The 57,671-nt window shown below is 37.7% G+C and carries 47 protein-coding genes and 1 other annotated feature (1 of these 48 only partly in view); of the genes, 33 read left to right on the forward strand and 14 right to left on the reverse strand.

Annotation, left to right across the window (positions count from 1 at the left end):
* The 4 genes in view from B3D94_RS07785 to B3D94_RS07800 are tightly spaced (at most 15 nt apart) and all read right to left on the reverse strand, a layout consistent with a single transcriptional unit that may run on beyond the window.
* Nucleotides 1–497, reverse strand: partial view of an ABC transporter ATP-binding protein gene (locus B3D94_RS07785; RefSeq protein ID WP_291756303.1) — the 5' portion only. The gene continues 496 nt to the left of window position 1, outside the view; the window shows 497 of its 993 coding nt (coding positions 1–497); the start codon lies at nucleotides 495–497; its stop codon lies off the left edge, out of view.
* Nucleotides 494–1,507, reverse strand: coding sequence for an ABC transporter ATP-binding protein (locus B3D94_RS07790; RefSeq protein WP_069482385.1), 1,014 nt, complete (start codon nucleotides 1,505–1,507; stop codon nucleotides 494–496). Before B3D94_RS07790 ends, B3D94_RS07785 begins: the two co-directional genes overlap by 4 nt.
* Before the next feature lie 15 nt (nucleotides 1,508–1,522).
* Nucleotides 1,523–2,443 (reverse strand): nickel ABC transporter permease, encoded by a 921-nt coding sequence (gene nikB, locus B3D94_RS07795; protein ID WP_008176673.1) that lies wholly within the window; start codon nucleotides 2,441–2,443, stop codon nucleotides 1,523–1,525.
* 14 nt (nucleotides 2,444–2,457) lie between these two features.
* Nucleotides 2,458–3,360, reverse strand: a complete 903-nt coding sequence (locus B3D94_RS07800) for an ABC transporter permease (protein WP_069482384.1) — start codon at nucleotides 3,358–3,360, stop codon at nucleotides 2,458–2,460.
* Between the two features lie 181 nt (nucleotides 3,361–3,541).
* Here B3D94_RS07800 and B3D94_RS07805 point away from each other — a divergent pair, with 181 nt between their 5' ends.
* The 6 genes from B3D94_RS07805 to B3D94_RS07830 all read left to right on the forward strand — a co-directional run bounded on the left by B3D94_RS07805 (nucleotide 3,542) and on the right by B3D94_RS07830 (nucleotide 11,668).
* Nucleotides 3,542–5,101 (forward strand): glutathione ABC transporter substrate-binding protein, encoded by a 1,560-nt coding sequence (locus B3D94_RS07805; protein WP_291756309.1) that lies wholly within the window; start codon nucleotides 3,542–3,544, stop codon nucleotides 5,099–5,101.
* Between the two features lie 42 nt (nucleotides 5,102–5,143).
* Complete coding sequence (locus B3D94_RS07810) at nucleotides 5,144–6,394, forward strand: amidohydrolase family protein (RefSeq protein ID WP_291756311.1); 1,251 nt, start codon at nucleotides 5,144–5,146, stop codon at nucleotides 6,392–6,394.
* Entirely contained in the window at nucleotides 6,391–7,602 is a 1,212-nt protein-coding gene (locus B3D94_RS07815) for an amidohydrolase (RefSeq protein WP_069482381.1), read from the forward strand. Before B3D94_RS07810 ends, B3D94_RS07815 begins: the two co-directional genes overlap by 4 nt.
* Before the next feature lie 168 nt (nucleotides 7,603–7,770).
* Nucleotides 7,771–8,676, forward strand: coding sequence for a DMT family transporter (locus B3D94_RS07820; RefSeq protein ID WP_291756313.1), 906 nt, complete (start codon nucleotides 7,771–7,773; stop codon nucleotides 8,674–8,676).
* Nucleotides 8,677–9,438: 762 nt separating this feature from the next.
* Nucleotides 9,439–10,707: an L-lactate MFS transporter gene (locus B3D94_RS07825; RefSeq protein WP_025117501.1), complete on the forward strand. Its 1,269-nt coding sequence runs from the start codon at nucleotides 9,439–9,441 to the stop codon at nucleotides 10,705–10,707.
* A 268-nt stretch (nucleotides 10,708–10,975) separates the two neighbouring features.
* Nucleotides 10,976–11,668: an AIM24 family protein gene (locus B3D94_RS07830; protein ID WP_008176687.1), complete on the forward strand. Its 693-nt coding sequence runs from the start codon at nucleotides 10,976–10,978 to the stop codon at nucleotides 11,666–11,668.
* A 43-nt stretch (nucleotides 11,669–11,711) separates the two neighbouring features.
* On the opposite strand, the gene B3D94_RS07835 is transcribed toward B3D94_RS07830, so the two are convergent.
* A complete protein-coding gene (locus B3D94_RS07835) occupies nucleotides 11,712–12,962 on the reverse strand; it encodes an NAD(P)/FAD-dependent oxidoreductase (protein ID WP_291756317.1) in 1,251 nt (416 codons plus the stop codon).
* 287 nt (nucleotides 12,963–13,249) lie between these two features.
* On the opposite strand from B3D94_RS07835, the gene asnB reads away from it, so the two are divergent.
* From asnB to B3D94_RS07855, 4 genes are all read left to right on the forward strand, one after another.
* Nucleotides 13,250–15,097, forward strand: a complete 1,848-nt coding sequence (asnB, locus tag B3D94_RS07840) for an asparagine synthase (glutamine-hydrolyzing) (protein ID WP_291756319.1) — start codon at nucleotides 13,250–13,252, stop codon at nucleotides 15,095–15,097.
* 270 nt (nucleotides 15,098–15,367) lie between these two features.
* The gene (locus B3D94_RS07845; protein ID WP_193832892.1) at nucleotides 15,368–16,981 is read left to right on the forward strand and encodes a putative polysaccharide biosynthesis protein; all 1,614 of its coding nucleotides are present in this window, start codon (nucleotides 15,368–15,370) and stop codon (nucleotides 16,979–16,981) included.
* A gap of 10 nt (nucleotides 16,982–16,991) precedes the next feature.
* Nucleotides 16,992–17,705 (forward strand): pseudouridine synthase, encoded by a 714-nt coding sequence (locus B3D94_RS07850; protein WP_069482378.1) that lies wholly within the window; start codon nucleotides 16,992–16,994, stop codon nucleotides 17,703–17,705.
* A 161-nt stretch (nucleotides 17,706–17,866) separates the two neighbouring features.
* Nucleotides 17,867–19,384 carry a GGDEF domain-containing protein gene (locus tag B3D94_RS07855; RefSeq protein ID WP_291756322.1) on the forward strand — a complete coding sequence of 506 codons (1,518 nt, stop codon included), beginning with the start codon at nucleotides 17,867–17,869 and terminating at the stop codon, nucleotides 19,382–19,384.
* A gap of 58 nt (nucleotides 19,385–19,442) precedes the next feature.
* Here the strand turns inward: B3D94_RS07855 and B3D94_RS07860 are convergent, their stop codons facing one another.
* Both B3D94_RS07860 and B3D94_RS07865 read right to left on the reverse strand, forming a co-directional pair.
* Nucleotides 19,443–20,612 (reverse strand): MDR family MFS transporter, encoded by a 1,170-nt coding sequence (locus tag B3D94_RS07860; protein WP_193832890.1) that lies wholly within the window; start codon nucleotides 20,610–20,612, stop codon nucleotides 19,443–19,445.
* A 327-nt stretch (nucleotides 20,613–20,939) separates the two neighbouring features.
* Entirely contained in the window at nucleotides 20,940–21,161 is a 222-nt protein-coding gene (locus tag B3D94_RS07865) for a DeoR family transcriptional regulator (protein WP_004226074.1), read from the reverse strand.
* 357 nt (nucleotides 21,162–21,518) lie between these two features.
* Here B3D94_RS07865 and pepV point away from each other — a divergent pair, with 357 nt between their 5' ends.
* The 7 genes from pepV to B3D94_RS07900 all read left to right on the forward strand — a co-directional run bounded on the left by pepV (nucleotide 21,519) and on the right by B3D94_RS07900 (nucleotide 28,944).
* Nucleotides 21,519–22,925, forward strand: a complete 1,407-nt coding sequence (gene pepV / locus B3D94_RS07870) for a dipeptidase PepV (protein ID WP_258270481.1) — start codon at nucleotides 21,519–21,521, stop codon at nucleotides 22,923–22,925.
* Nucleotides 22,926–22,952: 27 nt separating this feature from the next.
* A complete protein-coding gene (gene dat, locus B3D94_RS07875; protein WP_069482374.1) occupies nucleotides 22,953–23,807 on the forward strand; it encodes a D-amino-acid transaminase in 855 nt (284 codons plus the stop codon).
* 226 nt (nucleotides 23,808–24,033) lie between these two features.
* A complete protein-coding gene (locus B3D94_RS07880; RefSeq protein WP_258270482.1) occupies nucleotides 24,034–25,038 on the forward strand; it encodes a nuclease-related domain-containing protein in 1,005 nt (334 codons plus the stop codon).
* A 2-nt stretch (nucleotides 25,039–25,040) separates the two neighbouring features.
* On the forward strand, nucleotides 25,041–25,976 hold the full coding sequence (locus B3D94_RS07885) for a diacylglycerol/lipid kinase family protein (protein ID WP_291756348.1): 936 nt from the start codon (nucleotides 25,041–25,043) through the stop codon (nucleotides 25,974–25,976).
* 97 nt (nucleotides 25,977–26,073) lie between these two features.
* Nucleotides 26,074–26,724 (forward strand): tRNA (guanosine(46)-N7)-methyltransferase TrmB, encoded by a 651-nt coding sequence (gene trmB, locus B3D94_RS07890; RefSeq protein WP_258270484.1) that lies wholly within the window; start codon nucleotides 26,074–26,076, stop codon nucleotides 26,722–26,724.
* 11 nt (nucleotides 26,725–26,735) lie between these two features.
* On the forward strand, nucleotides 26,736–27,599 hold the full coding sequence (locus tag B3D94_RS07895; protein WP_291756352.1) for a YtnP family quorum-quenching lactonase: 864 nt from the start codon (nucleotides 26,736–26,738) through the stop codon (nucleotides 27,597–27,599).
* 118 nt (nucleotides 27,600–27,717) lie between these two features.
* Nucleotides 27,718–28,944 carry an ATP-grasp domain-containing protein gene (locus tag B3D94_RS07900; protein WP_069482369.1) on the forward strand — a complete coding sequence of 409 codons (1,227 nt, stop codon included), beginning with the start codon at nucleotides 27,718–27,720 and terminating at the stop codon, nucleotides 28,942–28,944.
* A gap of 58 nt (nucleotides 28,945–29,002) precedes the next feature.
* Here the strand turns inward: B3D94_RS07900 and B3D94_RS07905 are convergent, their stop codons facing one another.
* On the reverse strand, nucleotides 29,003–29,317 hold the full coding sequence (locus B3D94_RS07905) for a hypothetical protein (RefSeq protein ID WP_291756356.1): 315 nt from the start codon (nucleotides 29,315–29,317) through the stop codon (nucleotides 29,003–29,005).
* A 163-nt stretch (nucleotides 29,318–29,480) separates the two neighbouring features.
* Here B3D94_RS07905 and B3D94_RS07910 point away from each other — a divergent pair, with 163 nt between their 5' ends.
* The 9 genes from B3D94_RS07910 to B3D94_RS07950 all read left to right on the forward strand — a co-directional run bounded on the left by B3D94_RS07910 (nucleotide 29,481) and on the right by B3D94_RS07950 (nucleotide 39,444).
* Nucleotides 29,481–30,557 (forward strand): M42 family metallopeptidase, encoded by a 1,077-nt coding sequence (locus B3D94_RS07910; protein WP_025116982.1) that lies wholly within the window; start codon nucleotides 29,481–29,483, stop codon nucleotides 30,555–30,557.
* A gap of 60 nt (nucleotides 30,558–30,617) precedes the next feature.
* A complete protein-coding gene (locus B3D94_RS07915) occupies nucleotides 30,618–31,139 on the forward strand; it encodes a DUF84 family protein (protein ID WP_291756360.1) in 522 nt (173 codons plus the stop codon).
* 101 nt (nucleotides 31,140–31,240) lie between these two features.
* Nucleotides 31,241–31,759, forward strand: a complete 519-nt coding sequence (locus B3D94_RS07920; protein WP_069482368.1) for a hypothetical protein — start codon at nucleotides 31,241–31,243, stop codon at nucleotides 31,757–31,759.
* Between the two features lie 72 nt (nucleotides 31,760–31,831).
* Nucleotides 31,832–32,656: a DUF1444 domain-containing protein gene (locus B3D94_RS07925; RefSeq protein ID WP_291756364.1), complete on the forward strand. Its 825-nt coding sequence runs from the start codon at nucleotides 31,832–31,834 to the stop codon at nucleotides 32,654–32,656.
* Nucleotides 32,653–33,267: a YtpR family tRNA-binding protein gene (ytpR, locus tag B3D94_RS07930; protein ID WP_193832883.1), complete on the forward strand. Its 615-nt coding sequence runs from the start codon at nucleotides 32,653–32,655 to the stop codon at nucleotides 33,265–33,267. Before B3D94_RS07925 ends, ytpR begins: the two co-directional genes overlap by 4 nt.
* Before the next feature lie 261 nt (nucleotides 33,268–33,528).
* Nucleotides 33,529–36,666, forward strand: coding sequence for a DNA translocase FtsK (locus tag B3D94_RS07935; RefSeq protein WP_291756369.1), 3,138 nt, complete (start codon nucleotides 33,529–33,531; stop codon nucleotides 36,664–36,666).
* Between the two features lie 229 nt (nucleotides 36,667–36,895).
* Nucleotides 36,896–38,209: a UDP-N-acetylmuramate--L-alanine ligase gene (gene murC, locus B3D94_RS07940; RefSeq protein WP_193832881.1), complete on the forward strand. Its 1,314-nt coding sequence runs from the start codon at nucleotides 36,896–36,898 to the stop codon at nucleotides 38,207–38,209.
* 108 nt (nucleotides 38,210–38,317) lie between these two features.
* Complete coding sequence (locus tag B3D94_RS07945; protein WP_025116988.1) at nucleotides 38,318–38,815, forward strand: DUF948 domain-containing protein; 498 nt, start codon at nucleotides 38,318–38,320, stop codon at nucleotides 38,813–38,815.
* A gap of 137 nt (nucleotides 38,816–38,952) precedes the next feature.
* A complete protein-coding gene (locus B3D94_RS07950; RefSeq protein ID WP_036119633.1) occupies nucleotides 38,953–39,444 on the forward strand; it encodes a YtxH domain-containing protein in 492 nt (163 codons plus the stop codon).
* 53 nt (nucleotides 39,445–39,497) lie between these two features.
* Here the strand turns inward: B3D94_RS07950 and B3D94_RS07955 are convergent, their stop codons facing one another.
* Nucleotides 39,498–41,651 (reverse strand): cell division FtsA domain-containing protein, encoded by a 2,154-nt coding sequence (locus tag B3D94_RS07955; RefSeq protein ID WP_291756379.1) that lies wholly within the window; start codon nucleotides 41,649–41,651, stop codon nucleotides 39,498–39,500.
* A gap of 174 nt (nucleotides 41,652–41,825) precedes the next feature.
* Here B3D94_RS07955 and B3D94_RS07960 point away from each other — a divergent pair, with 174 nt between their 5' ends.
* Nucleotides 41,826–42,911, forward strand: a complete 1,086-nt coding sequence (locus B3D94_RS07960) for a bifunctional 3-deoxy-7-phosphoheptulonate synthase/chorismate mutase (protein ID WP_008176746.1) — start codon at nucleotides 41,826–41,828, stop codon at nucleotides 42,909–42,911.
* Between the two features lie 174 nt (nucleotides 42,912–43,085).
* Entirely contained in the window at nucleotides 43,086–44,090 is a 1,005-nt protein-coding gene (ccpA, locus tag B3D94_RS07965) for a catabolite control protein A (RefSeq protein ID WP_291756385.1), read from the forward strand.
* 119 nt (nucleotides 44,091–44,209) lie between these two features.
* Here ccpA and B3D94_RS07970 read toward each other — a convergent pair whose 3' ends face one another.
* Genes B3D94_RS07970 through B3D94_RS07980 form a run of 3 tightly spaced genes read right to left on the reverse strand, consistent with a single transcriptional unit; the run spans nucleotide 44,210 to nucleotide 46,674 of the window.
* Nucleotides 44,210–45,370 (reverse strand): acetoin utilization protein AcuC, encoded by a 1,161-nt coding sequence (locus tag B3D94_RS07970; protein ID WP_291756388.1) that lies wholly within the window; start codon nucleotides 45,368–45,370, stop codon nucleotides 44,210–44,212.
* Nucleotides 45,370–46,017, reverse strand: coding sequence for an acetoin utilization AcuB family protein (locus tag B3D94_RS07975; RefSeq protein WP_193832879.1), 648 nt, complete (start codon nucleotides 46,015–46,017; stop codon nucleotides 45,370–45,372). Before B3D94_RS07975 ends, B3D94_RS07970 begins: the two co-directional genes overlap by 1 nt.
* A 24-nt stretch (nucleotides 46,018–46,041) precedes the next feature.
* Entirely contained in the window at nucleotides 46,042–46,674 is a 633-nt protein-coding gene (locus tag B3D94_RS07980; protein ID WP_025116994.1) for a GNAT family N-acetyltransferase, read from the reverse strand.
* A 324-nt stretch (nucleotides 46,675–46,998) separates the two neighbouring features.
* Between B3D94_RS07980 and acsA the strand changes: the two genes are divergently transcribed.
* The 5 genes from acsA (at nucleotide 46,999) to B3D94_RS08005 (ending at nucleotide 53,225) form a co-directional block, all read left to right on the forward strand.
* A complete protein-coding gene (gene acsA, locus B3D94_RS07985; RefSeq protein WP_414673979.1) occupies nucleotides 46,999–48,726 on the forward strand; it encodes an acetate--CoA ligase in 1,728 nt (575 codons plus the stop codon).
* A 235-nt stretch (nucleotides 48,727–48,961) separates the two neighbouring features.
* Complete coding sequence (gene argC, locus B3D94_RS07990) at nucleotides 48,962–49,996, forward strand: N-acetyl-gamma-glutamyl-phosphate reductase (RefSeq protein WP_291756395.1); 1,035 nt, start codon at nucleotides 48,962–48,964, stop codon at nucleotides 49,994–49,996.
* A gap of 44 nt (nucleotides 49,997–50,040) precedes the next feature.
* Complete coding sequence (gene argJ, locus B3D94_RS07995) at nucleotides 50,041–51,273, forward strand: bifunctional glutamate N-acetyltransferase/amino-acid acetyltransferase ArgJ (protein WP_069482358.1); 1,233 nt, start codon at nucleotides 50,041–50,043, stop codon at nucleotides 51,271–51,273.
* Nucleotides 51,236–52,021 (forward strand): acetylglutamate kinase, encoded by a 786-nt coding sequence (gene argB, locus B3D94_RS08000; protein ID WP_291756399.1) that lies wholly within the window; start codon nucleotides 51,236–51,238, stop codon nucleotides 52,019–52,021. The genes argJ and argB overlap by 38 nt, the downstream gene beginning before the upstream one ends.
* Nucleotides 52,022–52,094: 73 nt before the next feature.
* A complete protein-coding gene (locus tag B3D94_RS08005; RefSeq protein ID WP_069482356.1) occupies nucleotides 52,095–53,225 on the forward strand; it encodes an acetylornithine transaminase in 1,131 nt (376 codons plus the stop codon).
* 52 nt (nucleotides 53,226–53,277) lie between these two features.
* On the opposite strand, the gene B3D94_RS08010 is transcribed toward B3D94_RS08005, so the two are convergent.
* Entirely contained in the window at nucleotides 53,278–54,159 is an 882-nt protein-coding gene (locus B3D94_RS08010) for an NAD-dependent epimerase/dehydratase family protein (protein WP_069482355.1), read from the reverse strand.
* A 111-nt stretch (nucleotides 54,160–54,270) separates the two neighbouring features.
* Entirely contained in the window at nucleotides 54,271–57,345 is a 3,075-nt protein-coding gene (locus B3D94_RS08015; RefSeq protein ID WP_069482354.1) for a transglycosylase domain-containing protein, read from the reverse strand.
* A 102-nt stretch (nucleotides 57,346–57,447) separates the two neighbouring features.
* Nucleotides 57,448–57,656: a binding site (T-box leader), on the forward strand.
* The last annotated feature ends 15 nt before the right edge of the window (nucleotides 57,657–57,671 follow it).

The following is a 57,671-nucleotide window of genomic DNA, read 5'->3' on the forward strand; positions in this document are numbered from 1 at the left end:
CGTTGCCCACCAGAAAATTCATGTGGATAACGCTCCAAATATTCTGGTCGCAGTCCAACAAGTGACATTAATTCAATCATGCGTGCCTCTTGCTGCTCTGGAGGAACTATTTTTTGAATAGACATGGCCTCTGTTAACATTTTGCGAATGGTGCGTCTTGGGTTCAGAGATGCATACGGATCTTGGAAAATTATTTGAATGTCCTTGCGCGCTACTCGCAGCTCTTTTTTATTCATAGTTACTAAATTTTTGCCGAATAATAACACTTCTCCAGATGTGGGTTCATCTAATCTTAAAATAGAGCGGCCTGTCGTTGATTTACCACAGCCAGATTCTCCAACAATACTAAGTGTTTCACCAGGCAGAATCTCAAAGGAAACACCGTCCACCGCTTTAACCACCTGCTGTGGACCGAAGAGTTTTTCTTTTTTTAAGGAAAAATGTTGTTTTAAATTATTTACTTGTAATAGTGGCTGTGCTTGCTGCTCTTTTATCATACGGTCATCTCCTCCATAAGTGTTGCTCCCTGCCATTCCTTACTGTACATCCAGCATCTTACCTTTTTCCCTGGCTCAATCGTAAGAAGTTCAGGCTGTTTTTCACGGCATAATTCTGTAGCAAATGGACAGCGTTCTGCATAGCGGCAGCCAATTGGATAATGATACGGGCTTGGAACGGTTCCATGAATAGTAGATAATTCCTCTTGATCCTCATATAATTTTGGTAAGGATTGAATTAAACCATTAGTATAAGGATGTAATGGTTTTTCAAAAAGGCTATCAGTTGAGCCTTCTTCTACAACTTGCCCCGCATACATAACGGCAATTTTATCGCAAATCTCAGCTACAACACCAAGATCATGGGTAATGAAGATAATGCTCATTCCTAACTGCTTTTGCAAATTTTGAATAATATCAATAATTTGAGCTTGAATGGTTACATCTAGGGCAGTCGTCGGCTCGTCAGCAATTAAAACATCTGGCGTACAAGCAAGTGCCATGGCGATCATAATACGTTGACGCATCCCGCCACTTAGCTGATAAGGCTCTTGTTTCGCTCTTTTTTCAGGGGCTGGAATTCCAACTAGGCGAATCATATCCACCGCTTTTTGCCATGCTTCTTTACGTGATAAACCTTGGTGTAAACGAATGGATTCAGCGATTTGTTCGCCAACGGAAAGCACAGGATTTAAGCTTGTCATTGGCTCTTGGAAAATCATTGATATTTTATTGCCTCGAATTTTACGTAATTCTTCATCGGATAACTTCAAGATGTCTGTATTGTTTAAAAGAATTTCACCATTAATAATTTTGCCAGGGGGTGAAGGGACTAATCGAAGTAATGATAGGGAAGTCATAGATTTCCCACAACCAGATTCCCCCACAATGCCTAGTGTTTCTCCTTTTTGAAGTGTAAAGGAAACACCGTCAACAGCTTTAGCGACTCCCTCACTCGAATAAAAATAAGTTTGTAAATTTTTTACTTCTAACACTGTATCTTGTTTCATCTGTTTTTTCCCTCCCTAGTTTAAATCCATCCGTTTATTAAAGATTCGATACAAAATATCGACGAAAAGATTGATGAATACGAATATTAATGAAGCGACTAGCACGCCTCCTTGAACGATTGGTATATCTCGTGTACGAATCGCATCGACAATCATTCGACCTAATCCGTTCACGGCAAAAACAGATTCTACTAATACTGTGCCGCCAAGTAAACTACCAAACTGTAAGCCTACTACAGTAATAACTGGAATTAAGGCATTCCGTAATGCGTGCTTTAAAATGATAATGTAACCTTTTAAGCCTTTAGCTTTAGCCGTTCGAATATAATCTTGATTGACGACTTCTAACATACTTGAACGTGTCATACGTGCAACGATGGCAGCACCACCTGCACCGAGTGTAACCGCTGGGAGAATGATATGTTTAGCACTGTCCCAGCCTGCAACAGGTAGCCAATGTAACTGTACGGAGAAAACGTACATTAATAAAATGCCTAACCAGAAACTAGGGAGGGAGATTCCTAATAATGCTACAATCATTAAACCAACATCCATGAAGGAATAAGGGCGGATTGCTGAGATGATGCCGGCAATAAGCCCGAGAACAATGGTAATTAAAATACTATAAAAGGCCAGTTCAATTGTAATTGGTAGACGAGCCGTAATTTCTTCAAATACAGGTTGATTATTTTTTAAAGAATGACCCATGTCACCTTGTAAAAGATTTTTAATATAATCAGTATATTGAATGGCTAAAGGCTTATTCAGTCCTAAATTTTCACGTAATTCATTAACGGTTTCTTGTGAAGCTCCTTCACCAGCTAAAATGATGGCTGGATCGCCTGGAATCATTTGCATAATTAGAAAAACAACAAGCGTTACACCGAGCGTCACGGGGATAATTTGAGCAAGTCGCTTTAGGATAAATAATGTCATATAACTTCTCTCCTTTAATTTTTCATTCTTGGATCTAAAGCATCTCGTAAACCATCTCCGAATAGGTTAAATCCTAGAACAAGGATGGAAATCATAATACCTGGGAAAAGGGCCATATATGGGGCCGTAAAAAGAAAATCCCTACCATTTGATAGCATGGCACCCCATTCAGGAGATGGCGGTTGTGCACCTAATCCTAAGAATGACAGACCTGCAGCAGATAAAATGGCTGTTGCTAAACGCATAGATGCTTGGACAATAATAGGTGATAAAATATTCGGGAAGATATGTTTGATTAATATGGTCATATCATTCGCACCAAGTGTTTTAACAGCATCGATATATTCTAATTTTTTTACTTCCATTGTGGATCCACGTACAATACGGGCAAACATAGGGATCGAGAAGAAACCAACAGCAATAGTTACATTAATAAGACTTGGTCCCAATGCGCTGACAATCGCTAAAGCTAGTAATATACCTGGAAAGGCAAGCATGATATCTAAAATACGACTAATAATCGAATCAATCCATTTTCCATAGTAGCCAGAGATAAGGCCGAGGATTGTCCCAATTGTTCCACCAAATAACACGGCTGAAATACCAACACCAAGAGATAAACGGGAGCCATATAATATTCGACTTAAAATATCTCGTCCTTTGTCATCTGTACCCATTAAATGATCTAAACTGGGTCCTTGCAATTTTTGATCTAACTGAACATCGAATGGATCATAAGGAGCTATAATTGGCCCGATAAGAAACATCAAAATATATAGAAGAATGATGATCCCCCCTGCGACAGCAGCCTTATTTTTTTTGATTTTGTTTAGGAACGAGACAAGATTCTTTTTTCTAGAAGCCTTACGTGCATTCACTAAAACAGCATGGTCGATAGTAGTAGTTACTTTATCCATAATGAAACTCCTTTTCTATTTGATTTGATTTCAATTTAGTGAAAAGCGTAAAGAATGTAAATATTTCAGAAGGTATTAGTCAGAAAATTTAAAAAACAAGTAAAGATTTTAAAAAACAAGTGAATTTTATTTCTTTATAATTCGAAATGTAAGGACCAAAACACAAAAGGAGGAAATGTTTATGAAGAGAATGAAGCTTTTTTTATTGATGACACTAATTACTGTTCTAGTTTTGCAGGCATGCTCAACTGCTAGTAATAAGAGTGCTGAAGGTTCCAATGAGGGATCTAAAAGTGTAGGAGGAGAATTAGTTGTTTTAAGAGCATCAGATGCAACAAGCCTTGATCCTCACTTTATTACAGATATCCCTTCAGCGAATATTATTCATGGCAAAGTATATGAAACACTTGTTGCTTTTGATAGAGATCGTAAAATTGCTCCATTACTTGCAAAAGAGTGGGAACAAAAAGATGATGTCACATGGACGTTTACTTTAAATGAAGGCATTAAATTCCATGATGGAGCTGATTTTAATGCGGAGGCTGTAAAAGCTACATTCGATCGCATTTTAGATCCTGCGACTGGGTCACCGCAGCGTGATAAATTATCAATGATTAGTGAAGTAGTAGTAGATGATACGTATGTTGTCACGTTGAAATTAAAAGAGCCATATGCACCGCTTTTATCAATTTTAGCAAGTCAGGAAGGTAGTATGATCAGCCCGAAAGCTATTGCAGAAGCGGCAGATGAATTAGCAACACATCCAGTAGGGACAGGTCCATTTGTATTTGATTCTTGGAAATCAGGTCAAGAAATCACATTAAATTCAAACAAAGACTATTGGGGTACGGTACCAAAAGTAGATAAAGTAACATTTAAAGTAGTACCCGAGGATTCTACACGTTTAGCGATGATTGAAAGTGGAGAAGCGCATATCGCTGAGCAAGTACCAGTAACTGAAATCGATCGTATTGAAAATTCACCAACTATGAATCTATTCCGCGCAGAAGGATTGGCAGTAGAATTCATCGGTTTCAATGTGAAAGATGAACTGTTATCAGATGTTAAAGTACGTCAAGCAATTAGTTATGCAGTGGACCGTGAAGCAATTATTAGCGGTATTTATGATAATGTAGGCACACTTGCCAATTCCGCAATGAGTCCTAAAATTATCGGTTACTCTAGTGAAACAAAACCATATGATTATGATGTAGTAAAAGCAAAGGAACTATTAAAACAATCAGGTGTTAAAGAAGGAACAAAAGTTAAATTACTAACGAGCGACCGTAAAGAGCGTATTAATATGGCAGAGGTTATTCAATCTCAATTGAAGGGCATTGGTCTAGACGTTGAAATTCAAGTAATGGAATACGGCGCATTTATTTCTGAAATTACGAAAGAACAACACCAAATATTTATTAGTGGCTGGGGTAATGCAACTGGAGATGCTGATTATAACCAATTTAACCTATTCCATACGGCTTCTATGGGACCTCCAGGAAACCATTTCTACTATTCAAATCCAGAAATAGACAAGCTAATTGAGCAAGGACGTTCTGAATCAAATCAAGAGGCACGTAATGAAATCTACAAAAAAGCAATGCAAATGGAGTTAGATGATGCTGTGTATATTCCAGTTCGAAACTATGAGCATTTAGCTGTTTACAGTAATGCTGTCAAAGGGTTCTGGTTAGATGCATCAAACTATACGATGATCAGTGGCGTTGAAATTGTAGAATAATCAAACTTGGTGAAACCTAAAAATACCAATGAGGAGGAAACTATGAATAAATTACTGCTGAAAAATGTGAGATTAGAAGAGGCATTTGAGCAAGAAAATGAACGCATTGTTGCAACTCGTACTGCTATTTATGATGTTCTAATTGTAGATGGATATGTTCAACAAATAGATAAGAATATAGTAGTCGATGGCGATGTAGAGATAGTAGATGCTCAAAAGCAATTATTAGTACCATCTTTCCGAGAAATGCATATTCATATTGATAAAACTTATTTTGGTGGAGGGTGGCAGGCGCCAAGACCTATTACAAAAGGGATATTAACGCGTATCGAGGAAGAAAAAACACTGCTTCCTAAACAATTACCGACCGCGGCTTATCGGGCTGAGGAAATGGTTAAGTGGTTAATTTCACAAGGACATACACATATACGGTCGCATTGTAATGTGGACCCACAAATTGGGACCAAGCATATTGAAATTACAAAGCAAGTGTTAGAAAAATATCAAGATCAAATTACTTATGATATTGTGGCTTTCCCACAGCATGGTTTACTGCGCTCAAATGTGGAAGGACTAATCCGTGAGGCGATGGCAATGGGCGCAACGCTTGTTGGAGGAGTTGACCCATCCATAGTAGATAGAAATATTGAGAAGTCATTGCAAACAACGATGGCTATTGCTCAAGACTATCAGGCAGGGATTGATATTCATATTCATACAGCTAATACTTTAGGTGAATTTGAATTTTATAAACTAATCGAATTAACAAAACAGGCGAAAAAAGAAGGACAAGTTACGATTAGTCATGCAATGGCGCTTGCAGATTTAGAACAATCGAGATTAGAGAACTTAGTTCAGGCGATGGCTGCTGTTCAAATGGATGTTACAACAACGGTACCAACCGATATTAATCGCTCGACAATACCGATTCCGTACCTTTATAACAATGATGTAAAAGTTTCTATTGGACATGATAGTTTAACTGATCATTGGTCTCCTTATGGTACAGGAAACACCATTATGAAATTAAATGTAATGGCGGAGAGATTCCGTTTTATTGATGAATATTCATTAAGTCGCGCTTGGAAATATGCTTCAGGTGGCATTACACCATTGAATGATGTAGGAGAACGTGTTTGGCCACAGGTTGGTGATAAAGCCAATATGCTTTTAATAGATGGAATTAGTACGGCGCATGTTGTAGCAAGAAGATGCCCTATTTCTACAGTTATTTCACAAGGACATATTATTCACCAACAGGAAGTTGGAGAGTTGAAAGGAGAATACAGATGAAGCACTGGCTTACAAATGTTCTACTTGAAACAGGAGAATATCTAAAAGAAAATGATACTGTCGGTACAAAGGTGGAGCTTTTTCACCTTGAAATTACGGATGGCTTTATTTCTCAAATTGTACCAGCAACAGAAACAATTGATTCTCTAGATGAAATAACAGATATGAAAGGGAAGCTGCTATTACCAGCTTTTAAAGAAATGCATAATCACTTAGATAAGACATACTTATCTTTACCGTGGAAAGCATGCGTACCTGTAAAGAACTTAAAAGAACGCTTGGATCGTGAAGCACAAGAATTATCGGTCCTTGCAACGACTGGGAAACAACGAGCAGCAGCCATGATTGAGAAAATCCTCAAAAATGGTGCCAATCATATTCGTACACATGTCAATATTGATCCTTACATTGGCTTAAAAAACTTAGAGGGTGTACTAGGAGCACTGGAAGAGTATAAAGATGTTGTGACATCAGAAGTTATTGCCTTTCCACAGCATGGCTTACTAAGAGACGATGTGCCTAAATTATTACGTGAAGCCTTACGTAATGGGGCAACGATGATTGGTGGGCTAGATCCTGCTGGCATTGATAATTCGATTGAGCCTTCTCTTTATGAAGTAATGAATATCGCACAAGAATTTAACGTAGATGTTGATATTCACCTACATGATAGTGGTCATGTTGGTTATTATACAATCGATAAATGGATCGATATGGTAGAGGATGCAAACTATCAAGGGAGAACGGCTATTAGTCATGCTTTTTCTCTTGGAGATGTATCAGCTTTGGAACAGCATAAAATTGCAGATCGTCTAGCACAACAGCAAGTAAAGATTATGTCAACGGTGCCATTTGATTTGAGACGATTAATCCCACCGATTGATTTACTAACAGAGCATGGAGTAGATGTTCACTTTGGTTGTGATGGTTTTTATGATTCATGGAGTCCATATGGCTCGGGAGATATTTTAGAAAAAGCAACGACTTTTGCAGACAATACACGTAAGCTAGATGAGCGTTCTATTCGACAAACATTAAAATACATTACAAATGGTGTCACACCATTGGATGCCAATGGTCAAAAGGTTTGGCCAAACGTGCAAGATGAAGCAAGTTTTGTTTTCTTTGACGCCGTTTCAAGCGCTGAAGTCATTGCTCGTAAACCATCAAAACGGGTGGTTATGTCAAAAGGCAAGTTTATCCATTAAGTATCAATCTAAATCCCCCTTATTTAGATAACATAGCAAACTAGAGATTTTCTAGTTTGCTATACTTATGTTTTAATAGTTAGGAAGAAATACAAGAAAGGGAAGTAGATTTTTAAAAGAGTTGATCATTAACTATGTAGAAGTCTCTTATATACAGGTGCAATAAATATGAAGCAACTAACGATCTATTTGATATTATTTAGCTGTGTATTTTTTTGGGCTAGTAACTTTATTATTGGCTCTATTTTAATTGACCATTGGTCTCCAATCATGGTTGCCATTTTTAGATTAATGGTCATTGTCCTATTTTTAGGCTGCATTAGTTGGAAGGCTATTATCCGTACAACGTTTACACGCAATGACCTACTGTTGCTGATCATTGCAGGAATACTAGGTGTTTCCATCAATCACTATAGCTTTTATGCAAGTCTTCAGCATACCTCTCCTATTACCGCGGCATTAATTTTAGCCTGCGCACCAATTGTCACATCTTTACTTAATAAAATGATTTATCATGAATCACGAAACGGTATCTTTTGGTTAGGGGCAATCATTTCATTTATAGGGGTTGGCCTCATCATTACTAAAGGAGCCTTCATCACGATTTCTATTGGGAAGGGCGAGGTGCTAAGTTTAATTACGATGTTAAGCTTTGCCTTATTCCTTATTATTGTGAATCATCTCAGTTTGAAATTGTCAGCACAGTCCATCACTTTTTATACAAATTTAATCGGTTTGCTGGTACTTATACCATTTTCGGTGACGATGTGGACACGAACAAATTGGCAAGTAACATACCCTTATTGGATGCTGCTCATTTTATCAGCGGTTATTATTCATGGAATTAGTAATTTACTTTGGAATCAAAAAATGAAGGAGATTGGCTCAACGAATGCTTCGCTATTATTGAATTTTGAGCCAGCTATCGCTATGCTGTTAAGTGCGATTTTTTTAAAGCAATTTCCTACAACTGTCCAAATATACGGCTCCTTATTGATTTTATTAGGAATTCTACTGTGTATTTACTATAAGGAAATAAGAACTTTACTTTTTATGAAAAGAAAAACGACTTAAAAAATCTATTATTTTGTACAGTATGTTGGAAATATTTCTAGCATGCTGTTTTTTTGTATATGTTTTGTTTTTTCACAAAAATAATATTTCGTGAAAAATGGACTTGTTCTAGCATATTTATAACCTGATAGAAGAATGGGGTTATGATTTAGAGTGTTGACCATTCAATTTTAGTTGAAAAAAATTTATATTTAAATAATAAAAATGAAGAAAAATTGAAAGCGGTTTAAAAATTATACATTCACTGTATTGTTATAAAAATATTTTTTTACAATTTTAAGTAAAAAAAGAAGTGTTATTACATTTTTAAGTTTATTTTTAAAAATAAAAATTCTGTCCGTTTCTGTTCTAAAATTCTCTATTATTCTAAAAATTTCTACATAATATCGAATGCATTTGCTGCATTTCAAGTGTTATGGCCATCCTATTAGAAATGGTAAAATGAGACGTATGCATCTAGTGAATGTGAAATTATGCACAAAAATAATTATATTAATATAATTTGTTGTTATTTGTAAAATAGAGTAGAAAAGTAATAATAGCTAAAAGTTGTTATGTTTTTTGTAAGATAAACGCTGTTCTGCTTAGAGACTGTAAGGTTTATTTGATGAAAAACATTAATAGAAAAACAAAATACTTTTTGGAGAAATAATATTTTTTAGAAAAACATCTTGCATTTGAATAATTCTAAGTGGTAAATTGTTTTACATGGACGTTCATAGAATTTTCACAGGTAGCAAAAGAGGGGAGAAATGAGAATTTATGAATAAAAATAGATGGTTAATTGCATTATCTGCAATCGCTATTCACCTTTCAATCGGTGGAGCCTATGCATACAGTGTATACAAGCTACCGATTGTCACAGAAATGGGATGGAGTGAAACAAAGGTAACGGTTGCCTTTACCATTATGATGGGGCTTGCTGGGTTTTCAGCTGCATTATTTGGTAGTTTAGTAGAGAAAATGGGACCACGTAAATCGGCGATGGTAGCAGCTGTCTTATTTGGAGCAGGACAAGCTGGTGCAGGTGTTGCGATTTCAATGGATTCTGTCGTGTTGTACTGGTTAACATATGGCGTACTTAGTGGATTAGGTATGGGGATTGGTTATATTGCGCCAGTATCAACGCTTGTAAAATGGTTCCCAGATCGACGAGGCCTAGCAACAGGGATGGCCGTACTTGGTTTTGGATCTGGTGCACTGATTACAGCGCCAGTCGCAGCCAACTTAATGGAGGCAGTTGGCATCTCTACAACATACTTTATTTTAGGGGCAAGTTATTTCACGTTAATGATTTTAGGGGCTTCTTATATAGCGCCGCCTAAGCCTGGTTATATGCCAGCTAATATGAAGGCAGCAGCAGATAACGGCAAAGAAGTAGTAAAAAAAGATTTAGCAGTTATGTCAGCACGTGAGGCTGTCAAAACAAAGCATTTCTGGATGCTATGGTCTATGCATTTAGTCAATGTTACAGCAGGAATTATGATGATTTCTGTTGCTTCACCAATGGCGCAGGAAATTGTTGGGTTATCAGTTGCAGGAGCAGCAGCGATGGTAGGAATCATGGGGTTATTTAATGGTGGTGGTCGTTTAATTTGGGCCGCTGTGTCTGATTATATTGGGCGTTCAAATGTTTTTGTTATTTTCTTTACAGCACAGCTAATTACATTTATCGTTTTACCACATACAACGAACGTGATTATTTTCCAAGCACTTATTTTCTTAGTCGTTAGTTGCTATGGTGGAGGGTTCTCAAATTTACCTGCTTTTGCAAGTGATTTATTTGGAACGAAGCAACTTGGTGTTATTCATGGTTATTTATTAACAACTTGGTCATTGGGTGGTATTTTCGGACCGTTGTTAGTAAGCACAATTAAAAATGCTTATGGAAGCTATATTCCTGTATTCTATGTATTTGCAGGATTAATCGCTGCTTCATTAATCATTTCAATAACATTACGTGCTGATGTACGTAAACAAACTGCTTTAAAAGCGGCACAAAATGTTGGAGACGTTTCCGCTACTCAATAATATATTTTTGCGATAACTGTATAAGTGTCATTTCGCACATGGCACTTATATAGTTATTTTTTTGTATTGATTGTTATATAACAATTATCTGTTCCTTGTTTAATGTATAACAGTGCATATCTGGTGTCAATACCATTACTGGAAATAAAAAGATTTCGTTATTAAAAGAGAAAATTTATAACGAAAGACAAGATAAGGGATAAACAGCTAAAATTTGAATCTTTTCTCAAAAGTAATCGTATATAAAGTAATTAGGGAGGGATCTACTATGGGGAAATTTTCTTTAGATGAATTTGTTCATAAAACACAGCAGGATGATCAAGAAAATGATTATTTTGAATTGGAAACTGAGCGTGTATTAGAGGTTAATTTAAACGGTGAAGTATGGTCCAAAATGGGCGCAATGATTTCCTATACAGGAGACATTAAATTTGAACGTGAGCGCGTATTGGAGCACGGACTTGGTAAGATGTTTAAAAAGGCTTTAACAGGTGAAGGTACACAATTGATGAAAGCGAGCGGAAAGGGCAGACTTTATTTAGCCGATCAAGGTAAGAAAGTAACCGTCTTTGATTTGAAAAACGACAGTCTTTGTGTAAATGGGAATGATCTACTTGCTTTTGAGCCTAGCATTAACTGGGATATACGTTTAATGCGAAAAATGGCTGGCATCATGTCAGGCGGTTTATTTAATGTAACGTTACAAGGGACAGGGAAAGTAGCGATTACAACACATTTCGAACCATTAACATTATTAGTAAAACCAGGTGAAACGGTTTATACTGACCCACATGCTACTGTCGCGTGGTCAGGTAATTTAACACCTGAGTTTAAAACAGATATCAGCTTCCGTACATTTATCGGTCGTGGGAGTGGCGAATCAATCCAGATGGCGTTTTCGGGTGAGGGCTTTGTCATTATCCAACCATTTGAAGAAGTATATATGTCTAGTGAAAGCTAAAAAAGCGTGTCCGTTTTGTTCGGACACGCTTTTTCTTCTATTGTTATAAAGCCGCATTCATTCCTGCAATACGTCCCGTTACAAGGGCGGAGGTAATATTATAGCCTCCCGTATAGCCGTGAATATCCAGGATTTCACCACAGAAGAATAGTCCTTCTTTTCTCTTTGAAGCCATTGTTTTTGGCTCAATTTCTTTTACGGAAACACCACCGCCTGTAACGAATGCTTTATCAAGTGATTGCGTGCCGCTTACTGTCAAAGTGAAGTTAACGAGTAAATGAGCTAGCTGACGAATTTTATCTTGAGATAATTCAGCATCCGTTACTTGTACATCGATATTTGCCTGTTCACATAAAAATAATAGCCAACGTTCAGGGGCGATGCCTTTCCAAACATTTTTCACAGCTTTTTTAGGGTCCTCTTTAATCAACTTATTTAAATATTGTAGACATGTTTCTTCATTATAATTAGTTAAAGTTTGTATACGCATTGTCACGGGCTCGTAGCCTGTTTTCATTAATTCTTTTACAACGAATTGGCTACAGCGTAAAACGGCAGGTCCGCTTAAGCCAAAGTGTGTAAAGAGCATGTCCATTTGATGGGTAACGAGTACTTTACCTTTTTTGTTTAGTACAGAGACAGCAACATCGCGTAAGGCTAGCCCCTGTAGTTCACGTGCTTGAATAAAGTCCTCTTTCGATATAACAGGGACTTCTGTTGGGAATAATGTTGTGATTGTATGGCCAGCCCGCTCTGCCCATGGATAGCCATCACCTGTCGATCCCGTTTGTGGGACAGCCTTGCCACCAACGGCCACAATGACTGCTTGGCTACGAATTTCGGAGCCATCTGCAAGACGGACACCGAGAATTTTTTCTTCATCCATAACAAGCTTGTTAACGGCTGTGTGTAAACGAACTTCAACATGTAAACGTTGAAGCTGACGAATTAGCGCATCGACAACATCTTGTGCCCGGTTAGATATAGGAAACATTCTACCGTGATCCTCTTCTTTTAGAGCGACACCAAGCCCTTCAAAAAATGCGATAATATCTTCATTATTATAAACGGTAAAAGGACTATAAAGAAAACGACCATTACCGGGGATATGCTTCACGATTTCTTCAACAGGCAAACGATTAGTCACATTACAGCGCCCACCACCAGAAATGGCTAGTTTTTTGCCAAGTTTTGCACCTTTTTCTAACAATAAAACTTTCTTTTTCCGCTCTCCAGCAGCAATCGCCGCCATTAAACCAGATGGGCCACCACCGATCACGATTACATCATACATAGTTAGAAACTCACTTTCTTTTCAATTTAGGAATCTTTCCTATTATACATGAAGTCTATATAGAGTAGGGGCTTCTTTGACATTGAAAATAATAGCAAAGTGTTTTATAATTCTTTATCCATTACTTCGTATAGAAGGGTATTTTATAGTAGAATGAAACACAATAAATTTTGTTATACAATTATATCGATGAAAGTTTCCTTTATTAGCATTGTCAGCATGAAATGAATGTCTTTTCATGCTATTATGGTAAAGGTTATGCACTAAATTATGAGGTGAAAAATAGAATGTGCGGATTTATAGGTTATATTAATGGAACAAATGTGATTGATCATCATCAAACAATTGAAAATATGATGAATACAATTATTCACCGCGGGCCAGATAGTGGTGGTATTCACAGTGACGATACAGTAACGTTAGGATTCAGACGATTAAGTATTATTGATTTATCAGATGTAGCGAATCAACCATTATATAGTGAAGACGGCAATATCGTGCTTGTATTCAATGGTGAAATTTTTAACTTCCAAGAGCTACGTGCAGATCTTATTGAAAAAGGACATACCTTTAAAACGCAATCAGATAGTGAAGTTATTATTTATGGCTATGTAGAATACGGTGTAGACTTTGTGAAAAAGCTACGTGGTATGTTTGCTTTCTGTATTTGGGATAAAAAGAATGATTTACAATTCATTGCTCGTGATGGTTTTGGTATTAAACCATTGTATTACTCTGAACATACAACAGATGGTACGTTTATTTTTGGCTCTGAAATTAAATCATTTTTACCACATCCTTCATTTATTAAAGAATTAAATAAAAAGGCATTACGTCCTTATTTAACATTCCAATATTCTGCGATGGATGAGACATTCTTTAAAGGGGTCTTTAAATTACCACCAGCACACTATATGCTTATTCAAAATGGCAAAAAGCAAATTGTGCAATATTGGGATAAAAAATTCCATGCAAAAGAAGCTTCCATTGAAAAATACATTGAAGAAATTCGATCAACTGTTAAAGAATCAGTGGAAGCACATAAAATCAGTGATGTAAAAGTTGGTTCATTCTTATCAGGTGGTATTGACTCAAGTTATATTACGTCTTTATTACGTCCAGATAAATCATTCTCAGTTGGGTTTGCTGACTATGAAGATATGTTTAATGAAACGAACCTAGCAAAGGATTTATCAGATACGTTAAATATTCAAAATGAACGTAAATATATTACGGCAGATGAGTGCTTTGAAGCTCTTCCAAAAATCCAATGGCATATGGATGAGCCACAATCGAACCCTTCTTCTGTACCTCTGTACTTCCTTTCAGAGCTAGCCTCTAAAGATGTAACAGTTGTACTATCAGGTGAAGGCGCGGATGAAATTTTTGGTGGCTACTCTTGGTATCAAAACTCAGGAAGAATGCAAAAATATGAAAAACTTCCATGGGGTGTTCGTAAAACGTTACGTGGAATAGCGGAAGGTCTGCCTAAAAGCCAATATACGAACTTCCTTATTAAAGGTGGTCAAACGGTAGAGGAACGCTTTATAGGGGAAGCTGTAGTTTGGGATGAAGTAGATGCGATTAATGTATTAAAACCTGACTATAAAAATGCGCCATCTGTAAAATCTATTACAAAACGTATTTATGACGAAGTACCAGGCGAAGATGATGTGACGAAAATGCAGTACTTAGATTTAAATCTTTGGATGCCAGGCGATATTTTATTAAAAGCTGACAAGATGAGTATGGCGCATTCGATTGAACTACGAGTACCATTCTTAGATAAAGAAGTAATGGAATTAGCTAAAAATATTCCATCTCAATATCGTGTCAACGACATTGATACAAAATATGTTCTACGCCAAGCTGCACATCAAGAATTACCAGAAGAATGGGCTAAACGTCCAAAACTAGGCTTCCCAGTGCCAATTCGTCACTGGTTGCGTGAAGAAAAGTACTACAACAAGGTAAAAGAAATGTTTACTACTGACTTTGCCGATGAATTCTTTGATACAAAACAATTAGTTGGCTATTTAGATGAACACTATGAAGGAAAAGCAAACCGCGGCCGTTATATTTGGACAGCCTATGTATTCCTAGTGTGGTATAAAAAGTTCTTTGTGGACATGTAATAAAGAAATGGGCTTTAATCGGTGGGGGTTTTTGTAATCCTCACCGATTATTTTCAGGTCTTTTTTCATCAAGTATACTTTTTAATGAACTTTTTGATGATTTTATGCGTCTCATTTCCTATAAATATGTTAAGATTACAGTTGGTTTACTTATGAAACTTTCGAGTGACAGCGCTTGCATGTTGTGACTTTAAAAAAACGAAAAGATTTTTATAAGTATACCTGAAAGTATAACTATAATATTGATTTTACAATGAATGGATGGGTATGATGTCCAATTTAATGAAAGGTACTGCGATATTAACATTGGGGATGTTTTTATCTAAGGTGCTCGGATTAATTTATATTTTTCCGTTTTATGCAATTGTCGGAGAGAAAAATATCGCTCTCTATCAATATGCATACATCCCTTATTCTATTATGCTGGCAATCGCCATATCAGGTGCGCCCATTGCTGTTTCCAAATTTGTTTCTAAATACAATGCAATGGGGGATTATCAATCAGGTCGAAAGCTGATGAAATCAGGCATACTCATTATGATGATGACAGGTTTTGCTGCATTTATTGCACTCTTCTTCCTGGCTACACCTATAGCAGGATTAGTGATTAAGAGTGAAGAACAAGTTTTTACAGTAGATCAGATTGCTTCGGTCATAAGATGGGTTAGTTTTGCCTTAATTGTTGTACCATTTATGAGTCTTTGGCGAGGTTTCTTCCAAGGCTATGACAAAATGGAGCCTACCGCAGTTTCACAATTAGTGGAGCAAATTGTGCGAATTGTCGTGTTACTAGGCGGTTCCTTCATCGTGGTTGTTGTGTTCAAAGGTAAGCCAGAGACTGCCATTTCTTTTGCAGTATTTGCAGCCTTTATAGGAGCGATTGGTGGCTTAGGTGTTCTTTATTATTATTGGAAAAAATATCAGCCTGAATTTAACTTATTACGCAGTCAAAGTGTAACCTCTACACAGCTGCCAATGTCCAATATTTATAAAGAAGTTATTACCTACTCCATACCAATGGTGTTTGTAGGTGTAGCCAATCCACTATTCCAATTAGTCGATATGCTTACATTTAATGGGGCTATGACATCCATTGGCTTAGCTGAGGTGACAGATACCTATTTATCGATGATTAACTTTATGACACATAAGGTTGTCATCATTCCTGTCATGCTAGCAACAGGTTTTTCAATGGCGCTTGTCCCGACAATTACAAAATATTACACTCAGGGCGAATATTTATCGCTACGTCATGCGATGGATAAAACCTATCAAATTTTAATCTTCATTACATTGCCAGCTGTAGTTGGTATTTCTCTATTAGCAAATGAAATTTATTTTATGCTGTATTCTGAAAGTGAAATGGGTTCGATGATTTTAGCCCATTATGCACCTGTTGCCATTTTATTTGCGTTATTCCAAGTAACAGCTGCCCTATTACAAGGAATTGATTTTCAAAAATGGATTGTCTTCAGCTTATTATCAGGTATTTTCGTTAAGCTAGCGCTAAATATCCCGTTAATCCGTTTGTTGGAGGCAGATGGCGCTATTGTAGCAACTGCAATCGGGTATAGTGTATCTATTATTATTAATATTCTTGTGTTACGTAAAACGTTAAATTATCGATCAGAGATGGTCGTTCGACGTGTTGTGTTAATCGCATTATTGACTATGGCAATGGCGATTAGTGTGTTGATTGTCCATAAGTTACTGGAATTACTAATGGGTCCAGTTGATAGTAAATTCTCAGCATTACTGTTCTCTGTTATTTGTGCAGTTGTTGGCGTAGCTGTCTATGGCTTTTTGTCACTCCGTATAGGTTTAGCACAGAAGCTATTAGGTGAACGATTGACTCGTATTATGAGCAAGCTGGGAATGAAATAGGAGTGGTAAGATGCGTTTAGATAAATTACTTGCAAATATGGGATATGGCTCACGGAAGGAAGTTAAGCAGCTATTAAAGCAAAAAGCTGTCACAGTAGATGGAGCTTCTGTCAAAGATGCTGCTATGCATGTCGACCCAGAACAGCAAAATGTGTCCGTCTATGGAGAGCGTGTCGTTTATACAGAGTTTGTCTATTTTATGATGAATAAACCACCAGGTGTTATTTCTGCAACAGAAGACTTAAGAGATGAAACAGTTATTGACCTATTGGAGCCATTAGACCAGCATTTTAAACCTTTTCCGGTTGGCCGACTCGATAAAGATACAGAAGGCTTACTGGTATTAACGAATGATGGTATACTAGCTCATAATTTATTGTCTCCTAAAAAACACGTGCCAAAGGTTTATTACGCACATATTGAAGGTGTTGTAACGGAAGAGGACGTAGAGAAATTTGCAGATGGCGTGGAGCTAGATGATGGGTATATGACAAAGCCTGGAAAGCTTGTTATTCTAAAATCTGCGCCACAATCTGAAATTGAGCTAACAATTCAGGAGGGCAAATTTCATCAGGTGAAGCGGATGTTTGAATCTGTAGGTAAACGTGTAACCTATTTAAAGCGTATATCTATGGGGAATCTAAAATTAGACGATCATCTGGCGTTAGGAGAATATCGTGAGCTAACTGCAGAAGAATTAAACTGCTTACAAAATACCCCTTAACATGTTCCCCGATGCTAACTTAGCATCGGGGATTTTTTATATACAGCCTTGTGACAGTAACTGTATAATATGTAATGAGTTATCTTAATATAGTGAAGAAACGTATTATTGTCTAAAATATTTTTAAAAAATGATGGTGAAAATAAGTAGAGGGCCAATAAATGAAGAACCTGCGAATTAAATTATTACTATCTTTAATAGCTTTTGCAGTTATACTTGTTGCTGTAATTTCAAGTGTGAATAGGCAAATATTAGTTGATGATATAGAAGAACAAGTTGCCAGGAATAGAGTGTTAATAGAAAATCATATTCTTACAGATATGCGAACAGTAGATAATGCTCATTTATATTTTGATGAAAACATGTCAGACAAAATGGAGCAGGAACTGAGAGCTTTAAAAAACTATTATCGTGAGAATCCGAATGTTGCTGTATGGGATTTACAACAAATGAAAAATAAACATGATATGGATATATACATAGTAGATCAGACTAATACAGTGATATACACAACATTTGATAAAGATATTGGTTTCAATTTTTCTAAGTGCTGTCAGCGTTTTTCTGCATTATTGGATGAAAGACGTGCGAGTGGGGAATTTTTCACAGATGGAATAGACATTTCTACAACTACAGGAAAATACAGGAAATTTGCCTACCTTGCTACACATGATAAGAAATATCTTCTTGAACTAAGTATAGACTTATTAAAAAATCCAGTCTTTCAAACTTTTAATTTTGAGAAAACTTCAGAATATTTGGTAGCGAAATACGTTGATTTAGTAGAAGTGCAAACGATTAGTGCTGGTGGGGTTTTCTTTAATGATTCAAAATCGAAGCGGATCACAGTTCAAGAACAATCCGAACAGTTTCAGAAATATTTTGAGCTAGCAAGGAAGAAGCTGCAGCCTGTCGAGTATCAAAAAGCAATTAATCAGGGTTATATTGAAACGCATCTTTTTTTACCCTATGAAGCAGAGACGGTCAGAGGGGAGTCTTCCAAAAGAATTGTTTATGTGAAATATGCTAATTTCACAAAAATGGAAGCGCTTCGAAAAAACGCAAAACAGTTTTGGGTTTTACTAGCCATTGCTTTAGTTACTGCCTTTGTAATGCTGTCAGTTATTAATAAAATACTCTCTAAAACAATCTATCTCGCCACTTTTGATCCGTTAACAGGTGTTTATAATCGTGCGACCTATATTCGAAAAATGGATAGCTTACTAAAGAAACGAAAAATAAATAGGCCTGGATTATTGTTAATCGATTTAGATAATTTTAAACAAGTAAATGATCAATTTGGCCATGCGGAAGGCGATCATATCTTAATTGGAACGGCCAAAATCTTAAAAAAAGTAGTGAAAAAAGATGGTTTTGTCGTAAGATTTGGTGGAGATGAATTTGCCATTGTTTTGTATGATACAACAGAGCATCATATGCAACAGATAGCAGATGCCATTTTGGTGCAAATAAGGACTCTCAAATTGGAAGGTCATGCTATTGAGAAATGGTCGGTACTATCAGTGAGTATGGGAGGGGCTATTTATCATCATCCCGAAGATTCAGAAATGATCTTATTTGAGCGAGCGGATCAAGCACTATATCAATCGAAAAATGCTGGTAAAGACCAATACTCTAGCTACAACGAAGTCGCTGCTGACAAAGATGGCAAGATTTGAAAAAACGCCCCATTCTATAAATAGCAAAATGAGCTATTGGATAGATATGGAGCGTTTTTTAATGTGTTGATGTTTTAGATCGATAAAAGATACAACTACATAATACAAGGACAGCTATAATTGCAAACATGGCATCTATATAGTGTGTTAATAGCCAACCTCCTATAATGGGTCCGATAAAGCCCCCTAAATTTTTAAATTGCGCAGCGCCAAGGTAGGTCGCTTTTTGAGTGTCAGGCGCAATTTCATCAATCATGACATTCATTGTAGGGAAGGCAAAGATTTCTCCAATCGTAAAAATAATCATCGCGATGATATAGAGCGTATAGTTGTCGGAGAACCCGAACATGAATAGTCCGATAGCAAAAAACAGAATACCGACTAATAAAGTCGCGGATGATGAAAATCGTTCAGACACAATACTAATAGGCAATTGTAATAATAAGACGACCGCTGCATTGAGTGAAATCAATAGGGAATACAGTTTTGTCCCATTTTCAACGGTTAATTCAATGATTTGTGGCAATGTCGAATCAAATTGAGAGTATCCGATATTGATAAGGATCGCCCCCAAAATAAAGCTAAGTAACACACGATTTGTTAAAAGAATTGTGAAAGTGTGCAAAATTTTTGTTTGCGTAACAGCTTTTTGTTGTTGCATTTGATAACGATTTAACACGAAAAATAAAAATATGGCGTAAATAATATACATAATACCTGTTAGCATAAAGGGGATACTAGGACTTGCTAACTGCGAGATATAGACACCTATTATTGGACCAATGACTGCGGCAATATTAATGGCCGTGTAACGTAATGAAAAAAGTCTTTTCCGTTTATCAGCAGGTGTAAAGTCAATCATTAATGCCTGAGTGGAAGGCTCAAAAAATGAGCGACAAAGACCGTTCAAGGCGTTGAATAGAATAAATAACCAAACCGTATGGACAGTGGCAAAGCCGAAGAAAACGAGGCTCCACACAATGATCGTTAATAAAATGATGCTTTTCCTTCCGAAACGATCCGTTAAATATCCACCGAAAAACCCGCCAACAGTAGAAATAAGGGGTGCAATCCCAATCGTCAATCCAATTTGTAAAGGAGAGGCTTCAATTTCATTATGTAAATAAATAGCTAAAAAAGGCATTGCCATAAAGCTTGCAATACGTGTGAAAACTGTTCCACCCAAAATGATCCAAACTAATGGATGAAACAAATTTGACAGTTTCATAAAAAATCCTCCTCTCAACAATTTAGAATGTTTCGAGTTTAACGGATTGTTAAGCAACTGTAAATAGTCAAAATATTCTCAGGAGATACGTTTCAGTGAAGTTACACTAGAAATGACTGAACGAGCTTCATTTTATTTAAAGGAGCAAGAAGGGCTTTCAAGATATTATCTTATTCCCACTGCCAATGAAACATCAAAATAATGATGGTCTTCGATTTATCCAACAGGATAAACAATATCTAATAATCTTCTAGCAACAAAAAAAGAATGACCCCGACGAAAGGTCATTCTTTTCCATACACAATGCTTTACGCATTCTACGTAAAACTAAGACGTCAATTTTACTTTTTTCTTCGTCGTTGTCCATCTGCCTCGACTTGGACTCGTCACCAAATCGTTAAAGGCTAACACGTTCAAATCTCTTTGAACGGTGCGAGGAGTGATACTAAACTCTTCGACTAAATCCTGTGTAGACACGGTTCCTTTGTCTAAAATAAACATGTACACGTCTTTAATACGATTAAGCATTCGATCAGTAGTTGGTTTCATTAAATGAACCACTCCTTCATCTTAATTCTCTTGGCAAAGACTAGCGGACGACAATATGTGCGGAGTGCACTTAGGCTATTAAGTAGCTGCCTTAGACATCCCCTTTTCTAATTTTTATGGTCAGAAGAATTATTCTGATAACTTCATTATATAGAAAAACTACATGATTTTCTAGTGAATGCAATAGAAATTTACAATAGAAACATAAAATTTTTACTGTATTTTGTGGGAATACGTGAAAAACATGCTATATGTGGTAGTGTCAGTAGAAGTTGCTGAAAATAGTTGTCAGAAAGAAGATTGTCATATATGTTGTAAGGTGTAGAATAATGTTAATACTTGAAGGAGGTACATGGTATGAATTGGTTACAGGCTGCAAAAGAAAGGCAAGATGAATTAGTACAAGAGTTACAGGAGCTTGTGCAAATTAATAGTATTCTTGATGAGGATACGAAAACTACTGAGATACCTTTTGGTAATGGTCCACTTCAAGCGCTTGAATGGCTACTAGCAAAGGGCCAAAAAGAAGGGTTACTAACGAAAAATGTTGATAACTATGCTGGACATATCGAAATGGGTGCAGGTGAAGAATTATTAGGTATTTTATGTCACGTTGATGTTGTTCCAATTGGAGATGAAGCTGATTGGACATATCCACCATTTAGCGGCACTGTAGCCGATGGTAAGCTGTATGCACGTGGTGCAATTGATGATAAAGGCCCTACAGTTGCGGCATGGATGGCCATGAAACTTGTCAAAGATGCAGGTATTCAATTAGATAAAAGAGTGCGAATGATCGTTGGTACGGATGAAGAAACAGGGTTCCGCTGTGTCGACCACTATTTCAAACAGGAAGAAATGCCGTCAATCGGTTTTGCCCCCGATGCAGATTTCCCGCTCATTAATGCTGAGAAAGGCATTGCAGAGCTTGTGTTCTCTCAAAATAAAGTGGGTGATGCAACGAAAGAACAACTACTATTATTTAATGCAGGAAAGCGCCCAAATATGGTACCAGATTTGGCCCAAGCTAAAGTTCAGCATGTATCAGCGCAATTCGAACAGAATTTTCAAACATTTTTAAGCAAAAATCAGCTAGATGGCTCTTTATTAATGGAGGACTCTCGCTATATAATAACTATCAAAGGTAAAGCAGCCCATGCAATGGAACCAGAAAAAGGTGTCAATGCAGCTGTTTATCTTGCTGCGTTTTTACAACAAGAGTTGACGACAGAGACAAGTAATCAATTTGTCGACTTTATCGCAGATGTTTTTTATCAGGATCATTATGGCCATCAGCTTGAATTACAATTCGAAGATGCCATGTCTGGTCATACGACGTTAAATCCAGGCATTGTTAGCTATGATGTTAGTAAAGGTGGCAGTTTAGTAATTAGTATGCGCTATTCTGTGTCCTATCCATTCGATGAAAAAATTACAGAGGCTCAACGTTTAGTTGTAAAAAGAGGATTTTCATTAGATATTCAAGACGACTCCAAGCCTCATTATGTCAGTGAAGATGATCCATTTATCCAAACATTAGCGTCCATTTATAGACGTCAATCAGGTGATACAGAAACACCGTTATTATCTACAGGTGGTGGGACGTATGCACGTGTGCTGAAAAAAGGCGTGGCATTTGGCATGTTATTCCCTGGGGAGCAGGATGTGGCGCATCGGGCGGATGAGTTTGTAGTGGTTGAAAATCTTGTAAAAGCAGCGGCTATTTATGCGGAAGCAATTGTTGAGCTTGCGGGAAAAAAATAACATAAAGACGAAAAGGATGAACGGAAAATGGCATATTCATTATGGAATGATCAAATTGTTGAAGAAGGATCTATTGCAATCTCACCAGAAGACAGAGGTTATCAGTTCGGTGACGGTATTTATGAAGTAATCAAAGTATATAACGGAAATATGTTTACAGCACAAGAGCACATTGATCGTTTCTATGCGAGCGCCGAAAAAATACGCCTTGTTATTCCTTATACAAAAGATGTTTTACACAAATTACTACATGAGCTAATCGAAAAGAATAATTTGGAAACAGGACATGTTTATTTTCAAATTACTCGTGGAGCTAACTCCCGTAATCACGTTTTCCCGGATGCAAGTATTCCAGCAGTATTAACTGGTAATGTAAAAGCGGGTGAACGAGCATATGAAAACTTTGAAAAGGGTGTTAAAGCCACTTTTGTTGAGGATATTCGTTGGTTACGTTGTGACATTAAATCTTTAAACCTGCTTGGTGCAGTTTTAGCAAAACAAGAAGCTGCTGAAAAAGGTTGCTATGAAGCGATCTTACATCGCGGAGATATCGTGACAGAATGCTCTTCAGCAAATGTTTACGGCATTAAAGATGGAAAACTTTATACACATCCAGCTAATAATTTCATCTTAAATGGTATTACACGTCAAGTTATTTTAAAATGTGCGGAAGAAATTAATTTACCCGTAATCGAAGAGCCAATGACGAAAGCGGATTTACTAACAATGGATGAAATCATTGTGTCGTCTGTATCTTCTGAGGTTACGCCAGTCATTGATGTGGACGGCAACCAAATTGGTGCTGGAGTTCCAGGTGAATGGACTCGTCAATTACAGCAAACATTTGAAGCGAAATTACCACTTTCAATCAATACAAAATAAAAGACCTTGTAGGGAACTATCTGTATGGATAGTTCTCTTTATTTATGGTGTAATGTTAGGTCTCGTCATGTAAAATGAAAAGGATAGTAGCATAATCTTACAGATTGAAATTTGTAGAAAAAATGTCGATGTAATGAATACATAAGAATGCATGACTCTTTTATCTTAAGCAATTGAAAAAAGAGAGAACTAACGAGATGGTAAGGAAGAATGGAGTGACCTTTACATGGCACAATTAGTGAAAATACAAGATTATATTTCTCGCTATCAAATTGACTTAGCAAGATATCCTACACAATTTGTACGCTTGAAGAAAAGCCAATGGGATCGCATTAAGCGTCAATGGGAATTGGGAGAAGATATAAGCGAGTGGCAACATATTGATAATGAGACGGAAACGGATACTTTCGAGGAGAAAGAGCGATTTTCCTTTATTAAAAAAATATTTACAGGACGACAAAAAGAAGCAGCAGAAGACGTGGAAGATATAGAAATATCAAACGAGCTCATAAGTAGCGAGGATACCATTCCAGAAGAAGAAACAACACTAACATTTGAACCTAAGATTGTGTATGCTCCGCAATCCATTCATGAATTGAAGCGAATGTTTATTGATCAATTCTTCCATTTCCAAATGAAATGGGCTAGTTCAACATTACGTGAAAAATCATATGTAGATCCTCGCTTCATGCGTGACTCGTTACTACGTACTTTATTACAAACATTACCAGATAATTTCTTGTTGTTTTATTATCCTATACTACAAATAAGAAAAGCACCGATTGAGCTTGATGTCGTGTTAATGTCTCCAACGGAGTGTATTTGTATTACCGTTTTGGAAGCAGATAATCAAGCCGTATATGTTGGAGGAAGTGATCGCTTTTGGATGAAAAAGGTGGGGACAAAGGATTCTAAAGTTCTGAATCCAACGATAAACTTAGCCCGTATGGAATCGGTACTATCCCAATTGTTTAAAGAAGAGAATATAGATATGCCTATTAGAAAAGTTGTATTAACTCGAAATGGTTATTTTGATTATCCGGGTTCACCGTATGGGGTTCGTTTTGTTGATCGCCGAAATTACGGAGAATGGATGGAGCATTTGCGAAAGGCCTCCTCTCCAATGAAGCATATGCAAATACGTGCGGCTCAAGCGATTCTAAATACTGTACAAACTACTTCGTTTAATAGAGATATTTGGCAGCAAGCTCCACAAACAACAGAGGATTGAGTATGCAAATTTTATTTATTGTCAATGAAGCTGCAGGGAATGGAAAAGGTAAGAAAGTATGGTCCCAACTTCGAAAGCAGCTAACGATAGACTATGAAGTGGCTTTTACGGAATATGAGGGACATGGACGAGAACTTGCCAAACAATGGGCACGACAACAGCAGGATCAAAAATTACTGATAGTTGTTGGTGGAGATGGCACTATCCATGAGGTGTTTAGTGGTGTTGTACATAATGAATTTATAGTGCTTGGTGTGGTTCGTGCTGGCTCTGGTAATGATTTTGCGCGTTCGTTTTCCACATTTTACAATGCTCAGCAAATCGAGGACTATGTAATGAATGCTTCTACGGCCTATACAAAAATAGATGCGGGAAGCATTCAGCTCAGCAATAGATGGGATGAAATCTTTGTCAACAATGCTGGCATAGGCTTTGATGCTTATGTAACAAAATCGATTAATACATCTCGCCTTAAATTTTACCTCAATAAAATAGGATTGGGTAAGCTGTCATATGCTATTGCTGTCATTAGAGGCTTATTTAGCTTTGAATGTTTTAACGTCACGATACGTTCCGATCATCAAGAGTGGCAATTTCAACGAGCATGGTTTGTCGCCATGTGCAATCAGCCATATTTCGGCGGAGGTATGAAAATATCACCAGATGCAAAAGCAGATGATGGTCGAGTCGATATTACAATCGTCCATGATATTTCGCGTCTAAAATTATTACTTATTTTTGTTACTGTTTTTTTTGAAAAGCATACGAAATTTAAAGAAATCACATTTTTACAAGGACAACATTTCGATATTATCGTGAATGACCACAAGGTTGATTGTCATATGGATGGTAATTATAGTGGACGTGTTCATCAGGGTTCTACCATCCACTGTACAGTGCAACAGAGTGCATGGAACATAATGACAAAGAGTTCTTAAATAATATCATTGCGCAATAATTTTATGCGAATGTAAGAGGAATACGTTATACTATAAAAAAATCAATAATTTTATAAGAAAGAAATGAGGAACAATAGTGAGATTAAGAAATAAGCCTTGGGCAGAGGAAATGATTACAAATCATCCAGAGGTAATCGTTCCGAATCCTGAAGACTTTAAAGGAAATTGGCAGGCTGTTTTCGGAAATGACAACCCAATTCATATTGAAGTTGGTACTGGAAAGGGACAATTTGTTACGGGAATGGCTTTGCAAAATCCAGATATTAATTATATAGGGATTGAGCTTTATGATAGTGTAATCGTTTGTGCATTAGAGAAAGTTCTAGAAGCAAAATCTCCAGCCAATTTACGTTTGCTTAAAGTAAATGGCGCTGATTTAAATAAATTCTTTAATAAAAATGATGTAGCACGTGTATATTTGAATTTCTCAGATCCTTGGCCAAAAACACGTCATGCCAAAAGACGTTTGACGCATGGGGATTTTTTGAAATTATATGAGTCGATTTTGGTGGATAATGGGGAAATCCATTTTAAAACGGATAACCGTGGTTTGTTTGAATTTTCATTAATCAGTATATCTGAATATGGTATGTTACTAAAATATGTATCACTCGACCTACATGCAAACATGCCAGAGGATAATGTGATGACTGAATATGAGCAGAAATTCTCTGCCAAAGGACAGCCGATTTATCGCTTAGAGTCGCAATTTATTACTAAATTGTAGGGGGAATATGGATGGATCAGTTACAGTTTCACAATATGACATTATCATGGCTTAACGGGGGTGTTACGTGCCTAGATGGTGGTGCGATGTTTGGAGTGGTACCGAAACCACTTTGGTCGCGCAAATATCCAGTCAACGAAAAAAATCAAATTGAATTACCAACAGAACCAATTCTTATTCAATATGAGGGCAAAAACTATCTTATTGATACGGGTGTTGGCTTTAATAAATTAAATGAAAAACAGCTAAGAAACTTTGGTGTAACTGAGGAATCTTCGTTAGCGGATAGTTTACAAGAGCTTGGCTTAACGACAGCAGATATTGATGCGGTGCTAATGACACATTTACATTTTGATCATGCTGGTGGTTTAACTCAGTGGCAAGATGATGTGCTTGTGCCTACTTTCCCAAATGCTAAAATTTTCGCGACAAAAATTGAATGGGATGAGATGCGTAACCCAAATATTCGCTCGAAAAATACGTACTGGAAAGAAAATTGGGAGCCTGTGCAGCACTTAGTTGAAACCTATGAAGGTATGTTGGAAGTAGCACCAGGAATCGAGCTGATTCATACAGGTGGGCATAGTGAAGGACATGCTGTAATTAAACTTACCCAACAAGGCGAAGTACTTTTGCATATGGCAGACATTATGCCTACTCATGCTCATCAAAATCCATTATGGGTTTTAGCTTATGATGACTATCCAATGACAAGTGTTTTTGCCAAAGAGCGTCTTATGAAAGAAGCTCTTGCCAATAACTATGGCTTTATTTTCTACCATGATGCCTATTACCGCATGATTAAATGGGATGAAACTGGGAAAGAAATCAAGGCTAAGCTCGAACGTAGTAGACAAGCTGTTATTCCATTCTAACAATTACGAGGTAGTTGACATGTAAAATGTCGATACCTCGCTTTTTTGTTCGTGATGATGATAGAAAATATGATACACTAAACACGAAACTAAAATATAAAAGAGAGTTGAAATAAACATGGCAACTGAACAACCATTTTTACCAGTTTTACTAGGATCAGATATGAATGCATATGGGATGGCCCGTGCATTTTATGAAGCATATGGAATTAAACCACTTGTCTTAGGACGTTCTCATTTAACAGCCACACAAGATAGTCATATCTTACAATTTCAAGAAATCGACCGTTTAAATGAGCAGGATGTATTTGCTCCTGCCCTTGCACAAGTTGCAAAACAATATGCGGATAAAAAACTATTACTCTTAGCGTGTGGTGACGATTATGCCAAGCTTATTATTAAAAATAAGCCAGCGCTACAGGAGCATTTCACAGTGCCTTACATCGATGAGTCTTTAATGGATGAAATTTTACTCAAAGAGAATTTCTATAAGATGTGTGATAAATACGATTTTAAATATCCAGGGACAACGACTGTAACAGCAGATAACTATGAAAGTTTTACGCCTCCATTCGAGTATCCAATTATTTTAAAGGCGTCCAATTCTGTTGAATACTGGGCATGTAAATTCCCAGGGAAAAAAAAGGTTTTTGTTGCGCATGATGAGGCAGAAAAAACAGCTATTTTAAAAGCAATTTATAGCTCAAGCTATCAAGATACAATGATTATTCAAGAATTTATCCCTGGTGATGATTCTTATATGCGTGTGCTTAACGCTTATGTGGGCAAAGACGGGAAAGTCAAGCTAATGTGTCTAGGAAATCCTATTCTAGAAGAACATTCACCTGAAGGAATCGGAAGTTATGCAGCAATTGTTACAACATACGATAAAGAATTAATGGATCAAGTACGTTTCTTCTTAGAGGACATCGGCTATACAGGCTTTGCCAATTTCGATATGAAATACGATATTCGTGATAAACAGTACAAGCTGTTTGAAATTAATTTACGTAATGGACGTTCCAGCTATTATGTAACGGCAAGTGGCCATAATTTAATGAAGTATGTTGCTGATGATCATATGTTAAACATTGAGCAAGAGGTTACTTATGTGGAAGATAAACATCTGTGGATGGTTATTCCAAAAGGTGTATTATTCAAATATGCATCGAACGAAAAGCTTAAATTAGAGGCAAAAAAATTAATTAGTGAAGGTAAATACACAAACTCCCTTTACTATAATGAAGATATGAATACAAAGCGGTGGGTGAAGCTAACACTCAATAACTTAAATTATTATCGTAAATATAAAAAATACTTTAATAATAAAGGTTTATCAGAATAATAAAGAGAAGCCATCTCAATTAAAAATGAGATGGCTTCTTTTGCTTGTTTTTTAAGGGCTAAACCTCTGTTAATTCCACTACAACGCCAGAGCGTGCATCAGCAGCAAATTCAAATGTTTGCATTTCACCCTCATGCATGCGTGAGATTCCTCCACGATAGACAGGAATAGTAATGATACCATTTGTATAATCTTCTGTTTTCATAAAAATCCAGGAACCGTCAATCGGAGCATCCTTTTTAAATTCTTTTTTTATGTTTTCAAGTACTTGTCCTGCAGGTACGAACGGAGAAACTTTTTCACTAGCTTCTTTAATAATGACTGCGGCAGCTAAGCCAGTTGCAACACCAATTAAAAAATCACGTAATTTCATACATCTTCCTCCTTTTTCTGTACCTATATTTTAGCATAGCCTATAGAGTGAATGCACGTTCACATGATAACAGTTTTAGAAATGTATCAATATTTCGAATTCGGAAATAAATATGTTACAATAGGCGAGGAAGAATATTCTACTTCGTGGGGAGAGAGTCAACATGAATGAGGAAACATTGCAATTATTTAAAACATTAACAGAGTTACCAGGTGCTCCTGGTAATGAGCACGCTGTTCGCGCGTTCATGCGATCTGAGTTGGAAAAGTATTCAGATGAAATCGTTCAAGACAATTTGGGGGGGATTTTTGGTGTAAAGCATAGTGATGTTGCAGATGCTCCAAAAATTTTAGTTGCAGGTCACATGGATGAAGTAGCATTTATGGTTACTTCCATTACTGATAATGGCATGATTCGTTTTCAGACGTTAGGTGGCTGGTGGAATCAGGTTATGCTTGCACAACGTGTAGAAGTCTATACGAAAAATGGGGCTATCCCTGGTGTTATTGCATCTATCCCACCGCATTTATTAACGGATGCAGAACGCTCTAAGCCTATGGATATAAAAAATATGTTAATTGATATTGGTGCTGACAGCAAGGAAGATGCGGTAGCATTGGGAGTTCGTCCAGGACAATCCATCATTCCTGTTTGTCCATTTACACCAATGGCCAATCCGAAAAAAATTATGGCCAAGGCTTGGGATAACCGCTATGGCTGTGGTTTAGCAATTGAATTAATGAAAGAAGTCAAAAATGACAAGCTTGGATCTCATTTATATTCAGGGGCAAATGTAATGGAAGAGGTTGGTTTACGTGGTGCTCAAGTGTCAGCAAACATGATTAAACCAGATTTATTTTTTGCATTAGATGCATCACCAGCAAATGATACATCAGGTAAAAAAGATCAATTTGGACAGCTTGGTAAAGGAACATTACTTCGTATTCTAGACCGTACAATGGTGACACATCGTGGTATGCGAGAATTCATTTTAGATACAGCTGAATCCAACCATATTCCTTACCAATACTTTGTATCACAGGGTGGAACTGACGCTGGGCGAGTACATACAGCTAACGACGGTGTACCAAGTGCAGTAATTGGTGTTTGTTCACGTTATATTCACACATCTGCGTCTATCATTCACATTGATGATTATGCTGCTGCTAAAGCATTAATTGTTGAATTAGTGAAAAAAGCAGATCGTTCGACTTTAGAGTCTATTCGCGCTAATGTATAAGAAGTTGGAAAGATGCCTGTAAAAAGGCATCTTTTTCTATGGGAAGAAAGTAGGGGTTTGATGAAAATAGCAATTGGAACTACTAATAAAGCGAAAACTGAAGCAGTTGAAGCTGTAGCTCAAAAATATTTTGAGGATACAATCTTTACCTATGTGAGAGCTGCTTCTGAAGTATCAGATCAACCTATGTCGAATGAGGAAACGAGATTAGGTGCCATAAACCGTGCCAAAAATGCCATGATAACAACAGATGCATCATTATCCTTTGGCTTAGAAGGTGGTGTAACTGAAATAGAAGACGATATGTATGTGTGTAATTGGGGTGCATTAACAGTATCCGATGGAACAACGTTTACAGCGGCAGGTGCACAAATTATTTTACCAAAAGAAATTGCCCAGGAAATCAGATCTGGTGGAGAGCTTGGCCCACTGATGGAGAAGTATACACAGCGCAGAGATATTCGTCAGGGCGCTGGAGCAGTAGGGATTTTTACACAAGGTTTAGTAAGCCGACAAATGATGTTTGAGCATATTGTATCACTATTGGTTGGTCAATATTTGTTCACATTTTCTGAAAAATAGTTAAATGGAATTAGTGATGTGCATGCGGAGAGGTTGCATCTTCCTAATAATTTTTTTAAAATAGAAAAAAAGTTAGTAGTGAAAGAGAAAGGAAGAGAGACATGTCATATAAATGGCTACAAGCTATTGGCCTGACGCTGTTACTTCTGATGCTTTCTGGCTGCAATCAATCGATCGATGAGCAAATTGCCAACGGGCTTCAAATCACAGAAACGGTTTTTGCAGAAGAGCCTGAAGAACATACCGAGGAAATTGGGGATATTAATTTATACTTACCTTCAAATTTTAAAGTTGAAGATAGTTCAGATGCTTACAATATTGTTATTTCAAAAGGAAAAGAAAGCTACATCCTCTTCATTAACGATAGAGAAGCACAAGATAGTAAACTTTATTATCATCTTTTAAAAGAAAATGAAGCTGATAAAATCATTGAGGAGACTACTTATGATAAAGATGGTCGCTTTGGCTTTACAGCGGTACTAAAAACAGATGATGAGAATGAAATGGAGCTCATTGTGAGTAGTGGTGGCGTGAAAATGACCACGATTTCTAAGGCCAAACATATAGAAGATAATTTGCGTGAGATGACGAAAATCGTTCATTCGGTTAAGATGAAGTAAATAAACAAGATTGAACAAGACGGTTCACAAACATGTGAGCCGTTTCATTTTGAAGATAGGATGTGAGAAAGAATGAAGCAATTGACATCAGAGCAGCTTGTAGAGCTATTAAGAAAACGATTAAACGAAGAGAAATACGATTTTCATTTCGATAAAAAGCACGATAAATTAAGATTAAATCATAAGACGATTGAAAAAGGTATGGAGCTTTCGTTACCTGGAATTTTAGCAAAATACAATGATAAGCAAGAGTCAGCTATTGATGAGGTTGTGTATACGATTACGCAAACTTTTAATGCGATGGAACAAGAAAAAGAACAGGGTTTCCAAACGGATACACACATTTATCCTGTTATTCGTGCGACATCATATCCTCAAGCGTCAAAAGAGGGACATGCGTTTATTACAACAGACCATACAGCGGAAACACGTATCTTTTATGCGCTTGATTTAGGCAAAACCTATCGTTTTATCGATGAATCTATGCTGGAAGCTTTACAATTAAGTGTAGAGCAAATTCGTGAAATGGCACGTTTTTCAGTTAAACAATTACCAACTTCTTATAAAAAGGATGAGGTCGCCAATAACATCTTTTATTTTGTTAATATGAATGATGGCTATGATGCAAGCCGAATTTTAAATGAGAGCTTTTTAAAAGAAATGCGTACTCAAATAGAGGGGGATATGACATTGTCTGTGCCCCATCAAGATGTGCTAATTATAGGTGATATTCGGAATGAAACAGGGTATGATGTATTAGCGCAGATGACTATGCATTTCTTTACAGTTGGTACAGTACCAATCACGTCATTATCTTTTATTTATGAAGATGGGGAATTAGAACCGATCTTTATCTTAGCAAAAAATAGAGTGAAAAAGGAGCAAGAAAAACAATGAACGTATTTTACAACAAAGAGCATGTAGGAGATGTATTACTAGTTCAACTAGCAACGGAGTCTATCGTTAATACAGCAGTAGAGCGTGCTGGAGATATTGCTATTTTAAAAGAAGCTCAAACAGGTGAAGTTAAAGCATTTAATTTATTTAACGCGAGCCAATATGTACAAACAGATGCAAAAGGATTAGTTGAGGTAACACCTGAGTTAGTTGAACAATTAGCAGCAGCAATCGAGAAGAACGGTGCTAACATTAGCCTAGACGTTGATTTTTCTCCGAAGTTTGTCGTAGGTTTTGTAGAGACAAAAGAGAAGCATCCAAATGCTGATAAATTAAGTATCTGTTCTGTAAACGTTGGAGATGAGACTTTACAAATTGTTTGTGGCGCACCTAATGTAGAAGCAGGACAAAAGGTGGTTGTTGCAAAAATTGGTGCAGTTATGCCTTCAGGAATGCTTATAAAAGAAGGGAATTTAAGAGGTGTAGATTCATTTGGCATGCTTTGTTCAGCACGTGAGCTAGCTATTCCGAATGCTCCATCTGAAAAAGGGATTTTAGTTTTGCCTGAAGATGCTATCGTAGGTAGTGCATTTGAATCAATGAGTAAATGATAAACTCATTTTTTAATAATAAAATTATTATAAAATTAAATTTTTATCATGATATTATCCAATGTATCAAGGTGAAATTCCCTAAATCGTTATGTTACTAATATGCTAGTAACATAACGATTTTTTTGTGTAGAATGAGCCTCTAAATGCAAGTTTCGCGACCGTTTTTATGGTATGCTTTTGATATAGACATTGAGCTATTGATTTGAGGAATACTAGACAATGCTATAAATGAAGTGTAAGAGAAATGAGTGAAACGAAGTGAACTGGTTAAAAAAACAAATAACTAAAATTTTAAATAAAGATGAAAATGAATACGAGTATGAAGAATTTTATGAGGACTATGGTGAGGAACAAGCAGAACAGTTACATATTCAGCAAGAGGCGCCGATGACTAAGCAAAAAACTTTCCGTTTCCCATTGATTGACGATGATGAGGAAGGCGTTGTATCACAAGCGCCCCAAAAAGAAATGTTCAATCAGGTAGAAAATGATGATTATTATGGGCAAATTGAGGATTTATCCTTACCCAAGCATTTAAATCATCATATTGTTGATTCCAGCGTTTATGATGTAGATGTATCAGGGATTCGAGATTTATTAGCGAATCGTTCAAAACGCACTGGTAGAAAAACAACTATGAAAAGTCAACCAGTTGAACAGGAACACCGTTCAAGAGCGAGTTTAGTTTTCCGAGATGCACAAGATCGTGAAGAGTCAATCATACCTAAGACAACATCTGCACCAAAAGATAAACCACAGTGGAAAGAACAAAAAGTTCAAAAAGTAGATAGCGATTTTCTTGAAAATCGTAAACGCTTTGTCCCAACGGATGTACCTTCACCCGTTTATGGATTTGCGAAACCAAGTCCTATCAATGAATTATTGGATAAAAGAAAAGAAGAACAGGAGCTACAAGAAACGGCTAGGGCAACCTCTGATGTATTGACAATTCATCAGTCATTAAAAGAAGCGACAACAAATGTGGCTAATGAAAATATACTAGAAGAAAAAGAGCCGCCTAGTACAGAACATCATGTTGAAATTGAACAAGAATTCCATGAACCGACTGTTGAACCTATTACATTTGATGCTGATGTATTGGATGAAGAAAAGGGTGTACCGGACAGTGCGCCAACGGATATCGTGGTGCCACAAACCACACCTTTTGCCATGGCATTTGAAGATCAAGTGAAGGAAGCAGCTATGCAAGATCAAACCATACAGCAGCTTTCTGCAGAGCAGTCTGAGATTCATGTTAAAGAATTGATTGTGGAACAAGTCCAAATTGAAAATTCCACCATTCATATTGGAGAGGTAACTGTCGTACAGCCTTCTAGTAATGAAGAGGACTATCAGTTGGATATTGATGAACAATCATCTGATGCTTTGCCAAAGGAAGAAAAAAGTCGCATTCCTTTCAATGTTTTAATGTTAAAAACGGATAAAGAAAAATGGCGGATTCAACAGCAAATGAAAATGGCACAACCTATTCGTGTGGAAAGTAATCTGGCAGCGGTAGAAGATGTGCTGATGGATGTGACGGAAGCTAAAGAAGAGGAACAATCCCTGCCTTCGGAGAGCATAGATTCAGATGCTATACAGCTAGTTGAACCACAGCTAGAGGAAGAAAGCGATTCACAATCTGCTTTATTCAGTCAAATTCAAGGAGATGTCGAATACAATGGACGCGAAGATGAAAGACAAGAACTCGTTACAGAAGCCAAATCAGAAAATCCAGTAGCAGTTATTACAATGGCTCCTGTAACAACTATGACTCGTGTATCTACGAATGAAGGAGCAGAAATTGAAAGAATTAGTGTAGATGAAGTTGCTGCAACGACAGAGCTAGAATCAGAGTTCATTTCAGTAACTGAAGTTCTTCCTGAAATTGTAGAGGATTCTCCAGTAAAACCTGTGGTGAATCAAGAACAGATTTTAGAAGCTGAACAGGAGCTACCGGTTGAGGAAAAAGCAATACCTGTTCACGTTTATCAAAAGCCTACTGACGAATATTTAGAGCTACCAGAGGAAAAAACACAGGATACAGATTGGATGGAGCAGCAGGGAGATACATTGGTGGAAGCACTTTCTTATTTCCAGGTTTCTGCTCAAATCGAATCGATTATGCAGGGACCAGCAGTTACTCAATTTGAAATTACTGTGAGTCATGGTACGAAGGTAAGTAAAATCAGAAATTTAGCAGATGATTTAAAGCTTGCTTTAGCAGCAAAGGATATTCGTATTCAAGCACCAATCCCTGGGAAAAGTTCGATTGGTATTGAGATCCCAAACCGAGTATCAAGAGCTGTACGATTATCAGAAGTGACGAATAGTGCATCCTTCCTTGAATCAGATTCTCCGTTGGAGGCAGCATTAGGTCTTGATCTAACAGGTAAGCCTGTTACACTAGATTTACGAAAAATGCCTCATGGTTTAATTGCTGGTGCGACAGGCTCAGGTAAATCCGTTTGTATCAATTCTATTTTGGTTAGTTTATTATATAAAGCTGCACCACATGAGCTAAAACTAATGTTGATTGACCCTAAAATGGTAGAACTAGCACCATTTAACCATATTCCACACTTAGTTAGCCCTGTGATCACAGATGTGAAGGCTGCAACGGCAGCACTTAAATGGGCAGTGGAGGAAATGGAACGTCGATATCAACTGTTTGCGCATGCAGGGGCAAGGGATATTACGCGCTATAATGCAATAGCAGATAAAAATAATGAACATAGCTTGAAATTGCCATATATTTTAATTGTTATTGATGAATTAGCCGATTTAATGATGATGTCTCCAGCAGATGTAGAGGAGGCAATTTGCCGTATTGCTCAAAAGGCACGTGCATGTGGAATTCATTTAATTGTTGCAACACAAAGACCATCTGTAGACGTTATTACAGGATTAATTAAATCCAATATTCCTACACGTATTGCCTTTGCGGTATCTTCACAAATTGATTCTCGTACAATTTTGGATGGGCAGGGAGCAGAAAGGTTACTTGGACGAGGCGATATGCTATATTTAGGTAACGGTATGTCAGCGCCAGTTCGTCTCCAAGGTACATTTGTTACAGATGATGAAATTGAAGCGATCATCGAGCATGTTCGTGAACAAGGAGAGCCTGATTATATTTTTGATCAAGAGGAGCTATTGAAGAAAACAGAGGTATCCGCAGAACAGGATGATTTGTTTGAAGATGTTTGCCGTTTTGTTTTTGAACAAGGTGGAGCTTCTACGTCATTAATTCAGCGAAAATATCATATTGGCTATAATCGTGCTGCTCGTTTAATTGATATGTTGGAATCACATGGCTTTATCTCAGAGGCAAGAGGTAGTAAGCCGCGTGAAAGTTTCATTACGGAAGAAGATTTAATTACTATGTTTGAATAGGAATTGCCTTGTTTTCGTCTACATTATCTAATTTACGTCGAAATTAGTTTTTTTAGAAAAGTTACACATCTATCCTTATGCATAAAAAGTGCTATAATAGACAAGATGTGTTGAATAGTACGTATTTTTTAATACTTGTGAAGGTATTAATACCTAATCAATCGTGAAATAATACGTTACACCTAATAGATGATAGATGGGATATTGAAATTCCCGGGGGGTTTAATTAATGACAGTTTTTCATTTCACAGGCATTAAAGGTTCTGGCATGAGTTCACTTGCACAAATCTTATTTGATGCTGGTGAACAAGTACAGGGCTCAGATGTCGATAAATATTTCTTCACGGAGCAGCCGTTACGTGAACGTAATATTCCAATTTTTACATTTAATGCAGATAATATTAAAGAAGGCATGACTGTAATTGCAGGTAATGCTTTTCCTGATGATCATCCAGAATTAATTCGTGCCCGAGAAATCGGCGTAGAGATTATTCGTTACCATAAATTTTTAGGAGAATATATTGGTAACTATATATCCATTGCCATAACAGGTGCACATGGTAAAACTTCAACTACAGGTTTAATGGCACATGTGGTAGGTGGTTATAAACCAACATCATATTTAATTGGTGATGGTACTGGTGCTGGTCATGCGAATGCTGACTTCTTTGTGATGGAAGCGTGTGAATACCGCCGACACTTTTTAGCATATAATCCTGACTATGCGGTGATGACAAATATTGATTTTGATCACCCAGACTACTTTGCCAATATAGATGATGTCTATTCTGCTTTTCAATCATTAGCTTTACAAGTAAAGAAAGCTATTATTGCATGTGGCGATGATGAACAACTTCAACGTATCCAAGCAAAAGTTCCGGTTGTTTATTATGGATTTGGATCTGAGAATGATTTCGAAGCTCGTAATGTTGAAAAAACGACAGAAGGTACAAAATTCGATGTTTTTGTTCGTAATGAATTTTATAGCACTTTCTTCATTCCATTATTTGGGGATCACGCCATTTTAAATACATTAGCGGTCATTACTCTATGTGAATATGAAGGAATTTCACCGGATATTATTCAGGATCGTTTGCACACGTATAAAGGTGTAAAAAGACGTTTTACTGAAACAGATATAGGGGATAATGTATTAATAGATGACTATGCCCACCATCCAACGGAAATTCGTGCTACCATTCAATCAGCGCGACAAAAGTTCCCAGATCGTGAGCTAGTTGCTATATTCCAACCGCATACATTTACACGTACACAAGCTTTTTTACAAGATTTCGCAGATAGTCTAAGCCTTGCAGATACAGCCTATTTATGTGATATTTTTGGCTCTGCAAGAGAAACGCAAGGCGCACTTTCTATTCAAGATTTGGCGTCATTAATCGAGGGCAGTGCAGTGATTACCACTGAAGGAATTGATATACTAACAAAACATCAAGGCGCAGTATTCTTATTTATGGGTGCTGGAGATGTTCATAAATTCCAAGATGCTTTTGAAGCCGTGCTTAAAAACGATGAAACAGCTTAGTCCGTAGGGGTTAAGCTGTTTTTTTAAAATTTGAGCAGGAATTCCGTTTTTTTTGTCGAAGATAGGGAAAGTAATAGTAAAGAGAATTTACTAGCAGGAGGTCAACTTATGGAAGTGATTTTGTATATTGCAGCCATTATCGCTGCAATCGGGTTTTTAATTTTATGTGTGAGTGTAGGAATGACATTATTCTCGCTCAAGTCCATCTTAAGCAGTTTATCTGGTACTTTATCAGGTATTGAAGGCCAAATGGAAGGTGTCACACGAGAAACAACTTCTTTATTATCCAAAACAAATAGCTTAGCAGAGGATATTCAACATAAATCTGAACAGTTAAATTCAGTGGTTCAAGCTGTTAAAGGTATTGGTGATTCTGTTAATGGTTTAAATAATTCTGTACAGCAAATTACTTCTTCTGTTTCTAAAAGTGTAGAACAAAATGAAGAAAAAATTGCGCAAGTAGTACAGTGGAGCAATGTTGCAATGGGCATTGCTGATAAATGGAAAAAGCGCAAAATCATAGAGCAAGAAACTGTATCTGAGGATGTGTATGGCTTTGACACGGTTCAAGTAGAAAAGCCGAAAAGAAAATGGGGTCGTAAATAGTAAAAATTATTCAGTAAGTACATGATACGGTCTGAATAAAAATAAAGTCTTGGACATAAGTTGAACATGCATCTGTAAAAAGTAGATGGACAACCTGTCTAGACAAAATTGATAATATGATGGGGAGGAATTGTTGCATGACAACTCAAAAGCCAAATTTTAATGAAGTAAAGGAAAAACAGCTTGAAAGTTCATTGCCTCAGCTTTATCATTCGCAAGATTCGATTTATGAAGAGGAGCGTGTAAACATGAAAGATTTTGTGATTGGCGCATTAGTAGGTGGAATTGTAGGTGCTGCAGCAGGTCTACTGTTGGCTCCAAAATCAGGAAAAGATTTACGTAGTGAAGTGGCTGTACAAGCTGTTCATTTAAAAGATAAGAGTGCAGACTTCTCGACAACTGCAAAAGATAAAACGGTTCAACTTTCTAAACAAATTCAAGAACAATCTACACAATTAGTGGAGAAAGTAAAAACTTTAAAAACAGCAAAGGCTCCTACAGTTTTTGATGATGGGACGGTTTCCTTTGAGGGTGAAGAACCACTTGAGGATTTTATTCCTAACGAAGAAGTAAAAGCAGAAGAGAAAAAAGACGAAACAAAAGACTCAAATGAAGAAGTACGTGCATAATGCATAACGAAAAGGGATACGTTACATGATCATCGTGTAACGTATCCCTTTTTTTATACGATAGGGGTTTCAGCTAATAGTATTTCAAGTCGATCGCCACCGAAAATTTCCATATCAAAACTTGCAGGCTGGCCGTTTCTTAAAATCGTAAAATTTCCTTTGAATGTGCTTGGGAGCTGCCAATTAGAAAAGCGAAATACATCTTGATAAATCCAACGACTGCGATCCTTCTCTGTAAATAATACAGTGGCTCCATTGGGCACAGTTGAAAGAGGAGCTACAATCATTTGATTGACCAGTGCTTCATGTACTGTTTTGGAAAGCTCCACTACTTCATTTTGGAAATGAATAATGATTTTATCTTCCAGCAAAAGATTCATTTGGTCTGCAATGTGCTGAACAGTTGGCAATGATTGCTGCTGAAAGTTAATCATGTCACCATCTTGCACAGCATAGCTCAATTTAGTAGTTTTACCATTAATTGTTAATTGGGAAGAAAACTCAGGTAAAAATAAAGGCTGTCCATCGACATGTATTGTATAAGACTCAAATTGCTTCAATAAATGCCAGTTGTTTGTGGCTTTAAAAATTTCCTCAATGGTTTCAGCTATCTCAAAAACGACACTATCACGATCATTCAAAACTGTATCCAGCGATGCGGGTGAGTGATTGACTGAAATTTTCGGCTCAATGACATATTTTGTATTTTGAATAGTTATGGTCTTGATTGCAGCATGATCAATAAGATCTCTCACCGTTACTGTGGCTGGCTGTCCATCTTGTCCTTCCTCTAGCTGAATGGCATCGCCTGTTTTAATTAGTGTTTTCGTTGATGCTTGTTGTCCGTTGACTAATATTTCAGCTGGCTGTCCATGACCACCAGGAATGAATATATCTTGTCCGTTAACACTAATAGATAAGCCGTGGCCAGGTTTTCCATACAATTGTTTAGCGCGGATATTAGCCGCTAAAAAAGCATCTGCAACTGTCATTTCTTTTAGCTCAAAAAGACGAACCACCTGATTATTTACCGTTAAACTCATATATTGGATAGGCATTTTTTTCGCTGCTATGGCAATACCGATTGGCGTAACTAACTCTGGCGATGCTTTGATATGCTCTTCTTTTGTCAGGTTTTGAATAGCATCAATGCCTCGAACGGCTATACGGTTTGCTGGTAAATCAAGGACTAGTCCAAGTTCTGTTGTTAAGTTAGGTGTTAAGCTACCTCCGCCAACAAGCATAACAGCCTTTGGAGCCACACGGTTATTGAGTCGTAAAATTTCTTCTCCAATGGACTTTGCAAGCTGCTTGACAGCAGGTTCAATTGCTAATAAAACTTCAGCTTTTGGGTAATACTGATCAAAACCAAGAATATCTTGAATTAATATTTCTTCTGCTGTTTGAAGCTGACGCTTTGCTATTTCGGCAACAGGAAAGTCTAGTAAATAATGGTCACTTAAAGCCTCTGTTATTTCATCGCCTGCTGTTGGAACCATACCATAGGCTACAACAGTACTTTTATCGGTAATGGCAATATCAGAAGTACCCGCGCCTATATCGACAAGAGCCACATTTAAACGACGCATCGTGGAAGGGATAAGGACATTAATAGCTGCAATTGGTTCTAATGTCAAAGCTTCCATTTCTAAATCAGCTCGTTTTAAAGCGGCAATTAATGATTCGACTACAACACGAGGTAGGAACGTAGCGATGACCTCGATTTGTGCCTCGTCTCCTTGTTGATCCAAGAGGCTGCCAATTTCTTCACCATCCAAGCGATAGTAGAGGACTGAGTAGCCTACGCAGTAATAGTGACTTATTTTGGCATCTTCTTTATGTTGTAAAAGTTGCTGTTGGGCTTGTTGAACTGCTTGGAGCTCTAAGCGACTTATATCTTCTTCTGTAAAAATAGGACGATTACGTATATTGATCGTCACGCTAGCTTGTTCAGTTTTCAAGGATCGGCCCGCTGCTGCAACACTTACTTTCGTCAGGGGACCGTGTTTCTCTTCAAGTTCATATTTTATTGTATTAATTAATTCTGCCACATACATGACATTATGTATTTGACCATCCACCATGGCACGTTCTTTATGCTCTTTCACTACAATATCTTCTACATGATAATGGTCATTTTCTTCTTGAAGAATAATTCCGACCACTGAGCGTGTACCAATATCAAGTGCAAATAATTTAGAACTCAATGTAATCGCTTCCTTTCGCGTTATATCTCAATTTTAATTTAGCGAGTTGAAGCGCTAAATTAAAAATGCGTGACATTCTGAACAACATTGATTATAATATTGCTATTATCTAAAAATGTAACATACATTTCAGAGTTCTGAAAGTGTCTGTCATGAGGAGAGGAGCAAGAAAGCATGAGCCAAAAAGATTTAGAAAGCTTACGTAGTCAAATTGACGGATTAAACTTAGAAATTCTTCGTCTTATTAACGAACGTGCAGCTGTAGTTGATGAAATCGGTAAAATTAAAGAAAAACAAGGTGTAAATCGCTATGACCCACTGCGTGAAAGACACATGCTTGATCTTATTAAAGAACACAACCAAGGTCCATTAAACCAAATGACGGTAGATTATATATTTAAACAAATCTTTAAAACAGCTTTAAAACAACTTGAAGCTGATAAGAAGAAAGAATTACTTGTATCTCGTAAGAAAAAATCCGAAGATACAGTCATTAATATTAATGGTGAATTAATTGGGCAAGGGAAGCCATCTTTCGTTTTTGGTCCTTGTGCTGTTGAATCTTATGAGCAAGTAGCTGCAGTAGCGGCTTCTATTAAGGCAAAAGGTGAAAAGCTAATCCGTGGTGGTGCTTATAAGCCACGTACTTCTCCATACGACTTCCAAGGTCTTGGATTAGAAGGCTTAAAAATCTTAAAACGTGTGTCTGAGGAATATGGTTTAGGCGTTATTACTGAAATTGTGACGCCAGGTCATTTAGAGGAAGCATTAGATTATATTGATGTGATTCAAATCGGTGCACGAAATATGCAAAACTTTGAATTATTAAAAGCAGCAGGTGCAACTAATAAACCTGTCCTACTAAAACGAGGCTTAGCTGCAACGATTGATGAGTTCATCCATGCAGCGGAATACATTATGTCTAAAGGAAATGAAAATATCATCCTTTGTGAGCGTGGTATTCGTACTTATGAAAAAGCAACTCGTAATACATTAGATATTTCTGCCGTACCAGTGTTAAAACAAGAAACACATTTGCCAGTATTCGTAGATGTTACACACTCAACAGGACGTCGTGATTTATTGTTACCATGTGCCAAAGCAGCCATTGCAATCGGTGCTGATGGTGTTATGGCAGAAGTGCATCCAGATCCATCTGTAGCACTTTCTGATTCACAACAACAAATGGACATCCCAACATTCGACGCATTCTATGAAACACTACAAAAATTCATGAAAAATCATGAAATCCATGCTTAATTGTTAACAGCTAACACCGCTTGCTTACTTTGGCAGGCGGTGTTTGTTATATCGTGACAAAATAATGTCTAGAATAGGACTATTAGTACTTGGTTTTTACGTAGTTCTTCTTGAAAATAATATGAAAATTATCGTATGATAAGGCTATAATAGGAAAAAAGGGAGGCACGTACGATGACTGTTACAATTTATGATGTTGCAAGAGAAGCAAATGTTTCTATGGCAACGGTCTCTCGTGTAGTCAATGGTAATCAAAACGTAAAACCAGCAACACGAAAAAAAGTACTAGAAGTAATTGAACGATTAGAATACCGTCCAAACGCAGTAGCGCGTGGATTAGCAAGTAAGAAAACAACAACAGTTGGCGTGATTATCCCAGATATTGCAAACAATGTTTATGCAGAGCTGGCTCGTGGTGTAGAGGATATAGCTACAATGTACCGTTATAATATTATTTTAGCCAACTCAGATCAACATGAAGATAAAGAGTTACAGTTACTTGATACTATGCTTGGCAAACAAGTAGATGGTATTGTGATGATGAGTGATGAAGTAACAGAAAAGATGCAACAAACAATGGATCATTCACCGGTCCCTATTGTATTAGCAGGCTCTGTAGATGAATCGCAAACAATAGCTACTGTCAATATTGACTATTTCCAAGCGGCTTATGAAGCGATATCTTTACTGATTCAAAATGGTCATACACGCATTGGTTTCGTAACGGGCCCACTTTCGTATACAATTAACGGAAAATTCAAGCTAGCAGCCTATAAGAAAGCATTACAGGATGCTGGCTTGCCAATAGATGAAGCTTTAATTGCTGCTGAAGAATCTAGCTATGACATGGGCTTAGAAGCTTGGGAGATTTTATCAGCGCTTGAACAACCACCTACAGCCTATTTTGCGGGCAGTGATGAATTGGCAATTGGTTTAATTCATGGTGCACAAGACGCCGGTAAAAATGTTCCAAAGGATATCGAAGTGATTAGCTTTGAGAATTCTAAGTTAGCACGAATGGTTCGTCCACAACTAACAAGTGTTGCATTACCACTGTACGATATTGGTGCTGTTGCTATGCGCCTACTTACTAAATTGATGAGTAAGGAACCGGTCGAGGATGAGGCGGTAATTTTACCCCATCGTATTGAACATCGACAATCCGTCAAAAGTAAATAATATTTAGGAACACGTAAATCTTATCGAGGATTTGCGTGTTTTTTATTTAAAATGGAGCGCAGGGTGATGTGGCTTTAAACCAATGAAAAAAACCCCACGAAAAATCGTGAGGAAAGGTGTTAATCTCGTTTTTCATTGCGAATAAGGTGTAGTGCTTTTGCTAACATTTGAGCATTTTTTTCTTCTATTTCTGTCTTCCGTGGAATGGGCTCATATAAAGGATATGGGTCCTCCCAAGTTGGAATAAAAGGAACGGGAGCTTCAGTTTGCCAGCGGTCAAGCCATGCCTGTGGAAGAGGTCCCGATGGTAACGCCTGGTCAGTCATTTCTAACCAGAGCATGGACCAAGCACGTGGAACTACTCGCCATATATCATAGCCACCTCCACCCACTGCAATCCACTTACCATCGCAATATTCATGGGCTAATTGGTGTGCGAGTTTTGGAATTTCACGATATATATTCATAGTGCCATGAAGATGTGTCAAAGGATCAAAATAATGGGCATCTGCTCCATTTTGCGTGAGCACAACATCGGGCTTGAAATATTCGAAAACCTCTCTCATAGATTGTTCATAGATTTCTAGGAAACTTTCATCCTCTGTAAAAGCATCCATAGGGAAATTAAAGGAGGTACCATACCCTTGTCCGTTGCCTCGTTCAGTAATATTGCCTGTTCCAGGGAATAGATAGCGCCCTGTTTCGTGAATAGACAATGTACAAACATTTGGATCCTCATAAAAGCTCCATTGTACACCGTCCCCATGATGCGCATCTGTATCGACATATAATACACGGGCATTATATTTTTCCTGTAAGTATCGAATCGCAACTGTACTATCATTGTAAATACAAAATCCTGATGCGCGACCACGAAAACCGTGATGTAGCCCTCCACCAAGATTGAGCGCATGCTCAGCTTTTCCTTCCATTACATAATCAACGGCAGTTAATGTCCCACCGACTAATTGGGCACTTGCTTCATGCATATTTTTAAAAATTGGTGTGTCTTCTGTGCCGATACCATAGCTTTCACATTGGGATACCGATAATTCTCCATGTCCTGCCTTCTTTACGATATCAATATACTTAGGGTCATGGGCAAGCAGTAGCTCCTCTTCTGTTGCAACACGTGCTGGAATAATATCTATATCATCGAGAGCATCTATTTTTTTTAGTAAATCCATCGTTAGCGTCAAGCGTTTATGATTAAAAGGATGTGTATCTGAAAATTTATATCCGAGTTGTTCAGGCGAGTAAACAAATACTGCCTTTTTCATTATAACGAAACACCTGGTAAATTAGGCCAGAGTACATCAAATCCTTCTTTGCGAAGGTCTTTAATCATAGCTAAAGGATTCAGTGTTTTTACTCGGACGCTTAAAATTTTATTTTGCGTATTTTCAGAATCAGGATACACTAAGACGCTTTGGACATTGGCATGATGATGATGAAATATCTTTGTTATTTCAAATAAAACACCTGGCGTGTCAGCTACTCGAATTTCAATTTTTGAGCCAGGTTCCGTAGCACCGGTCAGCTCTATATATGTATAGAGTAAATCCGTTGTAGTAACAATTCCTACTAATTTCCCTCCAGAGACAATAGGTAAACAACCCACTTTGGATTCGTAGAAGGTAAGAGCGACCTCTTCAACAAAATCAAGTGGATGACCGACAAGCGGATCCTTGACCATTATTTCTTCTACTTTTGCATGAAAAACAGGAGATTTAGGTTCATCTTGTAAAGATGATGGCAAAACTTCTTTAATGTCCCTTTCTGTAATCACTCCTAGAACGTGACGTTCATCATCTATAACTGGTAAATGGCGAACTTTTTTGTCACGCATTAGCTTTAGTGCCTCCAATACGGTATTGGTAGGAGCTAATGTGTAAGGTTCCTCATTCATAATTTCTTCTACGATCATATACGTATCCCCTTTGCATTGGTTTTAATACATGAAACGATTTCTAAAACGAAGCCTATCAAATCTTTCGATTGTCTCAGGAGGCACGCGTTTACCTTCGCGAGCCATTAAACAATTTGCTGGGTGTGATGTAATTTCTGGATCATCCGTAGCAAAATATTCGAATCCGACAGAACTCATCATCTTCTCCATCATTTTGCGATAGTCCCAAACATTTAAGCCAGTCCCCTTTAAATCCCAATGCCAATAATATTCGGTAGTTATCACTAAATAATCCTCCATTTCATCACCCATAAATGAAACGGCTAGTAATGCCTTTCCTGAACCGGTTCCGCGATAGTCGGGAATCACTTCAATTGCCCCTAATTCAATCATGTCATCGATTCGGTCCTCTGCCCATCGTTCAAGTGGATCAGGATAAAGATAGGTCACATAGCCTACAACAATATCTTCGTTTCGAATAATAATAATACGCCCTTCAGGAAGCCCTGCAATTTCAATGATAGCTTGTTGTTGCTGTTTTGGAGGTCTAAAAGCAACCAAGCCCTCATGGAAAGAATAAGTAGCTAATTTTTCTGGAGGAACAGGTCCTTCCACATACACAGTACCATGCTTAGTTTCCCTTTTGACAGAAAAAAAAGTTTTTTTATGTTCCATAATGCCACCACCTGAGTTTAATAATTCCATTATAGCTGATTTCTTGCGTAAAAACGCTTATTTTTGCAAAATATACCTGTATTTTCGGAAAAGTAAAAATATTAAGACAATCTCTTTGGATTCGTGTAAAATATAATATATTGCTTCTGTTATTTAACAGATAAAAGTAGTGTAATTAAGAATTATGTCATTTGTAATGTGATAAACTGTTATATAACAAAAGCTGCATATATATTTTGCTTGGAACGTAAATTTATTATTTCAGCAGAGGGGATTGTTGAAAAATGAACAGTTTGAAGCAAAAGCAAAGAAAGGGGTAGTTTCATGGGGATGAAAATGAAGGAGAAGTTAACGGCTTTAGCTGGTCAGCACCATTTAATGAATTATGAAGAAGTGGCAAAGTCTCATAATTGGGCTGATACGGAAAAAGCATTTAGCTGGTACGAAACAGGTTTAGTGAATATGGCGTATGAGGCAATTGATCGCCATACAGAAACACATCGTAAAAATAAAGTTGCCCTTTATTTTAATGATGGTAAACGTAAAGAGGCGTATTCATTTAATGAAATGAAAAGGTTAACCAACAAGGCTGCCAACGTGCTCAAAACAGCTACTAATCTACAAAAAGGTGATCGTTTATTTATTTTTATGCCACGATCTCCTGAGCTCTATTTTTCATTATTAGGTGCGCTGAAAATGGGGGTTATTGTTGGACCATTATTTGAAGCTTTTATGGAAGGTGCTGTGTATGATCGACTAGCAGATAGTGAGGCGAAAGTATTAGTTACTACACCGGCGCTACTTGAACGTGTACCTATCGCTAAATTACCTCATCTCGAGCATATCTTTTTAATAGGTGAGGATATTGAGGAAACAGCCCAAATTCTAGACTTTAATCAACGATTGAAAGGGGCTTCTGCTCAGTTTGATATGGAGTGGGTAGATCGAGAAGATGGGATGATTCTTCACTATACCTCTGGATCAACTGGTGCTCCAAAAGGAGTGCTACATGTTCATAATGCTATGCTTCAACAATACCAATCTACGAAATGGGTTCTTGATTTACGTGAGGAAGATATTTATTGGTGTACGGCTGATCCAGGATGGGTGACAGGAACAGCCTATGGTATTTTTGGGCCATGGTTAAATGGGGTAACAATGGTGATCGTTGGAGGAAGATTCTCACCGCAAGCATGGTATCAAGCCATTGAAGATTATAGTGTTACGGTATGGTATAGTGCACCAACTGCATTCCGTATGCTGATGGGGGCAGGGAGTGGCTTGCTTGAAAGCTATGACCTATCATCTTTACGTCATGTGCTATCTGTCGGTGAACCATTGAACCCCGAAGTGATTCGTTGGGGCGTAGAAGAATTAGGTCATCGAATCCATGATACATGGTGGATGACAGAAACAGGAGCGCATATGATTTGTAATTACCCTTCGATGGATATTAAGCCAGGATCGATGGGAAAACCACTTCCAGGTATTCATGCGACGATTGTAGATGATGCTGGAAACGAAGTACCACCGTTTACAATGGGAAATTTAGCTATTCAACGAGGTTGGCCAGCTATGATGCGTCAAATTTGGGGCAATCCAGAGCGCTATGAATCTTACTTTTTAAAAGGGAAATGGTATGTATCTGGAGATTCTGCCTATATGGATGATGACGGATACTTCTGGTTCCAAGGTCGAGTGGATGATGTCATTATGACAGCCGGTGAGCGTGTAGGACCATTCGAAGTGGAAAGCAAGCTATTGGAGCATCCAGATATTGTTGAAGCAGGAGTCATTGGAAAACCAGATCCAGTCCGAGGGGAAATCATAAAAGCCTTTGTATCCTTACGAGAGGGCGTTGAACAATCTGATCGATTAATTGAGGATATAAGAGATTTTGTTAAAAAAGGTTTATCGGCTCATGCTGCACCACGTGAAATTGAATTTAAGGAAAAACTACCAAAAACACGCAGTGGTAAGATTATGCGTCGAGTGTTGAAGGCATGGGAGTTAAATTTACCTACGGGTGACTTATCGACGATGGAAGACTGATAAAGTAAAGGACATCAATTAATTTTTATACAATCTATGCATGAAAAGAAGGTAAGGATTCATTCAATCAATGAAAGGATTCTTGTCTTCTTTTTTCTTTATTTCACAATGCTGAAGGGATATTTTAACGGGAAGGTATGGTGTACGGAAAAAAATGAAAATTAAATAAAAATTCAGTTGACTTAATATTTATGCAGACGTATACTATTTTTAACTTATTTTAGAGGTGAGTGCATTGAAAGTAGGAATTGTTGGAGCAACAGGTTATGGTGGGCTAGAGCTTATTCGGTTTTTACATAATCATCCGGCTGTAGAGCAGCTAACATTATTTACTTCTTCCGAGGAGGGAGTTCTTTTTTCTTCAAAGTTTGGTCATCTTTTGACGATTGTAGATAGGCCGTTACAAAAAATAGAGGAAGATACTTTAGCGATGTTTGATGTAATTTTTACAAGTACACCATCTGGCGTAACAAGTAAGTTATTACCATCATTGGTTAACAAGGGTCCAAAATTAATAGATTTATCTGGTGATTTCCGGTTAAAAAATCTTGCAAGCTATGAAGCATGGTATGGCAAAAAAGCAGCACCATTTAATACAGTTCAGCAAAGTGTTTATGGTTTAACGGAATGGAATTCAGAGCAGATACAGCAAGCTACTCTTATTGCTAATCCAGGTTGTTACCCAACAGCAGTGTTGTTATCATTACTACCGCTAGTGAAAGAACGCTTAATTGATCCGAGCTTTTTAGTGATTGATGTAAAAAGTGGCATCTCAGGAGCTGGCAATAAGCCGTCACAAACAACTCATTTTAGTGAGACGAATGAGAATTTCTCTATTTATAAAGTAAATACACATCAACATATACCAGAAATAGAACAGGCTTTATCCATGTTTGCTCATGTAGAAAAAAATATTACTTTCAATACTCATTTAGTACCTATGACACGCGGGATTTTAGCAACATCCTATGCGCCTGTAATGGCAGGTGTTACAGAGGATCAGTTGATTGCTTGCTTACAGGAGACTTATGAAAAACATCCTTTTGTTCGAATTGTTACAGATGCTACTAGTTTAGGGACTAACCGTGTCAAGGGTTCCAATTATTGCGATATTTTGGTGAAAGTAGATTCTCGTACAAATCGTGCCACAATCGTTAGTGTGATTGACAATCTAGTCAAAGGGGCTGCAGGGCAAGCTATCCAAAATATGAATGTACAATTTGACTTACCACAAACGACAGGTCTTGATGTCGTACCGTTCTTTATTTAACAGTTCCACGTTTAGTTTGATGAAAAAATAAGGAGGAATTATGGATGACAGTTACTACATCAATAAATGTAATGAAAAAATTATCAAGTAAAAATATTGTTTCACCAAAAGGCTTTAAGGCAGCTGGGTTACATTGTGGTTTAAAACATAAGAAGAAAGATTTAGCGATTTTATTAAGTGAGGTACCAGCTAGTGTTGCTGGTGTTTTTACAACAAATGCTGTGCAGGCAGCCCCATTAAAAGTAACAAAGGAAGTTGTTTACACAACAAAAAAAATGCAGGCGATAATCGTGAATTCGGGTAATGCTAATGCTTGTACAGGGAAGCAAGGGGTGAAGGATGCCCAAACAATGCAGGCGCAAGCGGCTAAAAAATTAGGGATTGCACCTGAATTGGTGGGAGTTTGTTCAACGGGTGTCATTGGCGAAATGATGAAGTTGGAGCCAGTAATAAACGGTATTCAACAGCTAGAACCGAAGGACAATTTAGAAAGTGCTATTGACTTTGCACAGGCGATTTTAACGACAGATACAGTTATGAAAAACACAAGCTATAGTACTACGATAGATGGCAAGGAAGTCATTATCGCTGGTGTTGCGAAGGGTTCAGGCATGATTGAACCAAATATGGCAACAATGTTGGGCTTTATTACGACAGATGCCCAAATAGAATCTGATGTATTACAAAGTGCATTATCCGATATTACCAATCTCACGTTTAATGCCATTACAGTCGACGGGGATACATCTACAAACGACACAGTTGTTGTATTGGCGAACGGTTTCGCCGGAAATAAGCCGTTAACACCTAAGCATCCAGATTGGTTAAATTTCTATTACACATTGAAAACAGTAGCCGAAGATTTAGCAAAAATGATTGCCAAGGATGGAGAAGGGGCAACCAAGCTTATTGAAGTAGAAGTTGTTGACGCAGTTTCAGATGAAGAGGCACGAAAAATTGCGAAGACCGTCGTAGGTTCACCACTTGTAAAGACTGCTGTTTTTGGCTGTGATGCGAACTGGGGACGAATTATTGCAGCAGTAGGGTATAGTGGTGCGAATGTAGATCCGGATAAAATTACGATTCAAATTGGAGGCGCTACAATGGTAGAAAACGGTGAGCCAATTCCTTTCTCAGAGGATGAATTAATACAAATTTTAAAAATGCATGAAGTGAAAATATATGTGTCCCTTGGTATGGGTGAAGGTAAGGGGCATGCTTGGGGATGTGACTTAACGTATGACTACGTCCAAATCAACGCATCATACCGCTCGTAAACGAATGGTGATCAAGCTCGGAGGTAGTACACTAGAGGGCTTAAATAAAGATTTTTTTTATAATTTTAAAAAGCTTCAAGATAGCGGTGTGGAGCTTATTATTACTCATGGCGGTGGCCCAGCTATTAATCGTGAATTAGCTGCTCGAGGCATAGAATCGCATACATTAAATGGTATACGTGTGACAAATGAGATAGCTATGAATGTTGTCCAATCAACTTTGATTGGGCAGGTTAACCCTACTTTAGTTCATGAATTAACAAGTGCCGGCGTTAAAGCCATTGGGCTAAACGGTTTTGATGGTCAATTAATGGTGGCAGATTATTTAGATAAAGATGTTTATGGTTTTGTAGGAGCAGTAAAAGCCATCCATACAGCCTTACTTGAAACTTTATTGTCAGTGGGAATTGTACCTGTTATTGCTTGTGTTGGAGCAAGTGAAGCAGGTCAGGCTTTAAACATTAACGGTGATACAGTCGCAAGTGAAATAGCATTAGCCTTAGGGGCAGATAGTTTATTATTCGTTACAGATGTAAGTGGTATTCGAGTCTGTGATGAATATCAAACAATGGCAACACCCTCTCTTATTGACCAATGGATAGAACAAGGGCATCTATATGGGGGGATGATTCCGAAAGTACAAGGAGCTATCGATTGTTTACGTGCAGGTATACCTTCCGTGCAAATTGTGGGAGAGACATTGATTGGCACTACAATTGTCACTTCCGATAAACTTCATGCTACCTAATGTTCTAATAAGAGCTTATTAAAAGTATAGATGTTGAAAGAAGACCATTTCAAATAATAGCGGAGATGATAACATGAGTGCTTTATTCGGGAACTACGGTAAACGTCGTGCGCAAATCGTCAAAGGGCAGGGCACCGTCGTAGAGGATTCTACAGGAAAACAATATTTAGATTTTACTAGTGGTATTGCAGTAGCAAGTCTGGGGCATGCCCATCCAGCCATCGTGCAGGCACTGCAAGAGCAAAGTGAAAAGCTGTGGCATATATCGAACCTTTTTGATATCCCTGGTCAGGAAACAGTGGCTGAAAAATTAATCGCTCATACGCATTTTGCACATGCTTTTTTCTGTAATAGTGGGGCGGAGGCAAATGAAGCGGCCATTAAGTTAGCGCGTAAACATACAGGGAAAAATCACATTATTACTTTCGAAAAATCATTCCATGGTCGCACATTCGGAGCAATGTCTGCAACAGGTCAAGGCAAAATACATAACGGCTTTGGACCACTCGTTGAAAAATTTACGATTTTGCCATTCAATGACGCTGCCGCACTAGAAGCTACTATTGATGACTCTGTAGCAGCCGTTATGCTGGAGATGATTCAAGGTGAAGGTGGCGTTAATTGTGTATCGCTAGAATTCGCTAATGCGATTGCGAAAGCATGTGATGACAAGGGGATATTACTCATTATCGATGAAGTCCAGACAGGAATTGGAAGAACAGGAACACGCTATGCCTTTGAACAAACTGTGTTAAAGCCACATATTGTGACATTAGCGAAAGGCCTAGGTGGTGGCTTCCCAGTAGGGGCAATGCTAGGAACTGCCGAGCTTTATTCAACCTTTAGTCCAGGTACACATGGCACTACATTTGGTGGCAACCCTCTTGCGATGAATGTAGCTCAAGCCGTCTTGAGTCATGTTTTTGAGCCAGCATTCTTACAGCAAGTACAAGATCAGTCAGCGTATTTTGTAGCACAACTAAAAGCGCATTTACCTTCTAACTACATCATTCAGGGTCAGGGCTTAATGCTGGGAATTAGCTGTGGCGAAACAGAAGTAGCGGCTTATATCACAGCTGCAGAGGAGAAGGGTCTCTTGTTAGTGGGGGCAGGTCCAAATGTTATTCGTTTATTGCCACCATTAACTGTAACGAAGGAAGAGATTGACGAAGCAGTAGCTATTTTAAAGACTATATTATATTAATCTACAGACAAAGAATCTGCTGCTTATTTAGCAGACTCTTTGTCTTTCTTTTTTATTGAAGTTGTTTTACTAATGTTTTAACTAATTTTGGTAACCAATCATGAAGTTGACTAAATGTAAATCCTGCTTTCTCTGCTTTCGCATTCGTCATATACCAATCAGCAGATACACCATATGGTGATTGTGATTCTTCATCGCCACCAACAAGCGAAATTTTTGCGCGCTTTCCACTCTCTTTCTCAATCAATGCAAGAAGTTCTTTCAATGAAATGGCACCAGAAGCCGTAGCATTGTACGGTCCTTCTATAGGAGTAATGCCTGCAAAATATAAAAATTCAGCAGCTTCCTCATCTGTAATATAGCTCATCTGTGCATCGATATTTGGTAATGAGATTGGCTGATCATGTAAAATACGTTCAACATGAAAATGCAAGCGACGTGTGTAATCATGTTCGCCCATAACAATTGGGAAACGTACGGCAACAACTGGGAATGAAGCTTCTTTAAACAACACAGCCTCAGCCTGTCGTTTTCCTTCTCCATAGGAAAATTCATCTCGATCCCCCATAAGAATTTGATAATGGTAAGGCTCGAAATCTTCTTCCTTTTTCATCTTGCCATCTACTTCATAGGTTGAAAGAGTAGACGTAAAGACAAGTTTTTTCGTTTTCCCTTTTAAAAGCTCACAAATGGTATGTGCCTCGTTAGGAGAGTAGCAAATATTATCATAAACAATATCCCACGTTGTATGGGCGAGAGCATTTTCTAATGCGTCATGGTCATCCCGATCAACTATTAATTGTTTGACAGCTGTTCCAAAAGGATTGCCGCTTTGACCGCGTGTTAAAATCGTTACATCATGTCCATTCTCAATGCAAAGTTCCACTAATTTTTTTCCAAAAAAACGTGTGCCACCTAAAACTAATATGTTCATATTTTCCCTCTCCTTCAAAATAGTAGTCTTCTTAATAATGACAAAAAAACAGACTTACTACAAATCAAAAGTGAATTGTAGTAAGTCTGTTTGACATTGAAACAAAATTGATTATCGGCTTGATGTTTCTGGGGGAGTAGTATTGCTGTTGTCTCCGCCGTTTGAGCCATCTTCCGGTTGGCCTGATTCGTTACCACCAGATCCATTACCATTGTTGGAGCCGTTGCCGTTACCACCGGAACCATTGCCGTTGTTAGAGCCGTTACCATTGCCACCAGATCCATTGTCGTTGTTGGAGCCGTTGCCATTGCCACCAGACCCATTGCCGTTTCCTGATCCATTTCCATTGTTTGAACCGTTCCCATTATTACCAGACCCATTGCCATTTGTAGGCGGTGTTGTCGGTGGAATTGTCTCTTGACCATTATCCTCTGGGTCAGGTTCATCATCACTACCACCAGTAGAGGCTACATTAGAATGTGGTGATGCTAAGCCTGTAATATCTACAGCCACTACAACATAGGCTTGTCCACTAGCAACCGTAATACTTTGTGTAGATTCAAGAACGGACGTTACTAATGTGTTGCCACCATTTGTAACATTATAAATTCGATAACCAACTACATCGTTTGATGACTCCGTCCAAGATAAAGTTGAGCCATTTACGGATGCCGTTACCGCTGCAGGTGCACTTCCATCTGCAGGGAAATCAACTGCTGAAACAGATGAATTTGATAAAGTTGAATTCTTTGGTAATAAACTTGCTGGATTACCGCCAAGACGGCCTAACATGCGTTTAATGAACGCTTGATTAATACCTGCGCCACCTGATTTAACAAATTCTGCTGGTGTACTTGGTAATGCATTATAGGTTTTTCCTTTAATCGTTACAACACTTGAAGCAGCTAAACTATCATCTGGTTGTGTAGGTAAAAATACTTTCGCATTAAATAAGTCTGAACGGACTAAACCTGCGTCTGCACAGGCTGCAGAAGGTGCCATTCCAGAAATACCACAGAACGAAGCGGTCACCACATTTTTAGGTGCCTTAAAGCTTGTTGGTGGATCAATAAACTCAGGAGCCACATCGTAAACGGAATTCATTAAAGTACCCCATAGTTTATTGACACGAACGCTTGGCTGTTGGTACGTATTATTAAATGCGTACAATGTACGAGGTTGGTCGTAACCCATCCAAACACCTAGAGATACATTTGGATTATAACCAACTAACCAAACATCTTTATACTCTTGAGAAGTCCCTGTTTTTGCAGCGAAATCTGAAGAGAATTTTAATGTGTTACGTGCAAGAGTTCCTGTTCCTTTTGTTAACACGTCACGTAGCATATCTGTCACAATATAGGACGTTTCTGGACTGAATACTTGAACCGGCTCTACTTCGTGTTTGTAAATAATATTTCCTTCTTGATCTTCAATTCGATCAATCATATAAGCATCAACGAATTGACCACCATTTGCAAAAGTAGCAAAGGCATTCGTATTCTCTTCTACAGTAGTCCCCTCACTTAAAGCACCGATACCAGTTGCTAGGTTAGTGAAATCATCGGGGTGTAATTTTGTGAACCCCATTTTTACTAATAGATCAGCAGGTCGTTTGTTGATAATATCATTATATAAACGTAACGCTGATATGTTTTGAGAGTCTGCTAAAGCTTCACGCGCGGGAATAAGTCCTCGCTCATCACTAGTAATATAGTTACTTGGGCTCCATGAACCAATTGAGAATTTTACGTCAACGAGCGGGCTACCTGCACCAATTACGCCATACTCAATAGCTGGTGCGTATACAAGTAATGGTTTCATCGTAGAACCATTTGAACGATAAGCTTGTGTTGCGTGGTTAACTTGAGTTGTATTAAAATCTCGACCACCTACAAAACTTAAAATTCGACCCGTCGTATTTTCCATTAAAATACTACCCACTTGTACGGGCATTTCGATATCAATTTCTTCACCAGTTACAGGGTCCTTCCCTTTACCAGTATACGTATGGCCATAATATTGGAAGTCCTTAGCAGCTTTTTGCATGGCATCATACATATCTTTGTTAATGGTTGAATAAATACGATAACCTTTAGAGCGAACATCACGATCTGCTAAGATTTTATATTTATCTTTTAATTTCTTTTCTGTTTTTAATCGCTCTGGGTCAACACCGTCATCTTCTGCGAGTTTTTCTGCAATAATATCTTTTGCGCGACTCTCAAGCTCATATGTAAGCCATGGATAACGATCCTCCGCTCGCATTTCTGGACCACGGAAGTCAGCAGCGATATCATAGTTAAGTGTTTCTTTATATTGGGCATCGTCAATATAACCAGCTTCTTTCATACGATAAAGAACTGTTTTCATCCGATCAATACCTGGTTTTAACGCTTCCTCACTTTTCAGTTCACCCGTATTTGTAAAAGGTGTGTAAGCAAATGGCGCCTGAGGAATACCAGCTATGTAAGCTGCTTGCGCTAGTGATAAATCTTTAGCTTTCACACCAAAGATTCCTTCCGCGGCTGTTTCTACACCTGCAATATTGCGCCCTGAAGAGTTACGACCGTATGGAATAATATTTAAATAAGCCTCTAATATTTCTTCCTTTGTCATAAAATGCTCTAAACGCATAGCAAGTAAAATTTCTTTTGCTTTACGTTCATAGGAAACTTCATTGGTTAATACTTGGTTTTTTATAAGTTGTTGCGTAAGGGTAGAGCCACCTGTCTGTGTAGCAGAATTCGTAACATCTTGTAATAAGCCTCGTATAACCGCTTTTGGTACAATTCCGTTATGTTCACGGAAATATTCATCTTCTGTTGCTAGTACAGCATTAAGAACATCTGGTGCAACATTTTTAAGTGAAGTTTCACGGCGATCTAAATCTGTCCGTAATTTTCCGATATAAATATCGTTGGCAAAATAAATCTCACTTGTTTCTTCATAGCTAAAAATTTGATCTCGCAATTCTTCTTTTGAGCGTAAGGGCTCTTCTTTTACAAGAGAAGCGAAATAACCAGCTCCTACTGAACCGACAAATACAGTGCCAACCAATGCAAAGACTAAAAATAGTAAAAATAAGTTCCAGGTAACGCTACCTGAAATACGTAATTTCTTCATCCATTTTTGTTCAATTAATGTATCGATCTTTGCATTGATTTTTTCAATCCAATCTTTCAATGTATCGACCTCCTAAAATCTTGTTTATTATAGCACATATTGTTTTAGCTCGAACATAGTTATTGACTTTGAAATAGATTCGTATAGAATAATGGTTATAGTTTTCTAGTGATGAAGAGTTTGGAGTAGTTTCTATATTCCCTGTTTAGAGAGCCAGTGGTTGGTGAAAACTGGTCATAATGTAGAGATGAATTACGTGCTTGGAGCTTAGACGTGCGCGCCTGCGATAAAGGCGGTTGAATGAAGTGGAAGGTGGATGACATCTTCAAGCCGGGTGGTACCGCGTTAATTTACAATTTAACGTCCCTGCATGCAATTGTTTGCGT

The organism is Lysinibacillus sp. UBA5990, assembly GCF_002429815.1.
In the GTDB taxonomy this organism is placed as follows: domain Bacteria; phylum Bacillota; class Bacilli; order Bacillales_A; family Planococcaceae; genus Lysinibacillus; species Lysinibacillus fusiformis.

What these genes read in the sequence shown, in the direction of transcription:
- B3D94_RS07845 (WP_193832892.1), top strand. Translation starts at nt 15,368, where the DNA reads ATGTCCAATTTAATGAAAGGTACTGCGATATTAACATTGGGGATGTTT.
- B3D94_RS07975 (WP_193832879.1), bottom strand. Translation starts at nt 46,017, where the DNA reads ATGATCGTAGAAGAAATTATGAATGAGGAACCTTACACATTAGCTCCT.
- B3D94_RS07925 (WP_291756364.1), top strand. Translation starts at nt 31,832, where the DNA reads ATGAAGCAATTGACATCAGAGCAGCTTGTAGAGCTATTAAGAAAACGA.
- B3D94_RS07790 (WP_069482385.1), bottom strand. Translation starts at nt 1,507, where the DNA reads ATGAAACAAGATACAGTGTTAGAAGTAAAAAATTTACAAACTTATTTT.
- B3D94_RS07825 (WP_025117501.1), top strand. Translation starts at nt 9,439, where the DNA reads ATGAATAAAAATAGATGGTTAATTGCATTATCTGCAATCGCTATTCAC.
- ytpR (WP_193832883.1), top strand. Translation starts at nt 32,653, where the DNA reads ATGAACGTATTTTACAACAAAGAGCATGTAGGAGATGTATTACTAGTT.
- B3D94_RS07950 (WP_036119633.1), top strand. Translation starts at nt 38,953, where the DNA reads ATGACAACTCAAAAGCCAAATTTTAATGAAGTAAAGGAAAAACAGCTT.
- argB (WP_291756399.1), top strand. Translation starts at nt 51,236, where the DNA reads ATGACTACGTCCAAATCAACGCATCATACCGCTCGTAAACGAATGGTG.
- B3D94_RS07910 (WP_025116982.1), top strand. Translation starts at nt 29,481, where the DNA reads ATGAATGAGGAAACATTGCAATTATTTAAAACATTAACAGAGTTACCA.
- B3D94_RS07980 (WP_025116994.1), bottom strand. Translation starts at nt 46,674, where the DNA reads ATGGAACATAAAAAAACTTTTTTTTCTGTCAAAAGGGAAACTAAGCAT.
- B3D94_RS07920 (WP_069482368.1), top strand. Translation starts at nt 31,241, where the DNA reads ATGTCATATAAATGGCTACAAGCTATTGGCCTGACGCTGTTACTTCTG.
- B3D94_RS07960 (WP_008176746.1), top strand. Translation starts at nt 41,826, where the DNA reads ATGAGCCAAAAAGATTTAGAAAGCTTACGTAGTCAAATTGACGGATTA.
- B3D94_RS07885 (WP_291756348.1), top strand. Translation starts at nt 25,041, where the DNA reads ATGCAAATTTTATTTATTGTCAATGAAGCTGCAGGGAATGGAAAAGGT.
- B3D94_RS07835 (WP_291756317.1), bottom strand. Translation starts at nt 12,962, where the DNA reads ATGTATGATGTAATCGTGATCGGTGGTGGCCCATCTGGTTTAATGGCG.
- nikB (WP_008176673.1), bottom strand. Translation starts at nt 2,443, where the DNA reads ATGACATTATTTATCCTAAAGCGACTTGCTCAAATTATCCCCGTGACG.
- B3D94_RS07855 (WP_291756322.1), top strand. Translation starts at nt 17,867, where the DNA reads ATGAAGAACCTGCGAATTAAATTATTACTATCTTTAATAGCTTTTGCA.
- B3D94_RS08010 (WP_069482355.1), bottom strand. Translation starts at nt 54,159, where the DNA reads ATGAACATATTAGTTTTAGGTGGCACACGTTTTTTTGGAAAAAAATTA.
- B3D94_RS07815 (WP_069482381.1), top strand. Translation starts at nt 6,391, where the DNA reads ATGAAGCACTGGCTTACAAATGTTCTACTTGAAACAGGAGAATATCTA.
- B3D94_RS07905 (WP_291756356.1), bottom strand. Translation starts at nt 29,317, where the DNA reads ATGAAATTACGTGATTTTTTAATTGGTGTTGCAACTGGCTTAGCTGCC.
- argJ (WP_069482358.1), top strand. Translation starts at nt 50,041, where the DNA reads ATGACAGTTACTACATCAATAAATGTAATGAAAAAATTATCAAGTAAA.
- ccpA (WP_291756385.1), top strand. Translation starts at nt 43,086, where the DNA reads ATGACTGTTACAATTTATGATGTTGCAAGAGAAGCAAATGTTTCTATG.
- B3D94_RS07800 (WP_069482384.1), bottom strand. Translation starts at nt 3,360, where the DNA reads ATGGATAAAGTAACTACTACTATCGACCATGCTGTTTTAGTGAATGCA.
- B3D94_RS07850 (WP_069482378.1), top strand. Translation starts at nt 16,992, where the DNA reads ATGCGTTTAGATAAATTACTTGCAAATATGGGATATGGCTCACGGAAG.
- B3D94_RS07880 (WP_258270482.1), top strand. Translation starts at nt 24,034, where the DNA reads ATGGCACAATTAGTGAAAATACAAGATTATATTTCTCGCTATCAAATT.
- B3D94_RS07805 (WP_291756309.1), top strand. Translation starts at nt 3,542, where the DNA reads ATGAAGAGAATGAAGCTTTTTTTATTGATGACACTAATTACTGTTCTA.
- acsA (WP_414673979.1), top strand. Translation starts at nt 46,999, where the DNA reads ATGGGGATGAAAATGAAGGAGAAGTTAACGGCTTTAGCTGGTCAGCAC.
- B3D94_RS07895 (WP_291756352.1), top strand. Translation starts at nt 26,736, where the DNA reads ATGGATCAGTTACAGTTTCACAATATGACATTATCATGGCTTAACGGG.
- B3D94_RS07820 (WP_291756313.1), top strand. Translation starts at nt 7,771, where the DNA reads ATGAAGCAACTAACGATCTATTTGATATTATTTAGCTGTGTATTTTTT.
- B3D94_RS07970 (WP_291756388.1), bottom strand. Translation starts at nt 45,370, where the DNA reads ATGAAAAAGGCAGTATTTGTTTACTCGCCTGAACAACTCGGATATAAA.
- B3D94_RS07945 (WP_025116988.1), top strand. Translation starts at nt 38,318, where the DNA reads ATGGAAGTGATTTTGTATATTGCAGCCATTATCGCTGCAATCGGGTTT.
- dat (WP_069482374.1), top strand. Translation starts at nt 22,953, where the DNA reads ATGGCATATTCATTATGGAATGATCAAATTGTTGAAGAAGGATCTATT.
- murC (WP_193832881.1), top strand. Translation starts at nt 36,896, where the DNA reads ATGACAGTTTTTCATTTCACAGGCATTAAAGGTTCTGGCATGAGTTCA.
- B3D94_RS07810 (WP_291756311.1), top strand. Translation starts at nt 5,144, where the DNA reads ATGAATAAATTACTGCTGAAAAATGTGAGATTAGAAGAGGCATTTGAG.
- B3D94_RS07915 (WP_291756360.1), top strand. Translation starts at nt 30,618, where the DNA reads ATGAAAATAGCAATTGGAACTACTAATAAAGCGAAAACTGAAGCAGTT.
- B3D94_RS07900 (WP_069482369.1), top strand. Translation starts at nt 27,718, where the DNA reads ATGGCAACTGAACAACCATTTTTACCAGTTTTACTAGGATCAGATATG.
- B3D94_RS07865 (WP_004226074.1), bottom strand. Translation starts at nt 21,161, where the DNA reads ATGAAACCAACTACTGATCGAATGCTTAATCGTATTAAAGACGTGTAC.
- pepV (WP_258270481.1), top strand. Translation starts at nt 21,519, where the DNA reads ATGAATTGGTTACAGGCTGCAAAAGAAAGGCAAGATGAATTAGTACAA.
- B3D94_RS08005 (WP_069482356.1), top strand. Translation starts at nt 52,095, where the DNA reads ATGAGTGCTTTATTCGGGAACTACGGTAAACGTCGTGCGCAAATCGTC.
- B3D94_RS07860 (WP_193832890.1), bottom strand. Translation starts at nt 20,612, where the DNA reads ATGAAACTGTCAAATTTGTTTCATCCATTAGTTTGGATCATTTTGGGT.
- asnB (WP_291756319.1), top strand. Translation starts at nt 13,250, where the DNA reads ATGTGCGGATTTATAGGTTATATTAATGGAACAAATGTGATTGATCAT.
- B3D94_RS07830 (WP_008176687.1), top strand. Translation starts at nt 10,976, where the DNA reads ATGGGGAAATTTTCTTTAGATGAATTTGTTCATAAAACACAGCAGGAT.